Below are 42153 nucleotides of genomic sequence, written 5' to 3' on the forward strand. Positions count from 1 at the left end.
AACTTTACCCCAGAAATGGGTGAAAACCGGAGGGGCAACCATACCCCTCCACCCCGAAAGGGGTATGCTTCTTAAACCGCTACCGCGTGTTCCTCCCTGGTCTAAAGACACAGGGTTTCCCACAACGAAGGATTTTTATGACAATAACCATTTCCCCAGACCAAATCGATCGGATTGTGAGCAATCGACACCATGATCCGTTTGAAATACTTGGGTCTCATCCCATTGAACGGGATGGTAAAACAAGCTGGGTTGTAAGGGCTTACCTGCCTAAAGCAGACGCAGCTTGGGTGATTCGTCCTACGGAACGGGAAGAATACCCGATGCAAGCAGTGAGTCATCCTCATCTTTTTGAATGTGAGATTGATATACCAGAGTTAGCCAACTACCAACTGCGGATTAAAGAAGGCGAGCATGAACGGGTTAGCTATGACCCCTATGCCTTTCGCTCGCCGCGTTTGACGGATTTTGATATTCACCTATTTGCCGAAGGCAATCATCATCGCATTTACGAAAAATTAGGCGCTCACCCCACTGAATTTAACGGCGTCCAAGGGGTTCACTTTGCCGTCTGGGCACCGAACGCCCGCAATGTCTCGATTATCGGTGATTTCAATAACTGGGATGGACGCGAACATCAGATGCGCCAACTTGGGAACGGGATTTGGCAACTGTTTATCCCGGAAATTGGCATTGGGGAACATTATAAGTACGAAGTGAAAAACGACGTTGGACATATCTATCACAAGTCCGACCCTTACGGCTTTGAGCAAGAAATTAGACCCCAAACCGCGTCAATTGTCAATAGCCTAGACTACACTTGGCATGACGAAGACTGGCTAGAACGGCGTCGCCAGAATGACCCCCAAGAACAACCCATTTCCGTTTATGAGGTTCACTTGGGTTCATGGTTGCATGATAGTGCAGAGAATCCACCCCAACTACCGGATGGGGAAACTCGACCGGTGGTGAAAGTCTCCCAGAAACCCGAGGGACGCTTCCTCACCTATCGGGAATTAGCCGAACGACTGATTCCTTATGTCAAAGAACTGGGATTCACCCACGTCGAACTCCTCCCCGTTGCCGAACACCCTTATGATGGGTCTTGGGGGTATCAGGTGGCAGGATACTACACCTGCACCTCCCGGTATGGGACTCCCCAAGACTTGATGTATTTCATCGACCAATGTCACCAAAATAATATTGGTGTGATTGTGGATTGGGTTCCCGGTCATTTTCCCAAAGACAGGCATGGTTTAGCCTTCTTTGATGGCACTCACCTTTACGAACACGCTGATCCGCGCAAGGGTGAACACAAAGAATGGGGTACATTAGTCTTCAACTACGCCCGTAACGAAGTTCGCAACTTTCTGGTTGCCAATGCCCTATTCTGGTTTGACCGATATCATATTGATGGGATTCGCGTGGATGCCGTGGCGTCTATGCTATACCTGGACTACGATCGCAAACCCGGTGAATGGGTACCCAATCAGTACGGTGGTAACGAGAACCTAGAAGCCGCCGACTTTTTGCGCTATCTGAATTATCAGATATTCGGCTACTATCCCGGCATCCTCTCTATTGCCGAAGAATCCACCGCTTGGCCCCTCGTCTCTCGTCCTACCTATTTGGGAGGCTTAGGCTTCAGCTTCAAGTGGAACATGGGCTGGATGCACGATATGTTGGATTATTTTGCCAAAGACCCCCTGTATCGTCGCTATAACCAAAATAGCGTCACGTTCAGCATCATGTACGCCTTCAGCGAAAACTTCATGCTAGCGCTATCCCATGATGAAGTCGTCCACGGAAAAGGCAACCTGCTGAGTAAAATGCCCGGAGATGACTGGCAGAAATTTGCCAATCTCCGCTGCTTATATGCCTACATGTACACCCATCCCGGCAAGAAAACCCTATTTATGGGTATGGAATTCGGACAACGGAATGAGTGGAACGCTTGGGCAGACTTAGATTGGGGCGCGTTGCAATATGCACTCCACCAACAACTGAAGCAGTTTATGGCGGATTTGAATCAACTGTACAAAAGTGAACCCGCCCTCTATACCCAAGACTTTTCTCATCAAGGGTTTGAATGGATTGACTGTAACGATGCCGAAAATAGTATCGTCTCGTTTATTCGCAAGGCAAAAGACTCGGATGACTTTATCGTCACCGTCTGTAACTTTACCCCTCAACCCCATCCCCACTATTGGGTAGGTGTCCCCGAACCCGGTTTCTATGCAGAAATCTTGAACAGTGACGCTGGAGATTACGGCGGTAGCAATATGGGGAATATGGGCGGGCGATGGACAGGTGAATGGTCTCATCCGAGATGGTCTCATTACATTGATTTGTGCTTACCCCCCTTGGGCGTTTTAGTTCTGAAATTGAAGTCGCAATAGTTAGTTGGGTTAACCCCCCTTAATCCCCCTTTAGCATTGCGGCGTTTCCGTCATGATCATCCTTGGCTGCGGCATAATTTATCGGCGTTGGATCGGTTTAACCGGATTAGTGAGGATAACTATACCATTTTCTATGGCTTACGGATTTAGCTGTGTCAGTCCGCCATCGTGAGGAGAGCGAAGCGTAACGCAGCTTTACCCTATCCAAAGACCATGTCTCAGAAAAAAGCTTACTGAGACAAATATAGCGTTCTCATGAGATGAGATACAGGGAGTGAGGGCGCACATCAGCACATCAAGGACGCACGTAAGTCATGGGTGTCAACTTAAGCTCAACCCCTAGCCCCCATCCCCCCTAGCCCCCATCCCCCCTAGCCCCCATCCCCCCTAGCCCCCCTTTGAAAGGGGGGTATAAAGGGGGGTATAAAGGGGGGTATAAAGGGGGTATAAAGGGGGGTATAAAGGGGGGTATAAGGGGGGCTGGGGGGTTAGGTTTGATGTTGATTTTTCCAGATGGCGTGAAAAGTCAGACCCCTACACAGGCGCTAGATTTCCTCGACGGTGATGACGGATCATGGATCATGTCCGACTAGGGAAGTCGGGGAGCTATACTTAATTGCTCCTGATACCTCTATGATCTATAAGTGGGCGTCTAGTCGCAAAATCATCAGATGGACTTTCTAGAACTTGATCCCGGTCACGTCGATATTATTCTCCAATACCAAGCTGAGTTAGAAAAGCTAGGTGTTAAACTCAATGATGAACAGTTAAAAGAAACAATTTACAACTATTCTCATAATTTAGAACCGTCGATTCAAGCATTCATCGAGTATTGCGCCAAGGGAGAACTTGAGAAACCGAATGATTATCTGATCAAAGCCTTACGCTACGGTTGGAAACCGCGAAACATCTCAAATCCCCCTCGATTACCTGTCTTTACGGAGGCTGATTTTGATACAGGGCATACTCTGGAAGAACGACAAGAGAACTACCGTCGATTGTGTGACTTGGTGAAACATTCTTGTCATCCCAGCAAAACCCCAACCCGATTTAAACCATTGCGTCGTCTGCGTCTCTATAATCAACGACCCGATCTCACAACTGTTGCCCAATTCATGGCAGATCCCATTCTTCGACCCGAAATAGAACGGGCAATTTCACAGCATCCGGAGTGGGGGTATGAAATTACACCCAATGGCGTTCAAGAACTAGAATTTTGAATTCCCTGTGCCTTGACATAAACATAAACAAATGACAAATGAGTGAAACTTCTATCCGTCCGGCTTTAATTAACAAAGTCATCCCCAACTCCATCGCGGCTGAGGTGGGATTTGAACCTGGTGACGCCATTATCTCGATCAATGGTACAGCTCCCCGCGACTTAATCGACTATCAATTTCTATGTGCCGATGAAATACTGGAATTAGAAGTCCTAGATGCGGCGGGAAAAACCCATTCTGTAGAAATTGAGAAAGACTACGACGAGGATTTAGGGTTAGAATTTGAAACCGCCTTATTTGATGGCTTAATCCAATGTAATAACCGCTGTCCTTTTTGCTTCATTGACCAACAACCCCCTGGAAAGCGGCAAAGTTTATATCTCAAAGACGACGACTATCGCCTCAGCTTTCTCTATGGCTCATACTTAACCCTAACCAACCTCACTCAAAGCGAATGGAATCGGATAGAACGCCTGCGTCTATCTCCTTTGTATGTGTCCATCCACGCCACGGAACCGGAAATTCGCAGCCGATTACTCAAAAATCCTCGTGCTGGGCAGATTTTAAACCAGTTGCAATGGTTTCAGGAACGGAGACTGCAAATTCATGCTCAAGTTGTGGTTTGTCCTGGTATTAATGATGGCATTCACTTAGAACAAACCCTGAAAGATTTAGCCCAATTTCAACAAAATGAAGTCCCGGCTGTTGCTTCAGTTGCCGTCGTTCCTGTGGGATTAACTCGCTTTCGCCCTTCAGAAGATGAATTAATTCCGGTTAGTCGTGAGAAAGCCACAGAGGTGATCCAGCAGGTTCAATCGCTACAAACAAAATTTCGCCAGCAATTCGGGTCTACGTTTGCTTGGTTAGCCGATGAATGGTTTTTAATCGCTAAACAGGAATTACCGCCAGAATCTCATTACGAAGATTATCCCCAAATTGGTAATGGTGTGGGTTCAATTCGCCAGTTTATTAAACAATTTCAAGATGCAGCGACGCGGATGTTACCCAGCCGTGTGGAACCTGCGCGACAATTAACCTGGGTGGTCGGTAATGCGGTGGAAACGGCGTTTGTCCCTCTATTGCAGCAGTTAAATAAGGTTGAGGGATTGGATGTCAAACTAGCAGCGCTACGGAGTGAATATTGGGGACAAGAAATTACAGTTACGGGGTTATTAACCGGACAGGATTTGCTCAAGCAATTGTCAGGGAAAGACTTCGGTGACGGGATTTTACTCCCTGCACTGATGCTCAAGCATGATGATACAAGGTTTTTAGATGATATGACGGTGGCAGAGGTAAGTCGTCAGCTAGGAACGCAAATTTTAGTCGTTCAGGGAATTGAGGAATTGCTGGAGCATTGTAGGGCAATAAAACTATAATTTGACTAAAACTTGCAATCATCTTTAAAACTCTTCCTAAGTGTTAGATAAAGGATTAGCCCAAAGGTTTATTCCTGATTTTGCCATACAGCAGTTTGCTCTGCTATGCGGTACATTGTCGATCCCCCTCGCATCCCCCTTAAAAAGGGGGACTTTTATTTACTGTACTTTATTACAGCGCAAAGCGCTGTAATCACCTAACCATTGTGATTTCGGATGAAGCATAAATGATAATAACCCCCAAAAGATGACAAAGGTATTTTTCTGCCTCAATATCTGATATCGCAGACGGGAGTGTTCTTTCTCCTTATGAATAAAGGTTTCTGCATCTAGATTAGTTTTGACCATTAAACCCAAGTTACTCGCTATTTTATGCCGATTTTCTAGGTGTAATTGCAGCAATTCGGCTATAGTCGTATGGAGATGAGTCATTTCCAAATCACGGGGCGATCGCCCTAAATAACTTATTGCTCTCAAAAAGCGGCTAATTTGGCTGTTAGAACTGGATAAAGACCAATCATCAACAAATAAACTGATAAACACATAACGCATGGTCATAAACGATTTACTGGTGTGGAAAATTTGGCTGACTTCTACAAAACAATTTAGTTCGGGATGGAGAAACAATCGCCCAAAACAGGGAGCAGTTTTGATTTTTTCATCCTGATATTTAAAATCCATCAGGTGAACAAAGCATAAATCTTCCAAGGCTAAAGTATATTCTGCCAATGCTTGCGTATTTAAACCTAAATCCAGAAATTCAATAAAATTATCATAATTATCGCTATTAATTGGTAAATAGGATGGGCGCTGAGGCATTCCTGCTACCATTCCCATCTTGGATAACAACAAAAAAGGAATTATTTGCAGTATCATGAGTAGAAGTAAATCAATAATAATTCTAGGAAAAAAAATTATATCAGATATATGATCACCAAAAACTGTCGCTAAATCAGTCCAGTGATACAGGGTACTGACACAGAAAATAGCCACGAAATAAGGGAGGACGGGATGAGGTTTTTTGTTCATGGATTTGCACGGATCAGGTGATCGATTTAATGATTAAACCTTATGCGTAATTCAAGCCGATTTCGGTTAAATCGTAACAACATCATTTTACCGACATATTGCCCCAGGAGGTGATTCGGACACTGAAATCACTCAGCTAATGATCGCTCCCTAAGAAGTGGGAGGGTCAACCCAACCGACAAAGGCAACCTCACACAATTGAACGAAATCTATTCTTTCTCATGAATATGAGTTAAGCTGAAGGGTGGAGTCTGGTATAAGTGTGAGCATCGACGGTGATTTCTCAGGATTTTCTCAAAACCATTGCTACTGAACGGGGTCTATCCAAAGCGGAATTAGAGGTTTTGTCTCTGGCGATGGAGGGTCATGGAACGGCTGCGATCGCGTCTCATCTTCAGATTAGTGGAGATGCTGTGCGTAAGCGGCTTAGCGAAGTCTACCAAAAGTTTAAAATTCCGGGTAGAGGTCCAGTTAAACTGACCAAATTGCAACAAATCCTGGTTAACCGCTATCAAGAGTATCTCCAGCAGCAAAAGGATACCCCAAACCGTCCCCCTGTTTCCGAGAGTCCCCCTACCTCACCTCAACCGCAAAATCGCCGCGATTGGGGTGAAGCACCGGATGTTTCCGTATTCTACGGGCGTGGTGATGAACTGAAAACCCTGGAACGCTGGATTATTCAGGAAGGCTGTCGCTTGGTGGCGCTGTTGGGGATGAGTGGTATTGGTAAAACGGCGTTATCGGTGAAGCTGGCGAAACAGCTACAGGATAAGTTTGAGGTTGTCAGGTGGCGATCGCTACGTCAAGCCCCTTCTGTGTCTGATCTTCTCGCCGCTTTAATTCAAGACTTATCCCCGCAACCGGAAACGGTAATCCCTAAAACCCCTGATCAGCGCATCTCCTTGCTGATTGACTATTTCCGACAACACCGTTGTTTAGTGATTTTAGATGGTGTGGAATCGATTTTACAAAGTGGGGAATTAGCCGGGATTTACCGAGAAGGCTATGAAGGGTATGGTGATTTTTTCCGACGTTTAGGACAAGAACCCCATCAAAGCTGTTTGTTGCTAACGTCTCAGGAAAAACTGAATGAAATTTCGTTATTAGAAGGTGAAACCTCACCGGTTCGTTCCTTTAAGTTAGAGGGGTTGGGAGACGCAGCCCGATTAATCTTAAAAGAGAAAGGATTATCCGGCGAGAAAAAATGGCAACCGTTAATTCAAGGCTATCGCGGTAATCCGTTTATGCTCAAGCTGGTGGCGACGACGATTAAGGAAGTGTTTGATGGAGACGTGACGGATTTTTTATCAACGACGTTGTTTACTCACGATATTAGTGATTTCATTGAGGAAATTTTAGACCGCTTATCGGAATTAGAAGAAAGAGTCTTGCTTTATCTGGCTCATCAAAAAGAGCCGATTTCGTTTAAAACATTGCAACAGCAGTTTAGCGACACATCGCCCCAGGAGGTGATTCGGGTGATGGGCTCCCTGAGTCAGCGATCGCTAGTGGAGAAGTCGGAGGGTCGATTCATTTTACCACCAGCCGTTCGGGAAGTGACACTGCAATTAATGACTCCGTTAGAGGAGTAAAGCCACGGCGATTGAAATCGCTGCTACACAAACAAAGTCCGCCTGCGCGGACTGACTTATAGCTGGGGTGGGAAACCTGGATTTAGTATAATTACTGCTCATGGCAAATCTTGTAAATTAACTCCAACTAAATTTTTACGTTCTTCAACATTTTTAATGGCTCCTAAAAGCCTATTTTTGTTTGCTTCTGATTTTAAAAGATACTCAGTTTCATCAAATTCTGAAACAATAATTTCAATCTCTTTATCTCCAAATTTTGTTTTTATTTCTTCCAGGAAATTACGATCGATTTCGTTGGCTTTTAAACGATAAATGGTTGACATTGTTGTTTCCTATTTGTAGTTTTGACAATTATAGAGTAGCGTGTCAGGTGTGACATGCGATCGCATAGCGTCTCGGAACCAGAATCGCCTCTGTTTAAGAATGGCTTGAGGGCATGACATCTAACACCTACCGATTCTTGAATTAATCATGGCATAGCAACACTTTAATCATCAACCATCCATATTCTTTTGCGTGTAATACTCCATGCAGATAGGTCAAATAGCCGATATCACCTGGATTTAGATCGTTTCTTATTCTGATATTTGGCGGAAGTTTGCCTCTAGAATTTGCCGTCATTTGCATTGAACCCTCTGTGTCGGTAGGGGAAGTAACTTGAGCTTAAGGTTCTGATACTAAATCCAGGTTGACTACTCCCTTTATAATCTAGTCCGCGCAGGCGGACTTTGTTTGTGTAGCAGCGACTTATAGTCGCCATGGCAAAAAAGAGATTACTTTTTAAATGCACTGACCTATTCTTTACATTAACAGGGAAACCCAATCTCACAACACATTAACAAGACAATTCCCCTCGTTTGGTGTGTTGCGCCGTAATGCAAGTGACCAAACGGAGGTGTCCACAATTGATGAACGCCGACTACTCGGGCAAATCGGGTTCAACGCCTAACGATTTAAGTCTAGCTAGTAATTCTGTTACCTGCTGTTGTGCTAATTCCCCCTGCTGTCGTTCTATCTCCGCTTGTTTTTGGGCAGCTTCAGCTTGTTTCTGGGCAATTTCTGCCCTCTCTTCTGGTGTGGCGACAAGTTGACCCTCTGGGCTGAAAAAACGCAACTTTGACTCATAAACTCCCAAAAACAGTTCCAACTGACGACTCCATAACCACCCTTGAGAAGTGGGTTCTATCGGTTGGTACTCACCCGCCATAAGCAGAAACCCCTGGAACTCCAACGTGTCTGGATGAAACCAAAAATATTCGGGGGTGCGGAAGGTATCCTGGTAAAGTTTTTTCTTAAAGTCTTTATCAATTTTGGCGGTGCTATCAGAAAGCAGTTCCACAATTACATTTGGATATTTACCCTGTTCTGCCCATAATATCCAGCTTTTGCGGGGTCGATTTTCTGTGCCTAACACAACAAAAAAATCGGGTCCTCTAAAGTCGCGCGTGGTGATGTGTTCTGGGCTAAAGTAAATGGTAAGATTGCCTGTAGCATAGAAGTCCGTGCGTTCTCGCCACCACCACTTGAGGCAAGCCAGCAGGAGTTCTATTTGATCTCGATGTAAATCACTTTCCAAGGGAGGTTCATCACTCAACAAATCAGATGGAGGAATAATAATATCCTCTGTGTCGTTAAGGGAAGTAATTTGATCTGTTGGTTGTGAATCCTTGGCAAGGGTCATCAGGAAGGATGGTATACTGCTATCTTTAGTTTAACTGGCAGATTGGCTACTGAGCGATCGCACTGACGCTCTGTTTTGAATGGATAGGACTTATCTTAACCGGAATCACCTCACTCGTCATCGCCCCGTTTTGGGGAAGTGGTGACTGGACGGGATTACTGAGATTCACTGATATAATAGTCCCACTGATAACTTGGCCTGCGTCGCGCTTATGATATCCGAGCGACGAAGTTAGGAGATGGCTTTATTGCCACCTGGCGGGATATCACAGAAGGTAAGCAGGTTGAAGCCGAACGGCAAAACCTGGCACATCAGGTGCAGCAGCAGGTGGGACTGTTGCAGGGTATTCTTAGCGCCTCTGTGGATCACATTTACAGCAAGTGATTTGGAATCTACTCTCAAATGCAGTCAAATTTACCCCTGCAGGGGGACGAGTTGAGATTCATTTAGAACCAGTGGAGCAATTTGCCCAAATCCGGGTCAAGGATACGGGTAAAGGAATTAATCCAGAGTTTTTGCCTCATATCTTTGAAAGCTTCCGCCAAGCCGATAGCACCACCGCCAGAAAACAAACCGGTTTAGGATTAGGATTAGCGATCGCGCAAAATCTGGTGACACGGCAAGGTGGTACGATTCACGCTGAAAGCCCCGGAGAAGGACAAGGGGCGACGTTTATTGTTAATTGGCATTCTCTTTGGTGATGTGTATGGGGGAATCCATGACGCCAATGATACCTTCCTCGGAATTATCGGCTATAGCCGCGAGGATTTGCAAGGGGGGCGATTGCGCTGGCGTGAGATGACTCCACCGGAGTATCTCCCCTTAGATGAGCTTAACATTGCCCAGGCAAAGGAAACTGGACGGTGTACCTCTTATGAAAAAGAGTATATTCGCCAAGATGGGACTCGGGTTTGGGTACTGATTGGCTATGTATTGCTGGGTGAAGCGCGAGACGAAGCCGTGGCGTTTATTCTAGATATTAGCGATCGCAAACAGTCTGAGGCAGTTTTACAGCGACAATCCCAGGAATTAGCCCAAGCCAACCGCCTGAAAGATGAATTTCTGGCAACCCTTTCCCACGAACTCCGCACGCCCCTTAATTCAATACTCGGTTTGTCTCAACTTCTGCCCATGCGCCGCTTGAATGAAGAGAAGATGGCGCGGGCGCTGGAGACGATTTCTCGCAATACCCAATCCTTGGCACAGCTGATTGAAGATGTCCTGGATATGTCGGATATTATCACAGGAGAGCTGACGCTAAAGGTCTCGCCTGTGGAACTGATGCCGAGTATTGAACGGGCGATTGCCTCCATCCGGGCGGCGGCTGAAGCCAAGACGCTGCAAATCGAGACGCATTTGGATGGTTCAGTAGCTCCTATATTAGGGGATGCCAGCCGCTTACAGCAAATCCTGTGGAATTTACTGTCCAATGCGATCAAATTCACACCCAAGGGAGGACATATTCAGGTTCGCTTAGAACAGATTGATGATCAGGCGCAAATCCAGGTAAGTGATACCGGGATTGGCATTAGTGGCGAGTTTCTCCCCTTTGTATTTGACCGCTTCCGCCAGGAGGATGGTTCACTCACGCGATCGCACGGGGGTATTGGTATGGGATTAGCGATCGTGCGTTACCTAGTGGAACTTCAAGGCGGTACAGTGTGGGCACAGAGTCCCGGATCAGGTCAGGGTGCCACATTCACCGTGCGTTTTCCCATCTTTCCTCAAGGCAAAGGACAGATAGCTCAAGGCATAAGCAACATAGACTCCCATTACATCTACAAACTGTAGCAAACCGTAGGGTGGGCAATGCCCACCAGCCTTAACTTAAGGCATAGATTTTTCCAAAACTCCAACGACAGCACGTTCTTCTGAACGCAGACCTTGAGGTAAATCCTTTGACTTAGACTTATCATATTTTTCCATAATTTCACCCAATTCTCCCTCTAGATAAGTATCAATTATGGCAGGATGAACGTAATATTTACGGCAGGTGGGGTATCGGTTGCCTATTCCCTTACTTATTCCCTCAGATGCAGGTTTTTTGCCCGGTGGTGAGGTAATCTGTGATCGCATCAACTATGTTCGTTTCTCTTATGTCAATTCTGCTACTTGTTTTTGGACTGCTCATTCTCATCGTTGTGTCTATTGATGTCCTGATCACAACATTAACAGTGGGAGGAGGAGGTCCTCTAACCAGCAGAATCTCGGCTTGGCTGTGGAGAATCGCGCTTCAGATTCATCGCTGGCGTTCCCATCACCGCTTATTGCTATTTACGGGTTGGCTAATTCTCGTTACTGTAGCAGTGCTTTGGTTTGCCTTAACATGGGTGGGATGGACGCTAATATTTAGCGCTGATCAAACGGCTGTGGTGACGCCGAAAAAACTGCCCGCCACTACGTTAGAAAGAATTTATTTTGTCGGTTATACCATCGCTACTCTAGGGATGGGGAGTTATAACCCTCAAGGTGCAATTTGGGAAATTACCACCGCAATTGCTTCGGTGAATGGTTTCTTTTTAGTTACCTTGACAATCGCCTATCTCTTACCTGTGGTTTCCGCCGCGACTCAGCAACGCCAACTCGCTGTTTATATTTCCGCTCTCGGTGGTACGGCTGACGAAATAATTGTCAGAGCTTGGAATGGTAAAGATTTTGGGCAGTTTGACCAGCATTTAATTGCTTTGACACCAATGCTTGCCCAACAGGGAGAACTCCATCTAACTTACCCGATTCTTCATTATTTCCACAGCATAGAACGCACTCGCTCGATCACGCTGAGTTTAGTGGCTCTTGATGAAGCACTAACTATCTTGGAATATGGCATCAAAACGTCAAGTCAACCTGATCCGGCGGCGCTAGGTGCCGCACGTCGGGCAAGTGCGGCTTATTTGAAAACACTCAAATCCGCTTACTTAGAACCCGCCTCAGAAAACCCACCTCTTCCATCCCTGGAACGACTCAGGGGAAAAGGGATTCCCACCGTTAGCGATCGCCAATTTTGGGACGCAACCAAACACGTCACCAAACGCCGACGGCTGCTGTTGGCGCTGATTCACAATGACGGCTGGGTTTGGGATGCGATCGCCTCGATCAAAACCACTAATCGGGCTACCACCTTAGATGATCAGACGACGATTGACAAAGTAATACTGCATTGATTAGGGAACAGAAACAGACGCGCCAGGGAGGAACAGACGCGCCATGGCGCGTCTCTACTAAATTAACCAGTAATAAATAACCATGAAAAAAATCAAGTATATTCTATTAGGTTTAGTCGGACTATTCTGTTTTCTTTTAATTTGGAGCTTAATTGAGCCTTATATTCTCGACATAGAAGAAGAAGTGGCAGTAATTCCCAATCTTCCTGCGGCTTGGCAAGGAAAACGAATTGGACTGGTTTCAGATTTTCAACACGGGATGTGGCTAGACAATACCCCTACCGTCCGCCGTAGTATAGCGGAACTGGTGGAAGAACGTCCTAGTGTAGTCCTGATTAGCGGTGACTTTATTTACCATGCCTTTAAAGGTGAAGACACAGAAATTGCTAACATTGTTGATTTAGTGCGTCCCTTACCCGAAGCCGCGTCAAATTATCTCTACCCGGAAATTCTGGGGAAAATCTTAGTGATAGAAACACCGACTCTTTTTATTTGGTAGGCATTGGTTCCCATCTGGCAAATAAGGACAAACCAAAAGACGCGATCGCGCAAGTGCCATCCACTAATCCCAGGATTGTGATGATGCACAATCCCAAATCATTTCTGGCTTTACCTGCCAATACCGCACCTGTAGCGGTTGCTGGACACACTCATGGCGGACAAATTCGCCTGCCATTCACACCCCAATGGTCTTGGTTAGCATTAGCTAAAAACTGGGAACATGTCGATGGTTGGAGTGACGGCTATGGCGCCTCAGGTAATCAACTGTATGTTAATCGTGGGATTGGCTTTAGTGATCTGCCAATACGACTCAACTGTCCTCCAGAGGTCACTCTGTTTACACTACAGGGAACAGGGAATAGGGAATAGGGAACTAAAATTAATTTATTTCTAGAGGTGGATGTTAAATTATTAAAAAGTCATCTCAACCTGACTTTTTCACGGTATCTGGTGCAATGTGAGTATTGATTATGTAGGGGCGGGTTTCACGGCTATCTTTTCGGTTGCACAAGGGATGTAACTCGCGCCCGCCCAGACGCTTCTTTCATCGCGTCTCTACAATAGTTTTTAGACTTCCCGTGAAAAGTAAGCTACAGATGGTGGTTCAATGGTTAATCCAGATAATTGGATTAACCTTTATCTAATCAATCCTGACGCGGAAGCGAACAAAGCCAACATTATCTGGTGCCGTACTGGGTACATCTCCAACATTAACCAATACTGATCCATTAGGATTGTTGGGGTTGGGACAAGAAGGAGCATCAACAGGTGTTAACTCGCCAAAGAAGTTTCCTTGATCTGCATCTTCATTATCAGTAAGAGATGCTTCATTCAACTCAATCGTATTGGCAACGAAACTCGTTTGTTCGGGAATCGCGTCACAAATTTGAACATTATTGACAACCGGTCTACCATCAGACAGAAAATAAATCGTGTACTCTACTTCATCACCACTCTGAAGTGATACTTCTGTGCCTAAATTAATCACTCCCAGCAGTCCATTCGGCAGTGCTGACCAGCCACTAACATTATCATCGGGGTCATTTTGATCATCAATCACCCGATTCAAATTAACCTCACTCAGAGATTGACCATTTCTCAACACATCCGTTATCCGTTTGACTAAACGCAAGTTGGGTTGTCCAAAGGAAACCACTGTGGGTTGGTTATCATTTCCGGGGTTGCCATCACCATTCGGGTCAGGATTTGTACCAGGAATTGAACCATCACTGACGATTCTGCCATTACGATTACCTTGCGCCACAGCACTGTTTTCAAATGGACCGAGGTTATTCCCTGGCGTGATAATTACACTAAAGGTAATCGTTGCCGTTTGACCAGAACCTAGGCTTTGTCCATCGGCTAGCAGATTCTGATCAGTGTTGCCATCAAAACCTGGATTCGGCTGACTCAGCGCCCCGGTAACGCTAAGATCCTCAATCCGAACATTCTGAGTCCCCGCAAAAGCACTCCGGTTATTTCCGAAAAGGTTATCGGTTACCTGGACATCGGTTAATGTGGTATTGCCTAAGTTCTCGACAACGATAGTGTACGGGATGGTGAATGTGCCATCACCATTGTCTTGCACTGTACCCACACTCTTCGCCACACCGATACCCGGGTTTTCGGGAGTATTGGTAAAGGTGACTGGAGTCTCGTCATTTTCGTCCGGTCCATTCGCCGTATTCCCACCACCGGGGTTGGGATCAAGACTATCGGGGTCAGTGGGAACACCGTTATCGGAAAAGTCATCCACTGATGTTCCATTGGGTGAGAGTCCCGTGGCTTGCACTTGGTTGTTATATTCACGGTTGAGATCAGGTGGGGTGACATCGACGACTAACTGCACCGTTGCACTTTGACCCACATTCAGATTGTTACCCGTTCCTAACAGATTCGTGACATTGTTCCCGTTATAGTTGGGGTTAGGCTTAATATTCGAGTTGGGGTCACTCATATTGACGACCGTCACATTGACGACCGTGAAATTACCTGCACCGAAGGTATCATTGAGATTTTCGAGAAGTTTTATATCGCTTAACGGTACTTCCCCAACATTCGCCACTAACAAGTCATACGTAACTTGAAAGCGACCTCCTCCTAAAGGTGTGGTTGACGTGGCATTTTTAGCAACACCAATCGCGGGGAATGGTCCGGTAAAATTGACGGGAGTGGGGGTATTTTCTCCGGGTTCATTCGCATTACCATTGCCATTCGGATCACTGGGGAACCCATTATTGGAAAAGTCATTCACCTGAGCGCCACCGGGAGATGTCCCTGTTCCTTGGACTTGATTGGTATAGTCCTCGTTGAGGTCAGGTGGGGTGACATCTACGACTAATGTTATATCGGCAGTTTGATTCACACTCAACGTGTTACCCGGCGCTAAAAGATTGGTGTTTGTACCCCCGTTATAGTTGGTGTTTGTAGTCAAGGTAGGACTGCTGACACTGCTGACGCTGAAATTGCCAACACCAAAGGTGGCGTTGAGATTTTCAATCAGTTCCACATTGCTCAAACTCACATTGCCGAGGTTTTCTACCCCAATGTTATAAGTCACCCGGAACGTATCCTGATCAAGGGGTTCGATGGAACCGACACTCTTGGCAACACCAATAGCAGGACTTTCGGTAACGTTACTAAAGTTAACGGGGGTGGGGTTGTTTTCTCCCGGTTCATTGGGATTGCCATTATTGTTGGGGTCTGTTTCTAGACCATTGTCTTCAGTCGGCACCCCGTTATTAGACAAGTCATTCACAGGAACCCCATCAGGTGATGTACCCGTCGCTTCCACTTGATTGATGTAGTTTTGGTTCAGGTTGGGTGGCGAGACATCAATCACTAACCGCACCTCTGCCGTGCGACCCACCGCTAGGGTATTACCCGGTGCTAACAGATTGAGGTTGTTAGAGCCATCATAAATTTGATTGGTTGTCAAGGTGGGACTGGTGACGCTAGTCACGGTGAACGTCCCAGCGCCAAAGGTATCGTCGAGATTTTCTGTTAATGCCACATTATTCAAATTCACATTCCCTAGGTTTTCGACGAGTAAGTCGTAGGTAATGCGGAAGCGATTGTCTCCTAGACGAATGATTGAATTCACACCCTTGGCGACGCCAATCACGGGATTATCGGGAATGTTATTAAAGTTTAGGGGAGTGCGATCGTTTTCTCCATCTTCATTGGCATTACCATTGCCATTCGGATCACTGGGGAATCCGTTATCTGAATCGTCAGTTACTGTCTCACCAGCCGGCGATGTCCCTGTCCCTTGGACTTGATTGGTGTACTCCCGACTCAAGTCAGATGGTGTGACTTCAATGACTAACTGCACCTCAGCGGTTTCACCTACTTCTAGGTTGTTTCCTGATGCTAATAGATTGGTGTTTGTTGTGCCGTTATAGTTATTGTTAGTCGTTAGATCGGAACTGGTGACGCTGGTGACGGAGAATGTGCCTGGATCAAAGGTATTGTTGAGATTTTCGGTTAGTTCCACATTACTCAACCTTACATTACCCAGGTTTTCTACGGCTATGTCATAGGTAACCCGGAAGCGTCCCCCGGTAAGCGGTGTAATTGAACCAACCGTTTTAGCGACACCAATCGCAGGGTTTTCCTGCACTTCAGTGGTTACTGTTGATGTTCTCGGTTCTGGGTCAGTTGAGGAACGAACCGTTACGGTGTTGGTAATTGTACTCGGACCACTATAGTCAGGAGCGACACGAAATGTACTGGTAATTGTTTTTCTTTCTCCCGAAGCAATGGTACCTAAATCGCAGGGAAAAGGAGTTGTGCAATCGCCACTATTGGACAAAAATGTAACGTTGGGAGGAGCTGGAACAATGTCATCGTCTGCCACTACATCAAAAGCTGTTGCGGCTGAGGGACCTTGGTTAGTTACAGTAATTTCGTAACTTAAGATACCACCCGGACTGATAGTTCCAGGACCTGTTTTTTCAACAGCAAGTAAGGCACTATCAATCGCTAAGGTAAATACACCGGGAAGGACACCTTCGGCAGCTAGATCGCTTCTAAAGGTAAATGTGGCTTGTTCGGCGCTATTACCAATAATGCCATTTGGTCCTCCAGTTAACGAAAAGGTTTCAATGTCAAAACCAAGCTGATCCGAATACAAGGGATTTCTGGGACTTAATAAAAAATTGCTAATTGTGCCATTAAAAATATCATTGCTCGGGTTATCAGGAGGTAGTTGCTGACCTTCTAAAAGAACTTGGTCAGTGGTTATACCAGCATCTCCTTCGTAGACAACCATGCCTAAATCAATATTAAATTGCTCGGCTGGAGGCGTGACAAAACCATCGAGTGTGATATCTAGCTCGGAAACTCCTAATTCACTCTCTCCAATGACCAATGGTAATCTATTATTCGCAGGATCAAATACAGTGAGTAAACGGAAAGGCTGATCAGGCGCAGGGTCTTCGTAAATTACAACTAAACTCCAAGCTGTATATTGGTTAGAACCGACAGTGGATTGAACATCAGCGACCCAGTAGGGTCCATTGCCAGTGATATCATTTGTCACCTCAACAAATCCCTGGTAGAAGTCGGGACCATTATTTACGACATTGACACTTAAATCATTTGCCGTTTTAGTCTGGTAACTATTAGGATTCGTTCCAAATTTAACTGTATTACGACTCGCCCCATCAGACCTACCACCCCAGTAAAGACCAGCCCAAACAACAGTAGATCCAGTCGGTAAGTCTAGCGTTGCACTACTGGAATTAAAGGTAGTCGGATTATTATCTGCATCAACATATTCCATGACGAAGTTGACATTTGTTCCACCTGCTCCAGTATTAGTCGTTCGGGCTGTTTCACAATTCTCTCCACCAGGTGGAACCGTTACTCCTGGGGCAGTAAATACCCCTCCTTGACTGCAGGTCATTAAGGTATTACCAATGATTTCAATATCACCACGAATCGGTTGCTGTTCCCGGACAACAAACTGAGCTTGAGCCGGATTTGCCGCTACAATTGTCCCCAGAACAGGTAACAGCCACAGTGCAGAATTAACGGGTAAGGAAATTAGTGAGTTCTGAAACTGGCGAATCATCGTTAAGGGCGATTTTTGGTTGCTGAATTGAACGATAGACACTACTGATTCCCCCCGGTTGATTCAATTTGTAAGTCCGTTTCTTGGTCTTCAAAAATAATCTCTAAGCCTCTGAGATCCTGGAAAATAACCACTCGGCGATCGCGTGCATAATCCACAACCCCGCTACCCGTTGTCCGGCGCTGGCTTTCACCGAAGGATCTAATCGTCATTCGTTCGGGCTCGATTCCTTGACGCAATAGATAATTCCGCACGGATAACGCCCGACGGCTTGCCAGCGCTTGGTTATAAGCGACACTAGCGCGGGGGTCAGTGTGTCTTTGTAGTTCAATGGTGAGGAAGGGATACTCTTGCAGAACCGCCGCCACTTGATCCAGTACCGCCGCACTCTCTGGCGAGATATCCGAACGATCTAGGGCAAAATGTACATTCCGAGGCACCCGCAGCGTCAGGGGTTGTTGAACGGGTGGTGTGAATTCTGTGGGGGGTGGTGGGGGTGTGGTTTGGCTGAGACATTGAGGTATCATCGGTGGTAATGGTTCTGGATTCAGGGGAACTGTACCATCTGAGAACTTCACCGCCGCATTCAGGGCGGGTTCTGATGTCCCGTCTTGGGAAGTGGTTGCGATCGCACTAATGGTATCCCCAGGCTGTAACCCAGTCAGCGTAACGCTAAATTGACCCTCTGCATCGCTTGTCACACTACCAATCGGTTCCACATGCTGCTGGGCGTTCAGGTCAGTAATCAACCCTTCCCACCCCGCAAACCGATTGGTGTCAATCACATTGCCATAGGTATCCGGGTAAGCCGTCAGTACGACACTGGGTCTTGGTTGATAGGTGATTTTATTCCCCATGACAAAGGTTGACGTATTTTTTGGCATTTATCTAATCAACCCTGACGCGGAAGCGGACAAACCCCCCATTATCCGGAGTTGTAATTGGCACATCACCCAGATTAATCAACACTGATCCATTCGGATTGGTGAGGTTTGGACAGGGAGACGTGACGGGACTTAGAGGGGGGAGAAATTCTCCGCGATCGTCTCCTGATTGATTACTTTGGTTGGTATTAGTTCCGCCTTGATTGACTAAAATTCCTTGACCTGGATTAAAACTAGCCGTGATAAACGTTGTCTGTTCTGGAATAGCGTCGCAGATAGTGATACCGTTCGCAGGAGCTGTACCATCGGACAGAAAGTAGATGGTGTATTCTACTTCGTCCCCACTTTGGAGCGATGATTCTGAGGGTAAGGAGAAAATCCCCACGGGTTGTACTGAGGTTTGACTGAGTATGTTGTCATCTTCATCTTCTGGGTCATCTTCAACTGTGTTGAAGTTAACTCCACTAATTTGTACGCCATTTCGGATAATATTCGTAACTCGCTTGACTAAACGCAGGCTAGGGTTACCCAAAGGTTGGACTACGAGCAATGTGGGTTCATCATCCCCAGTTCCTTCTAAGTTACCCTGGTCAACGCCATCATCTGATATTTGGGGCACATCTCCTGTTACCCCAAAGGCATCGGTGACAGACACTGGTAACGTACCCCCGTTTGACCTGGCGACGGCTTGGTTGGCAACTTCCGTTCCTGCGGCGGCGAGCACTTCTGCCTGATATTGGATCACAACTTGACCACCGTCAGGACCTAGGTTTCCTGGGTTATTCAGGTTGGGGTCACTGCTGCCATTATAGGTAGAGTTTGCTGTCACCGTTGTCCCTGTACCACTGGCAATGAGATTGTAACTCCCTTCGACAAACTGCAAGTTGGTGGTGTCAATCTCATCAACGGCTTGGAAGTCGGTAATCGTGATTGAGGGATCGGTGTTGGCATAGGTAATGGTGTACTCGACAATATCACCCTGGGTCAAGGAGCCACTGCCATCGATATCTTGAGAGAGTCTAACGGATTTAATCCCCACTGGTTGAACTGGGTTGGTTAGAATCGTGGTGTCTTCTGAGTCAGTGTTATTTGCCTGATTGGGGTCTAAGGTATCACCTGGTGGGTCAACGGTTGCGGTATTATTCAATGTCCCAGATGCTGTTGGAGAAACGGTACCATTTACCGTAATCGTGGCGGTGGCACCGACATTCAGGTCTACGGTCAAATCAATGGTGTTGCCCGTACCACTCGCTGTACCACAAGCCCCTGTATCCGGAGCTGATGTGATGGCGCAATTCCAGGTAACGTTGGTAATATCGTCGGGTATCGTATCGCTGACTCTAGCGCCAGTGACATCTGAGTAGGTTTCTCCCTGTGGCGGCTGTTCACTGGTTACGGTGAGGGTATAGGTGATCTGTTCCCCAGCCACGATGGGGTCAGGCTGATCGGTTTTCGTAATGGAAAGATCTGCTGCCTTAGCCAGGATACCACCTTCGAGTTGAAGCGGTGTGGAAGGGACGTTAATCCAGGTGTCTATGCCTTTTTGATTGCCAAAGTTAGATCTGAATACATGACCGCCGCCACTACTATTTTCCCCCTCAGGTAAGACAGTGTTGCCGCCTACTTCTGTATCGTCATAAAAGATAATACTTTCATCTCCAGGCGGACCATTGAGTCGTCTAAGGATAATGCCATCATTATTGTTTTCAGCATCGATGAAGGGAAAATGCGCTTCACCAGCATTGATTTCTATTGTGGCTTCGTAGGGAACATTATTGACGGAAACTGGATTTCCTTGACCATCTAGTCCATCCCAAAATACTTGGTTTGAGCCGGAAACTGTGTCACCCCTAAGCTGGCGATCTATACCATCAAACATACCATTGTTATTCAAGTCAATAAGGATTTCATAAGTTCCTGGCACATTGGCGTCAAAATTAAAATTACCACCTAATGTTTGACCCAATTGATTAGGAGTCCCGTCAGTCCCGATAAAAGTAAAGTTGCTAACCACAGGAGCAATAAATTCCGGTCGTAAGAAGGTTTCGCCATTGGGAGTCACGGCTGAGGTCGGCATGTTCATAGCGGGCCGATTCAGGAAAACCTTATGGGTTATATCATTAGTCGCCTCGTTGTCAGATGCACCCGACGGATCGAGTAAAGTGCTGCCAAGAACGATCTCACTTTCATTAATGGATTTAAAACTCCGTTCACCCGTATTCGGCTCCAGAAATCCTTTACTATTGGCAAAAAAGATAAAGCCAAAGGGGTCGATACCATTCAGGTTGATTTCGTACTGATAACCCTGATTTGTTTGGATTGTGAGTATAGACCTGAGACTCCTACCGCTACCTCCCATGTTTAGAGCCAAATAGTTGGCAAAGACTCGACCTAGGATTGGACTGCCTGTACTATCGACTACGGTGACATCCCAGGCGGCGATCCAACCAACACCATTCGCTTGTGTCCATGGATCTGTTACCGCGATAGCAGGTGGATTAGCTCCACTACTTCGGTTAGGGCTAATAAATTCTATTTCCCAAATTCCCGTTTGACCGGCTTGGACAGTAACCTGACAGGGTGTATATCCAGGTGTAGCTCCAGTACTACCTGCTATTTCTGCATCTATGTTAGGAATCAAACCTGTTCCGGGATCAGAGCTTCTACAATCATTAGTAGAACCATCGGGTGCAGTATACTCAATATTACCCTGACCAATCCCGATCGCACTAGAGCCAAGATTGATTGTTTCTCCTGCCTCAGCGTATACCTGAATAATCGTTCGACGGCTTATGCCTCCAGTATTGTCATTACGATACTCTAAGTAAGGGCGATCGCCTCCATTGTCAATTAAGTCTGCACTCCCTTCAGCGCGGACTCCCTGAGTCCAACCCAACCCCATGAAAAGGGCAAGAAAACCTAGGAACCATCCTTGTTTAAACCTTTTGTGTCCTAATTGCATCCGGTTTACCTGTGCCATTAGGGGAGTCTTTTGATCACCATTCATGGGTAAACTAGCCATTACCTATCTCCTCCCCTAGATTCAATTTGCAAGTCGGTTTCTTGGTCTTCAAAAATAATCTCTAAGCCTCTGAGATCCTGGAAAATAATTTCCACTCGGCGATCGCGTGCGTAATCCACAACCCCGCTACCCGTTGTCCGGCGCTGGGTTTCGCCGAAGGATCGAATCGTCATGGGTTCTGGATCAATTCCTTGACGCAATAGATAATTCCGCACCGCTAACGCCCGACGGTTTGCCAACGCTTGGTTATAGGCGACATTCCCGCGAGGATCAGTGTGTCCTTGTAGTTCAATGGTGAGGAAGGGATACTCTTGCAGAACCGCCGCCACTTGATCCAGTACTGCTGCACTCTCTGGCGAGATATCGGAACGATCTAGGGCAAAATGTATATTCCGCGGTACCCGCAGCGTCAGGGGTTGTTGAACGGGTGGTGTGAATTCGGCGGGGGGTGGTGGAGGTGTGGTTTGGCTGAGACATTGAGGTATCACCGGTGGTAATGGTTCTGGATTCAGGGGAACTGTACCATCTGAGAACTTCACCGCCGCATTCAGGGCGGGTTCTGATGTTCCGTCTTGGGAAGTGGTTGCGATCGCACTAATTGTCTCTCCAGGCTGTAACCCAGTCAGCGTAACCCTAAATTCACCCTCCCCATCGGTTATCGTACTACCAATCGGTTCACTCAACGGACCATAGAAACTCTCGGCGGCTTCCCGCACCCGATAGAGTTCCACTGTTGAACCCGGTTCAGCTTGACCAAATACCTCTATCTGATCACCCAACTGCAAGAACTCCTCGGAGACAAATTGAGGGGCATTAATCCCATTGTTCCCTGTAGTCTGGCGTTGGTATTTAGTAGTACGGGGGGGATTATGACCATCTCCGACTTGGAAATGAATCGGTTCCACATGCTGCTGCGTGTTCAGGTCAATACTCAACCCTTCCAATCCCGCAAAACGATTGGTTTCTATCACATTGCGATCGCTATCCGGATAAGCCGTCACCACCACACCGGGTCCCGGTTGATAGGCGATTTGATTCCCCACAACTTGGTGATTATTTCCCATCAAATACACCGCCGCCCGTCGCAGGCGTCTCCCATTAAAAATAATTTGGTTATCGCGAATTTGCACCGCCCCTTCGGGTTTAAACAAATACACGCCACTTCCATCATTGCCACAAATCAAATTCCCGGTAATTTGAGAGTCATTAATCACCCCTTCTAAGCGAATCGCATCGGGCATTCCATTAATACCATTCCCCACAATAATATTTTCGCTCACCTGTAAGTTATTCGCTTGCACGGAGGTAATAATCGCACTTCCTTCATGGTCACTAATCCGATTTCGGTAAACCGTTGTGCCTAAACTATTAAACACATACACCCCAAAAGCTGACGGATTTTCTGGCATTTCCCCATCCGGGGTAATTCCCAACCAATTGAACTCAACTCTCACATCTTGAGGTGGAACATTCTCAGGATAAAAGGGAAACCGATAATTGGGGATTTCTTGCTGACTAATATCCGGGGGCGGTGAAGTATGGGAAATAAAAATATCAGCCGGAGGGGTGGCTAAAGTTGCCTCGTTTACGGCTTTAAAGCCATAAATACTCAAGCCTCGCACCGTCACCTCATCCGCCACAATCGTTAATCCCCGCAAAATCGATTGACCGGGTGTAGGGGTAATCGTCACAATCGGTTGGGGAATGGCAATTTCCGCCGTGGGTGAGGTTGTCGGATCATAACCCGGTTGGGTTGTCCCATCCACCACGAGTCCTGGAGTGGCTAAGGGGGGTAATAATTCATTCAGATAAATGGTGGTGTCTTGGGAGGGTAAGTTAAATTCAATTCGGGAGGATTGTTCAGAATTGGAACTTACCAATGTTCTTTCGGTAGCACTTAATTGATTAACTGTCAATTGACCGTTGGTTAACTCAATCGCTTCCCGTAAGGTGATAAATTCATCGGGCGCGATACTATCCTGAGTGCTATTAACAACCACTCGTAAATTGGGTGATTGGGCTGTGGCTAACGTTGGCAAGCTTAAGACAGTTGCTAACGCTAAGGTTAAGGAAAATTGAAGCTTTGTCCTCCGTCTTTTGTCCTTTGTCCTTTGTCCTTGGTTTGTTGTCTGGGTGATAGTATGTCCGTCTAATACGATATTCGAGTTGATTATCTCCTTTATCGTCCAGTCCGCGAAGGCGGACTTTGTTTGTTTAGCGACTTCTAGTCGCCGGGGCAAAAATGACTCGATATATGTTTTACGTTTGTTCTGGGGTTGGGCGAAGCATTCGCTATTAGCATTGAGTTCGGGAATCGAAACATCGGGGCGCGAATGCTTCGCCCCTACGAACCCTACGAATCTGACGGATTTTACAATGTCGATGGAAAATTGATTTTTGCCACACCAATTTGTTGGGTGTTCTTTGTCCTCCGTATATGTTTTACGTTTGTTCTGGGGTTGGGCGAAGCATTCGCTATTAGCATTTAGCTGGGGAATCGAAACATCGGGGCGCGAATGCTTCGCCCCTACGAACCCTACGAACCCTACGAATCTGACGAATCTGACGAACTTTACGAATTTTTGATTTAACACTATTGTTCACTCCTCACTCGTGGGATTTGCCACTGGTTCATTATTCGCCACGGGCTGTACTTGAGATTCCTCCTGCTGCGGCGGTGGGGCGACTTTTTGCCGTCCAAACCCATCAAAGAGTTCATTCACCTTAAATGTCACATTCAAGTAGGGACCGCCTTCAGAACGATACCCCGTAAAATCTCGGTCATCGACGCTACCGAAGCTATATCCCACCCCGACTCGTAAATCGGGGGTGATATAGTAACCGGTTTCTAGCGCCCAACCCCATTCATCAAAATCAACTGAGGGTTGACCAATCCAGCGTCCTTCCACCGCTAAATCCATCCGGTATCCCAATCGATAGGTGATGCGTGACTGTCCCAAATAAATGGTGCTGCTATTGCTGAAATTGTTGGCTAAATCTGTCGTACTGTGGCGCAGGGCAAATTTACCATAAAATTCCCAACGCCAATTGGGTGCATAAATCCCTTCACCAGAAAAGACGTGATCATTGGAACCCGTACCACTACCAAAGAGTAAAGTATCCGGAATCGTGGATGGATTCTGGCGATACTCATATCGCATTAACGCATTAAAACGGTCATCCAAAGGATTGCGGTAGGCTAATCCCAACTTGACCGAAAGGGTATCATCTAAGTCTTCTAAAAGTTGACTGGCTGAACTGGCTTGTTGGTAGCGGAACAAAGCAGTTAACGAGGGGGAGACTTTACCCAGCGCCGCTGCTGAAATGACGGTGTTATCACCCGCAGAACTATCCCGATGTTCTAATCGCGCTGATGCTTTAAAGTTAGGATTGGCGGTATATTCAACACCAACGTTAAAGGAATCATATTCCGTGAGTCCCAAGGATGACGCACTTTGACCCACCGCATAAGGTTGAGCGAAGCGATCGCCTGCTGCTGTGGCATTCAATATATCATTGGCGATGCGTTCATAACCGAAATTCACGCGAAATCCCGGCGCTAACAGTATACCGTGGTTGAGTCCCAATGCGGCTTGTCCAGTCATCCCATTCACCCCACCGATAACTGAATATCGGGAGGAAATGGACGTATTTTCCCCAAGCTGATATTGAGTAATCGTTTCCAGACTGGTAATGGAATTATCCTCTAAGAGTCCCCCATCAAAAAACTGATGTGCCAATCTCAGCGTCACCCCCGGTTCCACCGCCCAATCTAAACCAACGGTGGTGCGGTTGGGATAAAGGGGGTCACTTTCATCTAAGTTCAATTCGTTTTGCGCCCGGAAGGTGAGAACCTGATTCAGGGGAACATTCAGACGAGACACCAATTGACTGGCGTTGGTATCAAAGGTATCGCCCAGATTGTCTTCTCGGGAACGGTTGACATATTCTAAAGTCACATCGGAAGTGCCAAGTTTTTGTCGCACACCCGCACGGAATGTGGTCAGGCTATTATCCACCCGGCTACCGGGTAACGCTTCCGTTGCCCGATTAAAGATATTATCGGGATTGAAGGGGTCAAAAAACTCAACTAAGCTGCGGTCTAGGGGTGCAGTGCCAAAGTTATCCTCGTGATCATAACTGACTTGCACATTGGTACTCTGACTCAGTTGCGCCGCAAGGCTAGCGCCATAGCGAGTTTGACCGGGAGTAAAACTGGTTGTGGCATTATTGGCAAAGCCTTCTTCAACGGAACGGTAATACGCTAGGGCTTTAATGGTATCCGCAAAGGTATTTACGGCTTCCAACCGATAAGCATTCCCGGTAACTAATCCCATAAAGGGAGATTCATTGGTGGAATGACCATATTCGCCAACAATCCGTCCTTGAGTTCCCAAGGAAATCAAAAAGTCCGCACCATAGAGTTCAAAGTCTCGGTCTCCCTGATTTTCCCGCAGATAGGTTGTTCCTATCCATCTTTCTTGTTGAAAGTCTTGGGAGAAGTTATATTGCAACCGTCCCCCATAGATATTTGTATCCTCATCCGCTTCAAACTGATAGGTAACAATGATTCGCCGCACTAAGGTAGTCCCAAAGGGGTCAAATTCCGTGGCTTGAATCGGACGTCGGAATAGGAGTGTTCCTCGGTCATAATCAATTTCATAATCAGGACCGCGATAGAGGGCTTTGCGTTCAATAACGGTACCAGGGCGATTCAGTTGTTCGGTTTCAATGTAAACGTTTTCACTTCCAGGAATCAGCAGACGGCGCGAGAGGAAGTAGTAACCACTGGTGCCATCAGGAACAATCCCATCCCGTTGAAATCCTTCGACATCGGGGCTAAATAGGGCAGTAACTTGCAGATTCCCCAGGTTATAATTCCCTTTAAACCCATGTAATGCCCTGGCTGTGGCGGTGAATTCCTGGGAGGAACGGGTAAATTCTGTGGTGTTGTAGTCCCCCCACATCCCGTAGTCTGGTTCCGCCCCCGGAACCAGAGAGGAACGCTCGAAGCGCAGATATACGCTGTCTTTGGAGGGGGTGAGATAATCAACGGTGGAACTATCCCCATAAACGGGGTATTGGTTCTCACAGAACTGGGGTCCCCGAAATAGGCGGGTTATCCCATCACAGGTTTCATTCAGGGGGCGATCGCTATTATAGGCGCCGGTGAATAACCATTCCCCAATCCGACCGGTGGCAAAAATTGCACTATCTAGGTCAGCTTCTAGACCATCGTCAATAATATCGGGATTGAGAAACTCACGGCGAGAGTCCCAAAAATCGGTTCCCGCTTCCCCAATCCGCAAATTAATCACCCCTGATACTAAGGAAGGGCGCAGGTGGGTGACGAATTCGATTTGGGTATAGGCTTGGATGGGTTCAGAAAATGTGGGAATCGCGGCGCCCAGATAACTTTCTTCTATCGTGATTTGTTCGATGTCTGGGACACCGAGTCGTTCAATCGCCGCCCGAATCCGGACTTTTTGGGCGTCTATACCGGATTGCAATCTAGCGCTAAATTGCCCATTTTTCGCCAGAACTTGAAAGCCGAGTTGATCATCATCGTAGTCAGCGCCAACAAATTCCCCGGCTGCTGCGGTGAGGGTGACGATGACATCCTCTTCAATGAGTTCCCCTGTTTCTCTGGTGATACTGCCTTCAATGGTAATCGTAGACCGACCATCCGCTGGTACACGGGGGTCACCGACTGGGGTGAGGGTTATTTCGAGGTCTTTTTTATCTGCGATCGCGTCAACGGTAACCTGGAGACTGACGGGTGTGCCGTTATCTGGGGCAACGGTAATGGTATTGTCGCCCTTTTTCAAGGGTAAATTATACCATATTTGAGTAATAATGGGTTGAGTTTCATTCTCTTCGATCGTCGTCCGGGTTTGAGCAGATAGAGGCTGTTGATTAATCGTCACCTGAACTTGACTATCCCGATGATACTGAACCATCAAGTTGGTTGTGCGATCGCCAATTGTACCCGGTTCAGGGCTGAGAATGCGAACTTCACCGGGAGCTAATTGCAGCCCGTTATTAATGGTTTGTTGAGCCGTGCGGCTAAATTCATCCTGGAATGCTTCGAGTTCCGACTCTGGGGTTTGTTCTTCCTCATCTTCAGGGTCTAAGGGCGATTCCATCCGAGCCGGTTCAATTGAGCCAAAGTCTGCACTGCTCTGAGATTGGGCAATGCTTTCGGACAGGGTATTATCTTCCGCTTCCCTCTCCTTGTAGGAGAGGGAAGCGGAGAGGTGGGGAGGGGTCTGACCCCGGATTAATTGACCAACAGCTTCCTGGGAAGCACTAACATCTTCCCGTTGCCAGCCCTCGGTTTCTGCTTCCGGCGACACCTCATCGGCTTTCGCCACCGGAATGATGCCAATAATCCCCACCAGAATCACCAGCAACCCTAAAGATATCGAAGACAACCATCCTTTACCGGGAACACTGTAATCATCGATACCTTTGAGTAACGAAAAATAAAGCGTGAATCTCAGTAGTTTGGCTTGACTCGAGTCGTCCCAACGGTTCTGATCCTGAGTATTATTCATCACTGCTCCTCCCCATAAGCCGGTGTCACCGCAAAGTTCATCCGCGCCATCCCTCCAGGTGAAAGTCGCACCAAGCGAGATTGACTATTCCCTTCGATGAAATAGAGATTCGGCGCAAGGCTGTATCCGGGCAAACTGCTCAAATCCAGTGTCCCACTGCGATTTCCGGCGATAACGTTAGCCAATGAAAACAAACCATTGGCATCTGTAGTAATCCGGTTACCATCATCCATGTAAATCACCGCATTCGGAACTCCCGGTTCTCCCGGTTGCTGTTCGCCATCAAAGTTTTTATCCACGAACACCCGCCCCACGACTGTGCCGCAATCGGATAAAATTCCCGGTCGAATCCGCATCAAAAAGCTGGCAATATTACTGCGTCGTTCCTGGGCGACATTTCGACCATCCCCCCGAACCGCATCCGGTGTGATTACGGCAGCATAGATAACATTTAGGGTTTGATTGGGTTCTAAGCGGGGATAGGTAAACTCGACATTTCGGTCATTACGCTCTGCAGGAGGTAATGTCACCGGTTCTGTGTTGGTGCCTGTTGTAATCGAACCTTGCAACGACTCCGGCAAAAATCGCACGCCCAAGGGCAATCTATCCGCCAGCACAATACCACTGGCGGCGGATTGACCGCTGTTTCTCAGGGCGAGGCGATAAACAACCGTATCTCCGGGTTCAGCCGCTGCCCTATCTGCTGTTTTAATTAGCTCTAGAGCCGCCTGACCCGCCACCAAGGAGGTTTGATTAGAGTTAACAATACCTGTACCTGGTAAATTATCACCGGACGCCGAAGCTTGATTCCTAATTTCTTGGGCGGTGACCGATGAAGTTCCAGTGAAAAATAATGCAGCAATAAGCGTGCTTATAAGCCAATCATAGCTTCCTAACGTTGCCGTTAAAGATTTCATCAGAAAGTATTGCCCCAAAAGGGAGTTAGATTGTTCAACAGGAATTAAACTCGTTTGTCAGTCAGTTTATGGACAAACGTTTACTCTGGACGTTGAGTTTGATTAACTATTTTTATTTTTCCACAAAAAAACAATTGCTGTGCTGTACATTAGCACAAAAAATGTTTATATTTTTCCATCTTTTGCTCCCGATTTAACTGGGTGATTTAATTAGTTGCCCTATGTTCCCTGATGCGAACTAATCACTTTAGCCTTAACATCAATTTTTTGCTAGTCAGGGTCAACTCCCCAGAATAGTTATACTAACCCATGAGATCTGACATGACAAGCTATTTTCTTTAAAATTTACTTCATAAACTTTTGATGGCTCAAGGAACACAAAACAGGGTAAAGGGAAGCTATGAGTACGTATAGCAGGTGCTAACACTATGTTATACAGTAGCCATGAGTCAGCCCTGTTATACTCTTACTTTAGTGTATTACATCAACTCGGAACGACTGGAGAGGGTAATTTTCCTGTCATCGGTTAATTAAGACTTAGTTGCAACAACCCGCTGGGCGCTCACTTGATTATCACAAGGGCGACCCGATTCAATATCTGTAATGTTCGATAATGTTGTCTGGGCAATATTTTGTAAAGCATCTTCAGTAAAAAATGCTTGATGACCTGTAATCAAAACGTTTGGGAATGTTAATAGCCGTTGAAAAACATCATCTTCAATCACTTCTGTAGACAAATCTTCAAAGAATAAATTGGATTCTTGTTCGTAAACATCTAAACCCAGATAGCCAATTTTCCGAGACTTGAGCGCATCAATAACGGCTCGCGTATCAATCAGTGCGCCGCGACTGGTGTTAATCAGCATAACGCCCGGTTTCATTTGCGTCAACGATTGAGCATTGATCAGGTGATGGGTTTGAGGGGTTAAGGGACAATGCAGGGAGATAATATCTGAAGTCGCGAAGAGTTCTGGGAGATCAACATATTTGACCCCCAATGCTTCACAATCAGGATTTGTATACAAGTCATAGGTCAATAATTGACACCCAAATCCCTGCAAAATCTTGGCAACGAGGAAACCAATTTTGCCCGTACCGACAATCCCTACCGTTCGCCCATGTAAATCAAATCCTATGAATCCATCGAGGGAAAAATTTCCTTCTCGCACTCGGTTATAAGCGCGATGAATTTTACGGTTAAGGGTTAAAATAAGTCCGACGGTATGTTCGGCGACAGCATAAGGTGAATAGGCGGGAACTCGCACCACAGTTATGCCTAAATCAGCCGCCGCATTTAAATCGATATGGTTAAACCCTGCAGAACGTGTGGCAATCAGCTTTGTCCCTTGTTCTGCAATCAGCCGCAAGGTTATTTTATCAAGCTGATCATTGATAAACACGCATACCGCCGGAAACCCTGCTGCTAATGCTGTGGTTTCCTGGGTCAGACGGGGTTCAAAAAAAACTAGGTCATGATTATAATTAGCGTTGGCAGTTTCTAGAAAATTTCGGTCGTAGGATTTGGTATTAAAAACAGCGACTTTCATGGTTGTTTATTGTTTGATATAAAGTAAAAAAAACAGCTAATTAATGACGGTAAATCTATATTATAATATAATTATGACGATATCCACCGTTAACTTTTATTTTGCATTGATATACCGTAGGGTGGGCATTGCCCACCAGCCTTTTATCAGTGGGGTTAGGGCGGGTTTTGTTGTTCAGTTAATGGGAACAAAGTGAATGAAGTCCCATTACCCGCCCCTACAAATGACAAATGATAAATAACAAATGACGCTCCTCGCCATTAACATTAATTTTTACCACCTATTTCCCTGTTCCCTAAAGCAACGGATTAATTCTGCCACAGACCAAGCTTGAGCGATCGCGCCTTGGGGGAGATGGGGTTTGTCTCCATCGAAAATCTCGGAAATAGACCCCAGACAAGCTTGGTGCTGTAGATGATCTAGCAAAGGTTTCCAGTCAAAGGGAAGGGGTTCTCTCGGGTAGAAGCGTTTCCACGCCCGACTAAACGATCCAATCAACCAACTCCAAACCGTTCCCTGGTGATAAGCACTATCCCGATGCCAGCGATCGCCGCCATAATAACCAATATACTCAGGGTCAGCCGGATCAAGACTTCGCAAACCATAGGGAGTTAACAAGCGATCGCGTGCTACTTGTAACACCTGTCGCCCCTGATTCGACTCAAAACCACAATGATACAGAGACAGCGCCACTACCGCATTGGGGCGAATTTGGGTATTGCGGTGATCATCGGGTTCTATGGTGTCATAGAAGTATCTTTGCTCTGGATTCCAAAACTTTTGCAACGAAGTTTTCACCTGTTGTGCTTGCTTGATATAATGTTGATTCTGGTGTAACAAACGCACCCGATCCTTAACCTCACCCGTCGCCATTTTTTCAGTCCATTTAGCAATCCAACACAACGCCGAATACCAAAGCGCATTAATTTCAATCGCTTTTCCCTGACGGGGTGTAATCGGTTGACCATCCAGCACCACATCCATCCACGTAATCGCCACATCCGGCGCTTCCCAGGTTAAGAGTCCATCCACCGCGTCAACTTGAATATTGTAACGGGTGCCTGCGGTATAAGCTTTGTAGATTTTTCGGACTGTTGGATATTGCTGAATCAAAAAATCCCAATCTTGGGTAATTTCCAAATACAATCCCAAGGCTTCCAGCCACCACAGAGACGCATCAATACTGTTATAAATCGGTTCACTCTCCGCATCGGGAAAGGTATTTGGAATTAAACCATCACGACAATAACTACCAAAGGTTTGGAGTAATCCCCTTGCCAAACTAAAACGCCCTGTAGCTAATGCCAATCCGGGCAAAGCGATCAGTGTATCCCGCCCCCAATCATTGAACCAGGGATAGCCAGCCATCACCGTTGGACTACTAATGGAGGCGCACCAGGCAATAAATTGATCCCCAGCTTTGAGTAACTGACGCCAAATCGTCTCCCACTCTTGCTGCGATTGAATCACAGATGGATAGGCTCTAATTTCATCGTCCCCAGCTCCCTCAGCTCCCTCAGCTCCCTCAGCTCCCCCAGCTCCCTCAGCTCCCCCTGCTCCCCCTGCTCCCCCAGCTCCCCCAGCTCCCTCAGCTCCCCCTGCTGCTATCGCCACTAACTGATTTTGTCGCTCTTTTTCCCCTTGCACCGCCGCCTCAAACACTTGAGAATTTAACTGGAGCTCTGCCGTATCTTGAGGACATCCCACCCGCGCTTCCAACGTAACGGTTGCGCCCGGTTCTAGAGAAATAGTAAGATAACCAGGACTATACAGATCTTCGCGATCGCCTAACCCACGTTGATTTTCTTCAGGATAGTAATAATTCCAATACCACAATTCATCGGGTTGATACTCGCCTGCACTCCACCCCAACTGCCAAGGCGTACCCACTTGACCCGGACGCATGGCTTGCAGGTAAAGGCATTGATGTCCGACTAATTGCGAGAATTGTAAATTTTCTTCATCAAACTGCTGGTGGTGAAAGTCGCGATCGGCAATTAGGGGTCGTAGCCTTAATGTTGCCACATCACTACCTTGATAGGAATACTGAATCAGAATCCGGTGATGAAATTGGCGGGTTTGCTCATCCTCAACTAACCCGTAAGGCATAACCAGTTGGCGCGTCAATTGCCACTGCTGATGTCCCCAAACCCACTGAGGAACAGGATCGGTTTCAAAGGAGCGCAGAAATTGATATCCTACCGGATCAATCGTCTTACCCCCATTCCATAAATTGGTTGAAAGCGCCCAAATCTTGCCAGATACCTCCAGACTCGTATCCAGATGAGAGAATAGCAACGTCCGACGCCTAGGCGGATCGAGTGCCGCAATCAACCAGCCGTGATACGTGCGAGTGCGAGCATCGCCAACTGTACCACTGGCAAAACTGCCTAATCCATTCGTAAGCAGCCATTCCCGCCGATCCAAATAATTCACCACAACTTTTTTCTCCCAATAGCACCCAACCCGTTGTCGCAGAACCTTCCGCGTCGCTTCTACAAGGCTGATCAAGCCAAGAAACCCAACAATGTTGCTTAAAATAGCCTAGTTTAGCGGATATCGGTGGATTTAGAGACGGCACTTGCCTGTCTAAAATACCCCGACTTCATAATTCATCCTTCTGCCGTCGTGCTTTCTCAAAATCGTTATGACTATGATATAGTCGTAACAGTTCGTAAACAATTTGTGTTTATTGACGGCGGTAGAGTTGTTAAAACTTTACCGATCACCTATAGCGAACGTATACATCAAAGCATTCAAGGAGGATAATTTCATGGAAGGATGTCTGCGAGTTGGTCAACCGGCTCCTGACTTCAGTGCGACGGCGGTTGTCGATCAAGAATTTAAGACCATCAAGCTGTCTGACTACCGGGGTCAATATGTAGTCATATTCTTCTATCCGCTAGACTTCACATTTGTCTGTCCCACAGAGATTACAGCATTTAGCGATCGCTTTAGTGAATTTAAAGAAGTTGGCACTCAGGTTCTCGGTATCTCCGTGGACAGTGAATTCTCTCACCTAGCTTGGATTCAAACCGATCGCAAAAGTGGTGGTGTGGGTGATCTGAATTATCCTCTGGTATCTGATATCAAGAAAGAAATCAGCACCGCTTACAACGTCCTTGACCCAGATGCTGGTGTAGCTCTGCGAGGATTATTTATTATCGACAAAGATGGCATTATCCAGCATTCGACCATCAACAACCTCTCTTTCGGTCGGAATGTAGACGAAGTGTTGCGGACTCTGAAAGCGACTCAATACGTTCAGGCGCATCCAGATGAAGTTTGCCCTCAAGGTTGGCAACCCGGAGACAAAACCATGGTTCCCGATCCCGTTAAGTCCAAGGTTTACTTCTCAGCCGTTTAACGCTTACCCACCTATCTGGTAGGGGCGCACGCCCCGTGCGCCCTTTGCCGTTATAGCTTCCGTCGTAACGGTTAGAACTTTCTTTAATGGCTACCTTTTGCGATAAAATAAGTTGTTGGATCAGGTGAAGTCAATGCTAACATCAACTGACTTTAGGGGTTTATTTAACGAGCGTTTTCTGCGTAATTTTTTTCCCATCCCGGCTACTAATCCGTTGAGATTAGGACAACTGACTCCAGATTTTGAACTACCAGACATCACAAATAATCGTCAGGTGAGATTATCGAGTTACCGAGAACAGCAACCTGTTCTACTGGCGTTTACCCGCATTTTTACCGAAAAGCAATATTGCCCCCTTTGCTATCCTCATATTCAGGCGATGAATGAGCAATACGAGCAATTTACCCAGAAGGGGGTAGAGGTGTTAATGATAACGAGTACTGATCCTCAGCAAAGCCAAACAGTGGTCAAGGATTTAGGATTAAAAATACCCCTATTGAGTGATCCGAGTTGTCGCACCTTTCAAACCTATCAAGTTGGTCAAGCACTGGGAGCGCCTTTACCTGCTCAGTTTCTAGTCGATAAGCAAGGTAAACTCCGCTTTAAACATTTGTTTTCATTCTTATCTCCAAATGCGGAGATGGAGAAGGTGATCTCGCTCCTTGATTAGTTGCTCGTCCTCTGGGTTCTGTGTTATTACGAGGGATGAAAAAGATATAACTTTCTCTCCCCCTGCTTCCCCTGCTTCCCCTGCTTCCCCTGCTTCCCCTGCTTCCCCTGCTTTTCCTATCTACTATGTTTGAGCGCAACTCGGTATCAACCCTTACCCAGATGTTGACGCACTGGAATCTGAACCACAAACTCTGTTCCCTGTCCTAACTTACTCTGACACAAAAGCCGACCGTTATGTTTTTCAACTACAATTTGATAGCTAATCGATAATCCTAAACCTGTCCCCGTCCCCACCGGTTTAGTCGTAAAGAAAGGATGAAATAGCTGTTGCTTAACCTCCTCCGTCATTCCGGGACCATTATCGATAATTCGGATCGCCACCGCTTGGTTATCTAAGAGTTCAGTCTGCACTCTAATTATACTAGGATTGGCTTTAATATCATCCAATGACCGCTTTTTGTTTTGCTCATCAATGGCATCAATGGCATTGACTAGCAAATTCATAAACACTTGATTCATTTGTCCCGCGTAACATTCAACCTGCGGCAGATTACCGTATTCTTGAATCACCTGAATACCCGGATTATCACCCCGTGCTTTGAGTCGGTTTCGCAGAATCATCAGGGTACTATTAATGCCCTCATGAATATCTACGGCTTTCATATCGGCTTCAGCGATACGGGAAAAATTTCGCAGGGAGTAGACAATTTCACAAATCCGCTCCGCTCCAACTTTCATGGAATCCAGAAGTTTGGGCAAGTCTTCGACCAAAAATTCCAGATCGATGGCTTCCATTTCTGACTGGATTTCTGGCGTGAGCTGGGGATATTGCTGTTGATAGAGTTCGATTAAACCCAACAGATCGGTGGCATAGTCACTGGCGTGGACTAAATTACCATAAATAAAGTTAACTGGATTATTGATTTCATGGGCAACTCCCGCGACTAACTGTCCTAAGCTGGACATTTTTTCACTTTGCACCAACTGCGCTTGGGTTTTCTGGAGTTGGGAGAGGGTTTGCTCAAGCTGTTGGGCGTGGGTTAATGCTTTGGCTTGTGCCCTGCGACTTTTTTCATAGAGTTCCGCTTGTTGGAGTGCGATCGCTAATTGATCGGCGATGGTACACATTAACTCTACCTCGGCGTTTTGCCAATCGTAGGTTCGATTATCCATCATCAATCCTAAAGCGCCCCAAACTGAGTTACCACAGTGCAGGGGAACCAACAACCACGCCCCAGGAAACTGTTGCGCGACGGCTGTATTGGTTGTGTCTGCCAAACAGCGGGTATCGTTAATCCGCACCACTTCTAAGCCTTTGAGTCGTTCAGCCAAGGGGTTATTGGTATCGGGAATTTCTACACCCAAGACTTTGGGCAAACATTCATCGCGACACGACTCCGCTACATTTACCCAGAGTTGGCGTTCGGGAATATACTGGATAATTTGAGCGCGATCCACTTGCAAAAGGCTCTCAATTTCCTGGGTAGCGGTAGAAAAAATCGTTTCTAAGTCGAGTGAGCAACGAATCGCGTGAGTTAGGTGATTGATCGCTTGTTCTCGTTTGAGGTGATACTGAGCCTGATGGTACAGTTGACTTTGACCGATCGCGATCGCGACTTGGTCGGCAATGGCGGCGATTAATTCTACCTCTGATTTTTCCCAGGAGTCGGGATGACTGGTTTTACCTAAAGCTAAACTCCCTAATATCTGAGAATTGAAGTGCAAGGGAACCCATAACCAAGCTCCCGGCAAGTCTTCAGCTAAGCCTTGGCTAAATGTACTCCTATCCTCCGTAATAATTTCTAATTGCTTGAGCCGTTCAGCTAGGGGATGATCTTGATCCGGAATTTCCAGTCCCAGATTACTGCGATCCTCTGGAGAGCGGCGATATTCTGCCACGGATAACCAACACTGGCTCTCTGGCAAATATTGTACAATTTGGGCACGATCAACGGGTAATAGTTCGCCAATCTCGCGGACGGTTGTCTCAAACACTGTGGTTAAGTCCAATGAACAGCGGATGGCTTGAGTGACTTGATTAAGGACTCGCTCTCGCCAGAACAGAGATTTTGCCTGTTCGTACAGTTGGCTTTGTTGAATGGCAATAGCAACCTGAGAAGCTAACCCGTCGAGTAAGTCAATCTCAAAGGATTGCCATTTCCGGGGTGCATTACAGTGATGGGCAATCAGCAGTCCCCACAAGCGCGTTGGGCTTTGAGTTGCTGTTGAGACATTGAGTTGGGATTGTGGGATGGGTAGTAGTTTTTCACTGTGGACAATTGGCACAACCAGGTTAGCCCGTACCTGGAATTTGGCGAGTAAGTTAATATAACACTGGCTCAGATTAGCCCCATAGATATCATCCAGGGTTCTCACGCGACCTTGTTGGTAGAGTGAGAGGTAGTTTTTTTCAAAACAGGGGTCATAAATCTGGTTGCCTAAAATCGAACACCAGCGTGAATCTACGGATTCGACAACCACCTTGCCACTCCAGTCGGGATTGAAGCGCAAAATAATTACCCGATCTGTTTGCAGAACCTGACGTACTTCCGCCACGGTGCGTTCGAGAATGTCCTCTAAGTTCAGCGACTGACGAATGCGTTGAGTAATTGCGCCGATTAACTGCTCTCGCTGAACCTGTTGTCGCAACGTGGCTTCTGCTTGCTGGCGTTGGTGGATTTCGGTTTGGGCTTGCTGATAGAGTTCCGATTGTTGAATGGCAACGGCTGTATGAGTGGAAAGATTTTGCAGCAACTCAATTTCCCACGGTTGCCATTTGCGGGGGGTTTGGCACTGTTGAGCCACAAGTAATCCCCACAAGCGTTCCTCATGGACGATCGGGATAACCAGGTTTGCTCTTACTTGGAATTGAGCGAGTAATTCAATATGACAGTCGGTTAACCCAGCGTTATAAATATCTTCGACGGATTGGACGCGCCCTTTTTGGTAAAGATGGATATAGTCCTCGGCAAAGTAGCGATCATTGATCACAGTTCCGGAAATGGGTTTCCACTGAGAACCCACGGATTCAACCTCTACCACACCACTCCCATCTTCATAGAGGCGAAAGACAAGTACGCGATCGCACGCCAAAATTTGCCGCACTTCGGCTACAGTGGTATTGAGAATTTCGTCTAAGTCTAAGGAATAGTGAATCCGTTGCGCGATCGCACCAATTAGCCGCTCTCGCAGATATTGCTGTTGCACGGCTGTTTCGGTTTGTTTGCGATCGGTAATATCGATGCAAGAGCCGATATAGCCTAAAAACTGACCATTGGGGGTAAATCGTGGCGTTCCTGTATTTAAAATCCAGCGATAGTCTCCATCTGCTCGTCGTAGGCGATATTCCATCCGAAACCCTTGACGAGCATTAAACGCCTCCTGATACGTCTCTAAGCTTGACAAGTCATCGGAATGCACCCCCTCCGCCCAACCATTACCCAATTCTTGCTCCAGACTACGTCCGGTAAATTTTAACCAGCCTTGATTAAAAAACGTACATAACCCATCTGTACCGGACATCCATAACAGCACAGGGGCGCTATCTGCCATGGTGCGGAATCGGGCTTCACTCTCTTGGAGAATGTCTTGGGTGTATTGGTTATCACTCAGTTGTTCCATAGTCGGAACCGCTACTCCATCCGCCAACTGATCAGCTTTTGGTTGCCATTTGTCTTCAATAGACTGGCAATTTGTGATATCACGCAAACGATAAAGTATTGTCCTTCCCTGGATAGAAACCTGCTTGACATTAACGACTAAAGTATGAGGTTTGCCTGTCTTATCGGTAATTTCTAGCTCAATATTACCAACCTTCCCTGTAGCCGCTAAAGCTTGCCAATTCAAGGGCAGGTTGCCCAGCAGTTTAGTAATATTACCCAGAGCGCGGACTTCAGATAAAGAATAGCCAAAAATAGAGGTGACTTGAGGACAAATATAGGTAAAATTACCCTTGTCATTGGTGATGAAAACAGCTTCATTATTATTGCTCAGAGGAGTTGGGGGCAATGCTTGTGACTTAGCCGTCGTCATATCTTCACAAACGAGACTGATGATCGAATTAGAGGCGGTTATCGGGAGCAAACGGATTCTTGCCTTAACCCAAACAATCCTGCCATCTTTACCAATCAACCGAGTTTCCCAGTGATGAATTTCAGTGGGATGTTTACTTAGATTAGTCAATAAAGTTTGATACTGGCATTGGCTGTCTTGCTCGAAAAGCCGATGAATTGGCTTTTGCACTAATTCCCAAAAATCATACCCCAAGTATGCTGCACCGAACTGACTTACATCCAAAATCACCCCATCAAAATTCAGGGTGAAATAAATGCATGGAAGGGTCTCATACAATATCCGCATCCATTTTATTTGCTCCGGACTATTGCCTGTCCATGATAATTTTTCAGGCTGATATTTTTTTCTGGCACTGTTCATCCATTGGGACTTTTTCAAATCGAACTTTTTCATAAGTTGACTCATGCCAATTCGATGATAAATTGAGGCATTTTCTCGATCATAACCCTCAAGTTATTATTTCTTTTTCGGATTTAGAGGAATGACTGTAAAAAATAGTTAAACTTGATGGGAGTTTAAAACAAGGGTCAGCCTCATTCGCTCACGTCAAATTCTGGGCTAGCGTTGAATCAAATTTCCCCCTGTTTTCACGGAAGCTGTGGTGAGGCGATTGTTCTAATCTGGCTATCGCTCGCCATTTATCTCTACTCTTTTTCCCAGATGTACTGAACTTGGTTGTTATATCATGTCAAACTTTGCCAATAAAAAAACACGGCTTGTTTCCGTCTCTCCCAACTCCTGCGTCTGTCCTTGATTCACAGGTTCAATTGGACATGATATGACAATACATGCAGTTTTTGAGCTATCTAATCATAAGCTAATATAAATTTCCCACTATTGTGACTGAATCCACGAATAAGTTTAAAAAACGTTATAAAGCTGTTACTTATTTTGATTTACTATCGGGTTAAGTTTATTTATCTTTACAAAAAAAACAATAGGATGCACCCTGCATCCCTGTACCCTAAAACTCTGCATTACCCATGTCTTTCTTCAGATTCCCTGGGGGGACTCCGGAGATGAGGGAGATGATGTGTTCCAGACGTAGAATGCTACATCTGGAACACTCAGGGCGAGTTTAGCCGCATCTTTTGTGAGGTAAAAATAGTGAAAAGAGCCCCTACACAACAGAGGCGTCATGCCCTTGAAGGTAATGAAGGATCGCAACTCAAAACTCACAACTCAAAACTCTCCCAGCACCCTCTAAAGACTTACCTGAGACAAATAGCTGCGGGGATCAAAATGACGGCTTGCCCGGATTTTTTCATAGTACTCTCGCTCAACTGGTGTGATATCTTTTGGTGTAGCAATGATAATCCGCACCAGTTGGTCACCGCGTCCACCTTTAGGTTGAGTCCAGCCTTTACCGCGCAAACGTAAAGATTGACCCGAACGAATCCCGGCGGGCACATTAACACTGACCTTCCCATCAGGAGTCGGCACCTCAATAGTGGCGCCCAATACTGCCTCATCGGGCATCACTGGCACTTCACACAGAAGATTATCGCCCTCGAACTGGAAGAAGGCATGAGGTTTTAAGTCTACAATCAAGTACAAATCACCGCGTTGCTGGTTGTATTGGCTCACTTGACCCTTGCCTCGAACACGAACACGACTCCCTGGTTTAGCGCCGGGCGGAATCCGCACTTCGATGACTTCACTGCCCAAATTAATCCGTTTTTGCGTACCCTGGAAAGCATCAGACCAGCTCAACGTAATTGTCGCTTCCCGATCAGTCCCAGCTGCTGCTTTGCCATTTTCATAGCCAGAGAAATCGTTAAAGCCACCAAAGCCACTGGTAAAGTCATTATTAAAACCCGAACCCGTTGCTCCGCCCGGAGTAGAGCGATAGGTGTACGTCCGGCGAGTTCCCGTACCTCCTGGCGTACCTGTAGCGGCTGTATTAAAGCGCCCTAGAAGTTCGTTAATAAACTCGTCAAAACTACCGTATTGACCAAAATCAAAATTACCGAAATCAACATTAGCACCCCCGGCTCCAGGATACCCACCAACTCCTGCTTGCTTCCAGTACTGACCAAACTGATCGTATTTCTTGCGTTTTTCGGGGTCAGACAAGACTTCGTAGGCTTCGCTAACTTCTTTAAATCGAGCCTCAGCTTGTTTGTCACCCGGGTTCATGTCTGGGTGGTACTTCCGCGCCAGACGTCGAAAACTCTTTTTAATTTCATCCGCACTAGCCGTCTTGCTAACTCCCAGGACGGCATAGTAGTCTTTAAAGTCAGTTGCAGCCATGAAGGGTTTCTCCTCTACTCCAAGGATTTAATCGATAAACTGGGCTAATAGTTCTCTACCTCAAAGCTAGAGTAACAAACCTCAGCCTGGGTTTAAGTTCGGATCTTTCTCACTCACGCGATCGCAATTTCCACACCTGAAGCCTCCAATAGAGAAGCCATGGTATTTTTCCCCATCAGTTCCTTGAGTTCGGGCAAGTGACAAATCAGGGGACAGGAATTAACCGGACATCGGTTCTGCTCCCACCAATCCAGTCGTTCACCCAGCATCCGGTTGTACCAATAGCGACAAACCCTCAATCCATTGTTGAGGGAGATCTTTTGCTTGTCACTGGGATACAGGCGGTATTGGTAGGCTGTTTTCATGTCTTGTATTGTACCGCACTATGGTTAAAAAGAAACGCTACAGGTCTAGTTCTCGCTCCGTCTCAGACCTTAAAGCACATTTAGTGCTGACGACCAAGTATCGAGGGAAGTGCATTAATGCTGCACTACTAGAACAGCTCGAAACCAGCATTAGGGGGCTGTGCGAAAAATGGGGAGTAACAGTGATTGAATTCAACGGAGAGGATGACTATGTTCATCTGCTGTTTTCTTATTACCCACAGATGCAACTTTCTAAGTTCATCAATAACTTGAAGACTGTTAATAGTGGTAAGGTTAACAAGGAGTTTTCTGAGTATCTGGCTCAGTTCTTTTGGAAAAAGGATGACGATAGCAAAAGGGAATTCTGGAATGACTCCTATGCTATTGAGTCTGTGGGTGGAGCGAATATCGAGGTTCTGGAACGATATATTCGCGGACAGAATGCACCTACTCGTT

Annotated in this window: 27 protein-coding genes and 1 pseudogene; 13 read left to right on the plus strand and 15 right to left on the minus strand. The window is 46.5% G+C overall.

All coding sequences use genetic code 11. The annotated features are described in order from the left end of the window. Positions 1-137: 137 nt before the first annotated feature. The 4 genes from glgB (at position 138) to RIM23_RS14655 (ending at position 4998) form a co-directional block, all read left to right on the plus strand. Entirely contained in the window at positions 138-2399 is a 2262-nt protein-coding gene (glgB, locus tag RIM23_RS14640; protein WP_446367961.1) for a 1,4-alpha-glucan branching protein GlgB, read from the plus strand. A gap of 36 nt (positions 2400-2435) precedes the next feature. Continuing rightward, on the plus strand, positions 2436-2549 hold the full coding sequence (gene gghA, locus RIM23_RS14645) for a glucosylglycerol hydrolase (protein WP_446367962.1): 114 nt from the start codon (positions 2436-2438) through the stop codon (positions 2547-2549). A 521-nt stretch (positions 2550-3070) separates the two neighbouring features. Further along, positions 3071-3619: a hypothetical protein gene (locus RIM23_RS14650; protein ID WP_446367963.1), complete on the plus strand. Its 549-nt coding sequence runs from the start codon at positions 3071-3073 to the stop codon at positions 3617-3619. A 38-nt stretch (positions 3620-3657) separates the two neighbouring features. Next, positions 3658-4998 carry a TIGR03279 family radical SAM protein gene (locus tag RIM23_RS14655; RefSeq protein ID WP_446367964.1) on the plus strand — a complete coding sequence of 447 codons (1341 nt, stop codon included), beginning with the start codon at positions 3658-3660 and terminating at the stop codon, positions 4996-4998. A gap of 159 nt (positions 4999-5157) precedes the next feature. Here the strand turns inward: RIM23_RS14655 and RIM23_RS14660 are convergent, their stop codons facing one another. After that, positions 5158-6027 carry a hypothetical protein gene (locus RIM23_RS14660; RefSeq protein ID WP_446367965.1) on the minus strand — a complete coding sequence of 290 codons (870 nt, stop codon included), beginning with the start codon at positions 6025-6027 and terminating at the stop codon, positions 5158-5160. 275 nt (positions 6028-6302) lie between these two features. Between RIM23_RS14660 and RIM23_RS14665 the strand changes: the two genes are divergently transcribed. Then, on the plus strand, positions 6303-7619 hold the full coding sequence (locus RIM23_RS14665) for an NB-ARC domain-containing protein (protein WP_446367966.1): 1317 nt from the start codon (positions 6303-6305) through the stop codon (positions 7617-7619). A 98-nt stretch (positions 7620-7717) separates the two neighbouring features. On the opposite strand, the gene RIM23_RS14670 is transcribed toward RIM23_RS14665, so the two are convergent. Then, the gene (locus tag RIM23_RS14670) at positions 7718-7942 is read right to left on the minus strand and encodes a hypothetical protein (RefSeq protein ID WP_446367967.1); all 225 of its coding nucleotides are present in this window, start codon (positions 7940-7942) and stop codon (positions 7718-7720) included. Between the two features lie 596 nt (positions 7943-8538). Then, positions 8539-9300 carry a Uma2 family endonuclease gene (locus RIM23_RS14675; protein ID WP_446367968.1) on the minus strand — a complete coding sequence of 254 codons (762 nt, stop codon included), beginning with the start codon at positions 9298-9300 and terminating at the stop codon, positions 8539-8541. A 365-nt stretch (positions 9301-9665) separates the two neighbouring features. Here RIM23_RS14675 and RIM23_RS14680 point away from each other — a divergent pair. After that, positions 9666-10001, plus strand: a pseudogene (locus tag RIM23_RS14680) (sensor histidine kinase); the annotation flags it as partial. Beyond that, complete coding sequence (locus tag RIM23_RS14685) at positions 9925-11091, plus strand: PAS domain-containing sensor histidine kinase (protein ID WP_446367969.1); 1167 nt, start codon at positions 9925-9927, stop codon at positions 11089-11091. The pseudogene RIM23_RS14680 and the gene RIM23_RS14685, both read left to right, overlap by 77 nt. A gap of 36 nt (positions 11092-11127) precedes the next feature. Here the strand turns inward: RIM23_RS14685 and RIM23_RS14690 are convergent, their stop codons facing one another. Next, positions 11128-11379 (minus strand): hypothetical protein, encoded by a 252-nt coding sequence (locus RIM23_RS14690; protein ID WP_446367970.1) that lies wholly within the window; start codon positions 11377-11379, stop codon positions 11128-11130. Positions 11380-11381: 2 nt separating this feature from the next. On the opposite strand from RIM23_RS14690, the gene RIM23_RS14695 reads away from it, so the two are divergent. The 3 genes from RIM23_RS14695 to RIM23_RS14705 all read left to right on the plus strand — a co-directional run bounded on the left by RIM23_RS14695 (position 11382) and on the right by RIM23_RS14705 (position 13331). Beyond that, positions 11382-12461 (plus strand): two pore domain potassium channel family protein, encoded by a 1080-nt coding sequence (locus RIM23_RS14695; protein WP_446358284.1) that lies wholly within the window; start codon positions 11382-11384, stop codon positions 12459-12461. An 82-nt stretch (positions 12462-12543) separates the two neighbouring features. Then, on the plus strand, positions 12544-12960 hold the full coding sequence (locus RIM23_RS14700; RefSeq protein WP_446367971.1) for a hypothetical protein: 417 nt from the start codon (positions 12544-12546) through the stop codon (positions 12958-12960). Further along, the gene (locus RIM23_RS14705; protein WP_446367972.1) at positions 12954-13331 is read left to right on the plus strand and encodes a hypothetical protein; all 378 of its coding nucleotides are present in this window, start codon (positions 12954-12956) and stop codon (positions 13329-13331) included. The genes RIM23_RS14700 and RIM23_RS14705 overlap by 7 nt, the downstream gene beginning before the upstream one ends. A gap of 271 nt (positions 13332-13602) precedes the next feature. On the opposite strand, the gene RIM23_RS14710 is transcribed toward RIM23_RS14705, so the two are convergent. The 8 genes from RIM23_RS14710 to RIM23_RS14745 all read right to left on the minus strand — a co-directional run bounded on the left by RIM23_RS14710 (position 13603) and on the right by RIM23_RS14745 (position 33402). Next, positions 13603-18081, minus strand: coding sequence for a hypothetical protein (locus RIM23_RS14710; protein ID WP_446367973.1), 4479 nt, complete (start codon positions 18079-18081; stop codon positions 13603-13605). Then, complete coding sequence (locus RIM23_RS14715; RefSeq protein WP_446367974.1) at positions 18081-18923, minus strand: OmpA family protein; 843 nt, start codon at positions 18921-18923, stop codon at positions 18081-18083. The genes RIM23_RS14710 and RIM23_RS14715 overlap by 1 nt, the downstream gene beginning before the upstream one ends. Before the next feature lie 4 nt (positions 18924-18927). Beyond that, positions 18928-21945, minus strand: coding sequence for a hypothetical protein (locus RIM23_RS14720; protein ID WP_446367975.1), 3018 nt, complete (start codon positions 21943-21945; stop codon positions 18928-18930). After that, the gene (locus RIM23_RS14725) at positions 21945-24539 is read right to left on the minus strand and encodes an OmpA family protein (RefSeq protein WP_446367976.1); all 2595 of its coding nucleotides are present in this window, start codon (positions 24537-24539) and stop codon (positions 21945-21947) included. Before RIM23_RS14725 ends, RIM23_RS14720 begins: the two co-directional genes overlap by 1 nt. Before the next feature lie 6 nt (positions 24540-24545). Next, positions 24546-28502: a hypothetical protein gene (locus RIM23_RS14730; protein WP_446367977.1), complete on the minus strand. Its 3957-nt coding sequence runs from the start codon at positions 28500-28502 to the stop codon at positions 24546-24548. After that, positions 28502-29419, minus strand: a complete 918-nt coding sequence (locus RIM23_RS14735; protein ID WP_446367978.1) for a hypothetical protein — start codon at positions 29417-29419, stop codon at positions 28502-28504. Before RIM23_RS14735 ends, RIM23_RS14730 begins: the two co-directional genes overlap by 1 nt. A gap of 530 nt (positions 29420-29949) precedes the next feature. Then, entirely contained in the window at positions 29950-30966 is a 1017-nt protein-coding gene (locus tag RIM23_RS14740) for a 2-hydroxyacid dehydrogenase (protein ID WP_446367979.1), read from the minus strand. 273 nt (positions 30967-31239) lie between these two features. Next, positions 31240-33402: an amylo-alpha-1,6-glucosidase gene (locus tag RIM23_RS14745; protein ID WP_446367985.1), complete on the minus strand. Its 2163-nt coding sequence runs from the start codon at positions 33400-33402 to the stop codon at positions 31240-31242. A 337-nt stretch (positions 33403-33739) separates the two neighbouring features. On the opposite strand from RIM23_RS14745, the gene RIM23_RS14750 reads away from it, so the two are divergent. Continuing rightward, entirely contained in the window at positions 33740-34333 is a 594-nt protein-coding gene (locus RIM23_RS14750) for a peroxiredoxin (RefSeq protein WP_446337396.1), read from the plus strand. A 133-nt stretch (positions 34334-34466) separates the two neighbouring features. Then, on the plus strand, positions 34467-35003 hold the full coding sequence (locus tag RIM23_RS14755) for a peroxiredoxin family protein (RefSeq protein ID WP_446367980.1): 537 nt from the start codon (positions 34467-34469) through the stop codon (positions 35001-35003). Positions 35004-35149: 146 nt separating this feature from the next. Here RIM23_RS14755 and RIM23_RS14760 read toward each other — a convergent pair whose 3' ends face one another. The 3 genes from RIM23_RS14760 to RIM23_RS14770 all read right to left on the minus strand — a co-directional run bounded on the left by RIM23_RS14760 (position 35150) and on the right by RIM23_RS14770 (position 41697). Beyond that, a complete protein-coding gene (locus RIM23_RS14760) occupies positions 35150-39472 on the minus strand; it encodes a GAF domain-containing protein (RefSeq protein ID WP_446367981.1) in 4323 nt (1440 codons plus the stop codon). 810 nt (positions 39473-40282) lie between these two features. Continuing rightward, on the minus strand, positions 40283-41332 hold the full coding sequence (locus RIM23_RS14765) for a DnaJ C-terminal domain-containing protein (protein WP_446367982.1): 1050 nt from the start codon (positions 41330-41332) through the stop codon (positions 40283-40285). A gap of 113 nt (positions 41333-41445) precedes the next feature. Continuing rightward, entirely contained in the window at positions 41446-41697 is a 252-nt protein-coding gene (locus tag RIM23_RS14770; protein WP_446367983.1) for a helix-turn-helix domain-containing protein, read from the minus strand. A gap of 20 nt (positions 41698-41717) precedes the next feature. Between RIM23_RS14770 and tnpA the strand changes: the two genes are divergently transcribed. Continuing rightward, positions 41718-42153 (plus strand): IS200/IS605 family transposase (gene tnpA / locus RIM23_RS14775; protein WP_446367984.1); only part of this gene is annotated, 436 nt, incomplete at its 3' end.

Origin of the sequence: Coleofasciculus sp. G3-WIS-01 (assembly GCF_040223135.1) — a bacterium.
Classification (GTDB): domain Bacteria; phylum Cyanobacteriota; class Cyanobacteriia; order Cyanobacteriales; family Coleofasciculaceae; genus Coleofasciculus.

Excerpts from the sequence above, each read along its gene's own strand:
- RIM23_RS14660 (WP_446367965.1), bottom strand. The coding sequence starts at position 6,027 with ATGAACAAAAAACCTCATCCCGTCCTCCCTTATTTCGTGGCTATTTTC.
- RIM23_RS14755 (WP_446367980.1), top strand. The coding sequence starts at position 34,467 with ATGCTAACATCAACTGACTTTAGGGGTTTATTTAACGAGCGTTTTCTG.
- RIM23_RS14730 (WP_446367977.1), bottom strand. The coding sequence starts at position 28,502 with ATGAATAATACTCAGGATCAGAACCGTTGGGACGACTCGAGTCAAGCC.
- RIM23_RS14675 (WP_446367968.1), bottom strand. The coding sequence starts at position 9,300 with ATGACCCTTGCCAAGGATTCACAACCAACAGATCAAATTACTTCCCTT.
- glgB (WP_446367961.1), top strand. The coding sequence starts at position 138 with ATGACAATAACCATTTCCCCAGACCAAATCGATCGGATTGTGAGCAAT.
- RIM23_RS14765 (WP_446367982.1), bottom strand. The coding sequence starts at position 41,332 with ATGGCTGCAACTGACTTTAAAGACTACTATGCCGTCCTGGGAGTTAGC.
- RIM23_RS14750 (WP_446337396.1), top strand. The coding sequence starts at position 33,740 with ATGGAAGGATGTCTGCGAGTTGGTCAACCGGCTCCTGACTTCAGTGCG.
- RIM23_RS14650 (WP_446367963.1), top strand. The coding sequence starts at position 3,071 with ATGGACTTTCTAGAACTTGATCCCGGTCACGTCGATATTATTCTCCAA.
- RIM23_RS14655 (WP_446367964.1), top strand. The coding sequence starts at position 3,658 with ATGAGTGAAACTTCTATCCGTCCGGCTTTAATTAACAAAGTCATCCCC.
- RIM23_RS14670 (WP_446367967.1), bottom strand. The coding sequence starts at position 7,942 with ATGTCAACCATTTATCGTTTAAAAGCCAACGAAATCGATCGTAATTTC.
- RIM23_RS14735 (WP_446367978.1), bottom strand. The coding sequence starts at position 29,419 with ATGAAATCTTTAACGGCAACGTTAGGAAGCTATGATTGGCTTATAAGC.
- RIM23_RS14760 (WP_446367981.1), bottom strand. The coding sequence starts at position 39,472 with ATGAAAAAGTTCGATTTGAAAAAGTCCCAATGGATGAACAGTGCCAGA.
- RIM23_RS14700 (WP_446367971.1), top strand. The coding sequence starts at position 12,544 with ATGAAAAAAATCAAGTATATTCTATTAGGTTTAGTCGGACTATTCTGT.
- RIM23_RS14715 (WP_446367974.1), bottom strand. The coding sequence starts at position 18,923 with ATGCCAAAAAATACGTCAACCTTTGTCATGGGGAATAAAATCACCTAT.
- RIM23_RS14740 (WP_446367979.1), bottom strand. The coding sequence starts at position 30,966 with ATGAAAGTCGCTGTTTTTAATACCAAATCCTACGACCGAAATTTTCTA.
- RIM23_RS14720 (WP_446367975.1), bottom strand. The coding sequence starts at position 21,945 with ATGGCTAGTTTACCCATGAATGGTGATCAAAAGACTCCCCTAATGGCA.
- RIM23_RS14695 (WP_446358284.1), top strand. The coding sequence starts at position 11,382 with ATGTTCGTTTCTCTTATGTCAATTCTGCTACTTGTTTTTGGACTGCTC.
- RIM23_RS14770 (WP_446367983.1), bottom strand. The coding sequence starts at position 41,697 with ATGAAAACAGCCTACCAATACCGCCTGTATCCCAGTGACAAGCAAAAG.